Origin of the sequence: Nitratidesulfovibrio termitidis HI1 (genome assembly GCF_000504305.1) — a bacterium.
Taxonomy (GTDB): domain Bacteria; phylum Desulfobacterota; class Desulfovibrionia; order Desulfovibrionales; family Desulfovibrionaceae; genus Cupidesulfovibrio; species Cupidesulfovibrio termitidis.
In genome coordinates, this window is the sequence record NZ_KI632512.1 from 1362250 (window position 1) to 1419920 (window position 57671).

47 protein-coding genes (1 of these 47 running past the window's edge) are annotated in these 57671 nt (G+C 68.7%); 23 read left to right on the forward strand and 24 right to left on the reverse strand.

What is annotated here, in order from left to right:
• Nucleotides 1-195: 195 nt before the first annotated feature.
• The 6 genes from DESTE_RS05600 to DESTE_RS05620 all read left to right on the forward strand — a co-directional run bounded on the left by DESTE_RS05600 (nucleotide 196) and on the right by DESTE_RS05620 (nucleotide 9480).
• On the forward strand, nucleotides 196-843 hold the full coding sequence (locus DESTE_RS05600) for a tetratricopeptide repeat protein (RefSeq protein ID WP_035065881.1): 648 nt from the start codon (nucleotides 196-198) through the stop codon (nucleotides 841-843).
• A gap of 439 nt (nucleotides 844-1282) precedes the next feature.
• The gene (locus DESTE_RS05605) at nucleotides 1283-6406 is read left to right on the forward strand and encodes a response regulator (RefSeq protein WP_245590743.1); all 5124 of its coding nucleotides are present in this window, start codon (nucleotides 1283-1285) and stop codon (nucleotides 6404-6406) included.
• A 290-nt stretch (nucleotides 6407-6696) separates the two neighbouring features.
• Nucleotides 6697-7278: a TetR/AcrR family transcriptional regulator gene (locus DESTE_RS05610; RefSeq protein WP_035065887.1), complete on the forward strand. Its 582-nt coding sequence runs from the start codon at nucleotides 6697-6699 to the stop codon at nucleotides 7276-7278.
• Between the two features lie 168 nt (nucleotides 7279-7446).
• Nucleotides 7447-7965, forward strand: coding sequence for a DUF1499 domain-containing protein (locus tag DESTE_RS05615; RefSeq protein WP_035065890.1), 519 nt, complete (start codon nucleotides 7447-7449; stop codon nucleotides 7963-7965).
• A 319-nt stretch (nucleotides 7966-8284) separates the two neighbouring features.
• Nucleotides 8285-8413, forward strand: coding sequence for a hypothetical protein (locus DESTE_RS18530; RefSeq protein WP_281172045.1), 129 nt, complete (start codon nucleotides 8285-8287; stop codon nucleotides 8411-8413).
• Between the two features lie 134 nt (nucleotides 8414-8547).
• Nucleotides 8548-9480 carry a magnesium transporter CorA family protein gene (locus DESTE_RS05620; protein WP_035065892.1) on the forward strand — a complete coding sequence of 311 codons (933 nt, stop codon included), beginning with the start codon at nucleotides 8548-8550 and terminating at the stop codon, nucleotides 9478-9480.
• Nucleotides 9481-9659: 179 nt separating this feature from the next.
• On the opposite strand, the gene DESTE_RS05625 is transcribed toward DESTE_RS05620, so the two are convergent.
• Nucleotides 9660-10037: a hypothetical protein gene (locus DESTE_RS05625; protein ID WP_035065895.1), complete on the reverse strand. Its 378-nt coding sequence runs from the start codon at nucleotides 10035-10037 to the stop codon at nucleotides 9660-9662.
• 268 nt (nucleotides 10038-10305) lie between these two features.
• Here DESTE_RS05625 and DESTE_RS05630 point away from each other — a divergent pair, with 268 nt between their 5' ends.
• Nucleotides 10306-12198 carry a methyl-accepting chemotaxis protein gene (locus DESTE_RS05630; protein ID WP_035065897.1) on the forward strand — a complete coding sequence of 631 codons (1893 nt, stop codon included), beginning with the start codon at nucleotides 10306-10308 and terminating at the stop codon, nucleotides 12196-12198.
• A gap of 270 nt (nucleotides 12199-12468) precedes the next feature.
• Here DESTE_RS05630 and DESTE_RS05635 read toward each other — a convergent pair whose 3' ends face one another.
• A complete protein-coding gene (locus DESTE_RS05635) occupies nucleotides 12469-13479 on the reverse strand; it encodes a hypothetical protein (RefSeq protein ID WP_156925276.1) in 1011 nt (336 codons plus the stop codon).
• A gap of 183 nt (nucleotides 13480-13662) precedes the next feature.
• The gene (ettA, locus tag DESTE_RS05640; RefSeq protein ID WP_035065902.1) at nucleotides 13663-15345 is read right to left on the reverse strand and encodes an energy-dependent translational throttle protein EttA; all 1683 of its coding nucleotides are present in this window, start codon (nucleotides 15343-15345) and stop codon (nucleotides 13663-13665) included.
• Between the two features lie 491 nt (nucleotides 15346-15836).
• On the opposite strand from ettA, the gene DESTE_RS05645 reads away from it, so the two are divergent.
• Both DESTE_RS05645 and DESTE_RS05650 read left to right on the forward strand, forming a co-directional pair.
• A complete protein-coding gene (locus tag DESTE_RS05645; RefSeq protein WP_035065905.1) occupies nucleotides 15837-17432 on the forward strand; it encodes a DUF438 domain-containing protein in 1596 nt (531 codons plus the stop codon).
• Nucleotides 17433-17680: 248 nt separating this feature from the next.
• On the forward strand, nucleotides 17681-19702 hold the full coding sequence (locus DESTE_RS05650) for a methyl-accepting chemotaxis protein (protein WP_035065907.1): 2022 nt from the start codon (nucleotides 17681-17683) through the stop codon (nucleotides 19700-19702).
• A gap of 159 nt (nucleotides 19703-19861) precedes the next feature.
• On the opposite strand, the gene DESTE_RS05655 is transcribed toward DESTE_RS05650, so the two are convergent.
• The 13 genes from DESTE_RS05655 to DESTE_RS05720 all read right to left on the reverse strand — a co-directional run bounded on the left by DESTE_RS05655 (nucleotide 19862) and on the right by DESTE_RS05720 (nucleotide 31139).
• The gene (locus DESTE_RS05655) at nucleotides 19862-20179 is read right to left on the reverse strand and encodes an XkdW family protein (protein ID WP_035065908.1); all 318 of its coding nucleotides are present in this window, start codon (nucleotides 20177-20179) and stop codon (nucleotides 19862-19864) included.
• Nucleotides 20180-20181: 2 nt separating this feature from the next.
• Entirely contained in the window at nucleotides 20182-21741 is a 1560-nt protein-coding gene (locus DESTE_RS17140) for a tail fiber protein (RefSeq protein ID WP_051384334.1), read from the reverse strand.
• A gap of 94 nt (nucleotides 21742-21835) precedes the next feature.
• A complete protein-coding gene (locus tag DESTE_RS05670; protein ID WP_035065910.1) occupies nucleotides 21836-22345 on the reverse strand; it encodes a virion core protein, T7 gp14 family in 510 nt (169 codons plus the stop codon).
• 1 nt (nucleotide 22346) lies between these two features.
• The gene (locus tag DESTE_RS05675; RefSeq protein WP_245590902.1) at nucleotides 22347-22856 is read right to left on the reverse strand and encodes a hypothetical protein; all 510 of its coding nucleotides are present in this window, start codon (nucleotides 22854-22856) and stop codon (nucleotides 22347-22349) included.
• A gap of 143 nt (nucleotides 22857-22999) precedes the next feature.
• Nucleotides 23000-25105, reverse strand: a complete 2106-nt coding sequence (locus DESTE_RS05680) for a phage tail protein (RefSeq protein WP_035065914.1) — start codon at nucleotides 25103-25105, stop codon at nucleotides 23000-23002.
• A 3-nt stretch (nucleotides 25106-25108) separates the two neighbouring features.
• Complete coding sequence (locus DESTE_RS05685; RefSeq protein WP_051384336.1) at nucleotides 25109-25702, reverse strand: phage connector family protein; 594 nt, start codon at nucleotides 25700-25702, stop codon at nucleotides 25109-25111.
• Complete coding sequence (locus tag DESTE_RS05690; protein ID WP_035065916.1) at nucleotides 25699-26295, reverse strand: hypothetical protein; 597 nt, start codon at nucleotides 26293-26295, stop codon at nucleotides 25699-25701. Before DESTE_RS05690 ends, DESTE_RS05685 begins: the two co-directional genes overlap by 4 nt.
• Nucleotides 26296-26372: 77 nt before the next feature.
• A complete protein-coding gene (locus DESTE_RS05695; RefSeq protein WP_035065918.1) occupies nucleotides 26373-26771 on the reverse strand; it encodes a hypothetical protein in 399 nt (132 codons plus the stop codon).
• Between the two features lie 75 nt (nucleotides 26772-26846).
• On the reverse strand, nucleotides 26847-27761 hold the full coding sequence (locus tag DESTE_RS05700) for a major capsid protein (protein WP_035065920.1): 915 nt from the start codon (nucleotides 27759-27761) through the stop codon (nucleotides 26847-26849).
• A gap of 19 nt (nucleotides 27762-27780) precedes the next feature.
• A complete protein-coding gene (locus tag DESTE_RS05705; RefSeq protein ID WP_035065923.1) occupies nucleotides 27781-28452 on the reverse strand; it encodes a hypothetical protein in 672 nt (223 codons plus the stop codon).
• A gap of 92 nt (nucleotides 28453-28544) precedes the next feature.
• A complete protein-coding gene (locus tag DESTE_RS05710) occupies nucleotides 28545-29081 on the reverse strand; it encodes a hypothetical protein (RefSeq protein WP_156925277.1) in 537 nt (178 codons plus the stop codon).
• On the reverse strand, nucleotides 29078-30901 hold the full coding sequence (locus DESTE_RS05715; protein ID WP_035065926.1) for a portal protein: 1824 nt from the start codon (nucleotides 30899-30901) through the stop codon (nucleotides 29078-29080). The genes DESTE_RS05710 and DESTE_RS05715 overlap by 4 nt, the downstream gene beginning before the upstream one ends.
• Before the next feature lie 10 nt (nucleotides 30902-30911).
• The gene (locus tag DESTE_RS05720) at nucleotides 30912-31139 is read right to left on the reverse strand and encodes a hypothetical protein (protein WP_012612216.1); all 228 of its coding nucleotides are present in this window, start codon (nucleotides 31137-31139) and stop codon (nucleotides 30912-30914) included.
• A gap of 677 nt (nucleotides 31140-31816) precedes the next feature.
• Between DESTE_RS05720 and DESTE_RS17145 the strand changes: the two genes are divergently transcribed.
• From DESTE_RS17145 to DESTE_RS05760, 7 genes are all read left to right on the forward strand, one after another.
• Nucleotides 31817-32806 carry a pyrimidine/purine nucleoside phosphorylase family protein gene (locus DESTE_RS17145; protein WP_051384337.1) on the forward strand — a complete coding sequence of 330 codons (990 nt, stop codon included), beginning with the start codon at nucleotides 31817-31819 and terminating at the stop codon, nucleotides 32804-32806.
• A gap of 196 nt (nucleotides 32807-33002) precedes the next feature.
• Nucleotides 33003-34412 carry an alpha/beta hydrolase family protein gene (locus DESTE_RS05735; protein ID WP_035065934.1) on the forward strand — a complete coding sequence of 470 codons (1410 nt, stop codon included), beginning with the start codon at nucleotides 33003-33005 and terminating at the stop codon, nucleotides 34410-34412.
• 517 nt (nucleotides 34413-34929) lie between these two features.
• Nucleotides 34930-35793, forward strand: coding sequence for a hypothetical protein (locus DESTE_RS05740; RefSeq protein WP_245590744.1), 864 nt, complete (start codon nucleotides 34930-34932; stop codon nucleotides 35791-35793).
• A gap of 308 nt (nucleotides 35794-36101) precedes the next feature.
• On the forward strand, nucleotides 36102-36638 hold the full coding sequence (locus DESTE_RS05745) for a hypothetical protein (protein WP_035065936.1): 537 nt from the start codon (nucleotides 36102-36104) through the stop codon (nucleotides 36636-36638).
• Nucleotides 36635-36991, forward strand: a complete 357-nt coding sequence (locus tag DESTE_RS05750) for a hypothetical protein (protein WP_035065937.1) — start codon at nucleotides 36635-36637, stop codon at nucleotides 36989-36991. The genes DESTE_RS05745 and DESTE_RS05750 overlap by 4 nt, the downstream gene beginning before the upstream one ends.
• Nucleotides 36988-37860, forward strand: a complete 873-nt coding sequence (locus DESTE_RS05755; protein WP_084559367.1) for a terminase small subunit — start codon at nucleotides 36988-36990, stop codon at nucleotides 37858-37860. The genes DESTE_RS05750 and DESTE_RS05755 overlap by 4 nt, the downstream gene beginning before the upstream one ends.
• A gap of 403 nt (nucleotides 37861-38263) precedes the next feature.
• Nucleotides 38264-38467, forward strand: a complete 204-nt coding sequence (locus DESTE_RS05760) for a hypothetical protein (RefSeq protein WP_035065940.1) — start codon at nucleotides 38264-38266, stop codon at nucleotides 38465-38467.
• 178 nt (nucleotides 38468-38645) lie between these two features.
• Here the strand turns inward: DESTE_RS05760 and DESTE_RS05765 are convergent, their stop codons facing one another.
• From DESTE_RS05765 to DESTE_RS05785, 5 genes are all read right to left on the reverse strand, one after another.
• Nucleotides 38646-38993, reverse strand: a complete 348-nt coding sequence (locus DESTE_RS05765) for a hypothetical protein (protein ID WP_051384338.1) — start codon at nucleotides 38991-38993, stop codon at nucleotides 38646-38648.
• Between the two features lie 411 nt (nucleotides 38994-39404).
• Complete coding sequence (locus DESTE_RS05770; RefSeq protein WP_156925278.1) at nucleotides 39405-40046, reverse strand: tetratricopeptide repeat protein; 642 nt, start codon at nucleotides 40044-40046, stop codon at nucleotides 39405-39407.
• A gap of 434 nt (nucleotides 40047-40480) precedes the next feature.
• Nucleotides 40481-41206, reverse strand: coding sequence for an OmpA/MotB family protein (locus tag DESTE_RS05775; protein ID WP_035065943.1), 726 nt, complete (start codon nucleotides 41204-41206; stop codon nucleotides 40481-40483).
• Between the two features lie 67 nt (nucleotides 41207-41273).
• Entirely contained in the window at nucleotides 41274-42119 is an 846-nt protein-coding gene (gene motA, locus DESTE_RS05780) for a flagellar motor stator protein MotA (protein WP_035065945.1), read from the reverse strand.
• A 9-nt stretch (nucleotides 42120-42128) separates the two neighbouring features.
• Nucleotides 42129-42752 (reverse strand): hypothetical protein, encoded by a 624-nt coding sequence (locus tag DESTE_RS05785; RefSeq protein ID WP_245590745.1) that lies wholly within the window; start codon nucleotides 42750-42752, stop codon nucleotides 42129-42131.
• A 448-nt stretch (nucleotides 42753-43200) separates the two neighbouring features.
• On the opposite strand from DESTE_RS05785, the gene DESTE_RS05790 reads away from it, so the two are divergent.
• The 4 genes from DESTE_RS05790 (at nucleotide 43201) to DESTE_RS05805 (ending at nucleotide 50612) form a co-directional block, all read left to right on the forward strand.
• Complete coding sequence (locus tag DESTE_RS05790; RefSeq protein WP_035065948.1) at nucleotides 43201-43806, forward strand: hypothetical protein; 606 nt, start codon at nucleotides 43201-43203, stop codon at nucleotides 43804-43806.
• 260 nt (nucleotides 43807-44066) lie between these two features.
• Nucleotides 44067-46559, forward strand: a complete 2493-nt coding sequence (locus tag DESTE_RS05795; RefSeq protein ID WP_035069819.1) for an ATP-binding protein — start codon at nucleotides 44067-44069, stop codon at nucleotides 46557-46559.
• A 53-nt stretch (nucleotides 46560-46612) separates the two neighbouring features.
• Entirely contained in the window at nucleotides 46613-49057 is a 2445-nt protein-coding gene (locus tag DESTE_RS05800; protein ID WP_245590746.1) for an ATP-binding protein, read from the forward strand.
• A gap of 559 nt (nucleotides 49058-49616) precedes the next feature.
• Nucleotides 49617-50612, forward strand: coding sequence for a hypothetical protein (locus DESTE_RS05805; protein ID WP_035065950.1), 996 nt, complete (start codon nucleotides 49617-49619; stop codon nucleotides 50610-50612).
• A 723-nt stretch (nucleotides 50613-51335) separates the two neighbouring features.
• Here DESTE_RS05805 and DESTE_RS05815 read toward each other — a convergent pair.
• The 3 genes from DESTE_RS05815 to DESTE_RS05825 form a co-directional block, all read right to left on the reverse strand.
• Nucleotides 51336-51878 (reverse strand): single-stranded DNA-binding protein, encoded by a 543-nt coding sequence (locus DESTE_RS05815; RefSeq protein ID WP_035065951.1) that lies wholly within the window; start codon nucleotides 51876-51878, stop codon nucleotides 51336-51338.
• Between the two features lie 168 nt (nucleotides 51879-52046).
• On the reverse strand, nucleotides 52047-52478 hold the full coding sequence (locus tag DESTE_RS05820) for a hypothetical protein (RefSeq protein ID WP_035065953.1): 432 nt from the start codon (nucleotides 52476-52478) through the stop codon (nucleotides 52047-52049).
• On the reverse strand, nucleotides 52469-52765 hold the full coding sequence (locus DESTE_RS05825; RefSeq protein WP_035065955.1) for a hypothetical protein: 297 nt from the start codon (nucleotides 52763-52765) through the stop codon (nucleotides 52469-52471). Before DESTE_RS05825 ends, DESTE_RS05820 begins: the two co-directional genes overlap by 10 nt.
• 284 nt (nucleotides 52766-53049) lie before the next feature.
• On the opposite strand from DESTE_RS05825, the gene DESTE_RS05830 reads away from it, so the two are divergent.
• From DESTE_RS05830 to DESTE_RS05840, 3 genes are all read left to right on the forward strand, one after another.
• Nucleotides 53050-53799: a S24 family peptidase gene (locus DESTE_RS05830; RefSeq protein WP_035065958.1), complete on the forward strand. Its 750-nt coding sequence runs from the start codon at nucleotides 53050-53052 to the stop codon at nucleotides 53797-53799.
• Between the two features lie 251 nt (nucleotides 53800-54050).
• Nucleotides 54051-54437, forward strand: coding sequence for a hypothetical protein (locus DESTE_RS05835; RefSeq protein ID WP_035065960.1), 387 nt, complete (start codon nucleotides 54051-54053; stop codon nucleotides 54435-54437).
• Between the two features lie 419 nt (nucleotides 54438-54856).
• On the forward strand, nucleotides 54857-57671 hold the 5' portion of the coding sequence (locus tag DESTE_RS05840; protein ID WP_035065962.1) for a response regulator. The gene runs 1772 nt beyond the window's last position; the window shows 2815 of its 4587 coding nt (coding positions 1-2815); the start codon lies at nucleotides 54857-54859; its stop codon lies off the right edge, out of view.

Below are 57671 nucleotides of genomic sequence, written 5' to 3' on the forward strand. Positions count from 1 at the left end.
AGCCCGAAACAAACATGCAACACACTTGTTTCGTTAACCTTAATCTTCAAGAAACGGCAGGGGGATTTCGCCTGTTTCGCCCGCCTCTTGCCGGATGCCGCGTGCGCAGGTAACACTGCCCACCTGACCGGACTGCATGACGCGCCTGCCGCTCCGTGCCCGGCACACACTTTCCTACATATGAATGGAGCATCCATGTCGCAGACACACCGAGCGCAGGGCCGCCAGCACCAGGACGGCGACTACGTCCGCAAGTCCACCATGTACATGGCCGTGGCCGTGGCGCTGATCGTCGGCGCGTTCCTTGGCGTACAGGTGGCGAGCATGTATTCGCCCGCGCCCGCGCAGGAAAAGCGCGCCGTGTCGGCCCCCAGCCAGCAGGCACAGGGCGGCGCGGCCAGCCAGATATCCCCGGAAATCATGGGTCGCATCCTGGAAATGGAGCAGGCCGTTCTTAAAGACCCCAATGACGTGGCCGCATGGACCAAACTGGGGCATCTGTACTTCGACACCGAACAGCCCAAGAAGGCCATCACCGCCTACGAAAAGTCGCTGGCGCTGAAGCCGGGCGACCCGGACGTGCTGACCGATCTTGGCGTGATGTACCGTGAAGACCACCAGCACGACCGCGCCCTGGCCACCTTCGAAAAGGCCATCGCCGCCAACCCCAAGCACCAGATCGCCCGCTTCAACAAGGGCATCGTGCTGTACTTCGATCTGGAGCGAAAGGACGACGCCATGAAGGCCTGGCGCGAACTGCTGGCCATCAACCCCGACGCCAAGGCCCCCAACGGCCAGCCGCTGAAGGAAATGATGCAGTCGTTGCAGCAGCAGAACAAGTAGGACGGGCAACCGCCCTCCCCCACACCGTGCGGATGCGCGCGGCGGCCACGTGTCGCCGCGCGCTTTTCGTTTGCGGATCGTTTCGATGCGACGGCAGTTGCCCGCCCTGCATGCCGCTGCCAACTCGGTATGGGACATGTTGCCCTGTCCCCTGTCACGGCACTGCGGGATGGCATTCCGGGACGGTTTTCCGCCTGCCACGCGTGCCCTCCGCTGGCGCAACGGCCTTGATTTCCACTCGCCCCCCATGCCGAAGTGCGCTATGTTCCGACGGGGCGCGGCCCATGCGCCGCGCCGCGCACGGTCAACACGCAACCCGCGCGCCCCGCGCGCCCACGGAACCATGCCGCACGCCCCGATCATCGCTTCGGCCCACCGCTCGCCCCGCGTCCCCTCGCTTTACCCATATTCATCCCACCGCTGCGCCGTTTTGCGGAAAATGGCAGCCTGGCTGCTGCTGGCCTGTTGCCTTGCGGCATGGCCGCCCGACAGCGCGCATGCCGCCACGGCGGCTTCCGCCGCCAGCACCGCACGCCCCGCGGCCACCCCGCCAGCCGCCGCGCCCGCGCTTTCCAACGCCACCCACGCGCTGGATACGTCTGCACTGCTGGCAACCCAGCCGCTGGCCCCGTTCATCGAATTTCTGGTGGACCCCACCGGCGCGCTGAGCGTGGACGAACTGCTCTCGCCCTCGCATCAGGCCGGGTTCACCCCGCTGGGCAACGGCCTGCCCCTGTTCCGCTCCGGCTCCACCTGGCTGCGCCTGACCCTGGCCCCCCGCCCCCAGGACAAACAGAACCCCCAGTTGCTGCTGGACCTTGGCCGCGACCTGCCCGGCAACGCCACGCTGTTTCTGGCCAGGCGCAACCAGCCCGGCGAGCCCAACGAATGGCAGGCGCAGGCTCCCGAGGGCGGCAACGTGTTCACCCTGCCCGACCCCGTGGGCAAGCCGCTGCCCGTCTACGTGAAACTGGACGGCGTGCCGGGACCGTGGTTCGCGCCCATGTTGCGCACCCCCCAGAACGCCGCATCGAACAGCGACGGACTGGCCCGACCGCTGGTGATCGGCGTGCTGGTGGCCGTGCTGGCCCTGTGCCTGCTGCGCGGCGTCTTCGAACGCGGGGAATGGCGACTGTGGACCAGCCTGTTCGTCGCCGCCGTGCTGGCCCAGGCCGTGGCGGGGCAGCCGCCCACGCCCGCCGGGTACGTATCGCTGCGCGGCCTGCCCGGGGTACTGGCCCCCGGCCTTGCCCTGATGCTGCTGCCCCATGTGGGACGCCATCTGCTGCGCACCCGCGAGCACGCGGCTAACGCCGACATGCAGTTGCGGATTGTTTCGTTGGCCGGGGCCGTGCTGGCCCTGCTGCCGCTGGTGCCGGGCATGGCCTGGTCTTCTCGTCTGCTGGCGCTGTGGCCGCTGCTGCTGGTGCTGCTGCTGCCCACCGCCGTGGCCTGCAAATTCCGCAAGCTGCCGGGGTCGCGACGTTTCCTGACCGGATGCCTGGCCGCACTGACCGGGGCCGGGGCTGGCATCGCGGGGCTGGCGTCGCCGGCGCCCGCCGCGTGGATTTCCACGGCCCCGTTGTGGGGGCTGGCCCTGCTGGCCCTGCTGGTGGCGGGCACCAGCGCGCCGCGCCCGGCCATGGCCGAGGGTACCCTGACCGGCGGGCGCGGCTATCGCGTGCGCAAGAGCCCGGCGGCGGAACGCCCCGACCTGGATGACCCGCTGGCCGACGAACCCACCCTGCGCATGATCTCGCCCGAAGAACTGCGCGGCGGAATGGCCCCATCCCCGCGCACGCCCGTCACCACGCCCCCGGAAGATGCGCTGTTCCCTGACGACGCCACCCGCGAAGGCGGCAACGCCATCATCGACGGCGACATGACCGACGAGCCGCTGGAACTTTCCCTTGGCGACGTGCTGCCCGAACTGGACGGCACGCCCGCGCCACGCGGCTCGCGCCGCCTTGCCCGCGCGGCAGCCATGGCCGACAGGGACGATTACGCCACCGGCTTCGGCCCGACCGTTGCCGAAGGCGAGGACATGTCCCGTACCGGCCACGGGTTGTCGCCCGATGCCATGCCCCCTGCCGCGCCCACTGCACTGGACCCGCTGGCCCTGGCCCGCATGGAAGAAGCCCTGCTGGCCCCCATCGACGCCATGCTGCAGGAACTGGACGGTCTGGAGAACTGCGCGCTGCCTCCCGCCGCCCGCAGTCACGCCGAGGCCGTAAGCGCCGCCGGACGCCAGTTGGCCTCCATCGCCGAGGATCTTGGCCGGGTGGCCGCGCCGCAGTGCACCGCCCCACGCCGGGCCGTGTTCGACCTGCAGCGCATGCTGCGCGACGCCCACGACGCCGTTGCCGACAGGGCGGAACGCAAGGGTCTGGCCATCTCGTGGTTCATGGCCCCCCATCTTTCGCAACTGTACGAAGGCGACGCGGGGCAACTGGGCGAACTGCTGCGCCTGCTGGCCGAAAGCTCGGTGCGCTCCACGGACAAGGGCTCGGTGCACATGTCCGTGCGCCGCGTGCCCGACAGCACCGACCCCGGCCACCTGCTGTTCACCGTCAGCGATTCCGGCGCGGGAGCGCCACCGCACAAGCGCAGCGTCAGCGCGCTGGCCCGGGCGTGGGAAATGGCCGACGCCGCCGGAGGCACCCTGACCGTGGAAAGCGGACGGGGCCAGGGCACCACCATTTCGTTCACCGCGCGACTGGTGGCCCTGTCGGGCGACGCCACCGCGCCGCGCCCCTTCGTGGGCGTGGACCTGACCGACGACCTGCGCGTGGCCCGGCCCACGCCTGACGCCATCACCGCGGCGGACCAGCTGCATCTGGGGCCGGTGGCCCCGCGCCGTCCGTTGCAGGTCATCGTGGCCGACGACGTGCCCAGCAACCGTCAGTTGCTGGCCTTTTTCCTGGAAGGGCTGCCCCATGCGCCGCTGGAAGCACGCGGCGCCACCGAGGCGGGCATCCTGTACCGGCGCGCGCCTTCGGGCCTGGTCATCATGGACGGCGACATGCCCGAGGACGACATCGTGGCGGCCCTGGCGTCCATCCGCGCCTTCGAGCAGGAGCACGGGCTGCCCCCGGTGGCGGTGCTGGCCCTTGTGGCGCACGAGGCGCAGGCCGAACGCATGCTGGCCGCCGGGTGCACCGAAACGCTGGAAAAGCCCCTGACCCGCAGCGGCCTGCGTGCCGCCGTGCAGCGGCTGGCTCCGCCACACGCCGAGCCGGAGCCGCAGCCCGCGTACGCGGAGCATGCCGGATACGGGGATGGCGTTGCCGAAATGCCGTACGGCGAGGGGGACGACGATGCCCACGCCGCGCCGCCGGAATTCGCGGAACTGCCGGACCTGTTCCTGTCCAATGCTGGAGACGACACCGATGCCGACCGTGATGGCCAGATTGGGCAGATCAGCCAAAACGGGCAAAACGGGCAAAACGGGCAGGTCGCGACGGACGAGCTTTCGCTGTCCGGCGATGCGGCCCAGGATTGGAATGCGACTCAGGAGTGGAATGCCGCCCCGGCATGGGATGCCCCCGCGACAACGCTGGACGCTGGCTATCCCTACGACGCGCTGCCAGAGTCACCGAATGGGGAATCCGTGCCTGCCCCTTCCGCGCTCAACGAAAGCGCTCCGTACGAAGAAGCCGCACCTGCCCAGTTCATGCCAGACGAGTCGGTGCCAGCCGAGCCAGCAACTGACGACCCCACGTCGTGGCACCCCTGGGACCGTCCCGCGACCGAATCACCGGTGGCTGGCGCACCGGAACCGGTACCGCACATGGTGGAAAGCAACAGCGGCAATCCCCCTGCCGCGCCCGATGAGACCAATCCGGACGAAGCCGAGGAACTGCCCGAACTGTTCGAGGCGGACATCTTTGCCGTGGGGCACGCCGACCCCGCTGCCGGGCCGCAGCCTTCGACATCCGGTGCTGCCCCGGCGTCCGGCGTACCGCTCGAGGGTGCATCGCTGCCTGAAGGCGGATCGCTACTGGACCTCATCGTCACCGACGCCGAGGATCCCGAACCTGCCGACGACGCCCCGGCGGCATCGAGCCAGCCCCAGGCCACTCCTGCCTCGGCAGGCCTGATCCCGACGCTGGGTGCGCAGGAATCCGCCGCCCCTATCGCGACTGCGACGATATCTGCCCCTGTCGCGGAGGCGACGATACCAGCCAAGGTTGTCACCCCGGCCTGGGGTGACGATTTCGAGGAATCCGTGGGCGAACCCATGCCCGTCACGGCCAGCCCGACCCGGTCGTCTGTTGCGGGCACTGCCGTCACGGCCGGGCAGGAGCACGCATCTCCCCTTTCCGATGACGCGGCCACCGTGGTGCGCAAGCCCCCCGCCGACGGCGGGGAATGGGTGGGCGAACCCATGCCCATGGAGCCGCACCGGTCCACCGCCCATGCCGGGCCCAGCGCCTCGTCGTCCTACGGGGCTGCGGCGCGCCTGGAACGCTGGGAACGCGCCCAGCGGGCGCAACAGCAGGGGCAGCGCGCCGTGCCGCATCCGTCGCCGGAACAAAGGGGGCAGCAGACTGCGGAACAGGCCCCGGCCCTGCCCCAACCGTCCGATAGCCGCCCCATCCGCGACCTGTCGGCAGAGGTACGCCCCGGCTACCGCCCCAAACAGCCACCACAGCCTGCCGGGCAGGCACAGCCCGGCCAAGTGACGCCCGAACAGGTAACCGCCGGGCAAGTGCGGCCCGGACAGATGCAGACCACCCCCGTCACCCCCATCCTGCCAGCCCCGCCCGCTGCCCCGAACGGCATGACGGCTCCGGCATGGCCCACCGGGCAGCAGACCGGCCAGCCCCTGCCGCCGCAGATGCAGTACACCAGGCCCCAGCCGGACCAGCAGACGGCCCCGACGCCTTACGCGCAGGCCAACCATCCACCCGTGCAGACTTCACCCAGACAAACCCCGCACGCTGCGGCGCACGCGCACGTGGCCACGCCGCCGCAGGCCGCCCCCGCCAAGAGCTTTGCCGAACGCATCGCGGAACGTATTGCCGCACACCTCGGCCGGGGCGCGGACCGTGCCCGGAATCCCGAAGGCGATACGGCGCGGCGGGCCCCGTCCCAATCCCTCCCTGCACAGCCCGCAAGGGGCGGCGCACCCGCCACCGAGCGTGACGAACGCGCGGCCCGGCCCGGCACGGCCCCGTCGCGCCCCGCTGCACCCGCTCCTTCCATCCCGCCCATCGCTACAGGCGGCCAGCGGGCAGAGCCGCACGGGCAGATGGGCGACGACATCGAACCGTTCATCCCCGGCCTGCTGGAAACCCTGGATGCCGCCCTGGACGACGCCCGGCGCGGTCGGGCCGACGGCAGCACCTTTGCCGTGCAGGAAGCGGCGGCGCGCATCGCGGGCAAGGCCGAAAGCTTCGGCCTGCGCGTGCTGGAACGCATCGCCCGCTGCGTGGAACGGGCCGCCACCGCAGACGACATGGAAGCGGTGCGCGACCTGCTGCCCGAACTGGAGGCCGCCGTGGAACGCAACCGCATCGCCCTGGCCCCGCGCGCCGGGCAGGCCACCCGCCGAGGCTGAACCGCCTGACCGGGGCAACACGCACAGGTTCCCGGCCCCTATCCCCCAACCATTGCGGGCCAAGCCACTGCGGGCCGGGGCGCGGCGCATGCCCTGCGCGCCCTGTTTTTCAGGAATTGCGCAGCCCTCCGTCGGTGGAGCACACCGGCTGCGGGCACCCGTTTCACCCGGGTTGCGTGTGCGCCCAACACCAGCGTTGACACCGCTCATGAGTGGGGTTAGCCTTCTCTCGTTTGAGCGTTCACTCCTCGCTTCTGCCGTATCGCGGCAGACACTGAAAGGATTCCGACATGAAGCGCGACACCATCCTGCTTACCGCCGCCAAGCTGTTTGCCGAGCGCGGGTTCAACAACACCCCCACCAGCCTCCTTGCCAAGGAAGCAGGCGTGGCGGAAGGCACCATCTTCCGCCACTTCAAGACCAAGGACGACATCTTCCTCACCCTGATCCGCAACGTGAAGGATCAACTCATCAGCGACATCGAGAAGTATCTCGAAGTGCGCGCCCCCGAGACCAGCGTGGAGAAGGTGGTCTCCATCATCAAGTCGTTCTACGTGTTCGTGAAGAAGAACCGCATGGAGTTCTGCCTGATCTTCCGCGACGCGCCCACCCGCTACGGCGAACGGAACGACGACGTGTTCCTGGCCATCAAGGAAATCTACAGCTACCTCAACGATTACCTGCTGGTCGCCCTGCGCGACGGCCAGAAGGACGGCTCGGTGCGTACCGACATCAGCGTCGAGGACACCGCATGCATGATCGTGGGCATCATGGTGGGCATCGTGCGCACCATCCACTTCCAGTTCGTGGAACCCACCGACGACCTGCTGCGCAACGTCATCGACAACGTCAGCCGCTTCCTGAAGCCGTAGCGGCGACACCCGCGCCGTTTTCCACGGGGCCGTTCCGCGCATACGGGGCGGCCCCTTGTCATTTGTCATGTGGCGACGCCCCGTTCTCGGGGGGCGTCCATGCCCTTCGCGCCACACCCCACCGGGGGCGCCCCGCCAGTCTCCATGCCCGAGCCCACGGAGATGCCCATGTCCGCATCCCTTTTTCCCCCCATCATTGCCATGCCCGCACTGTTGCTGCTGGCATTTCTGACGGCGTGCGCATTCCCCGCCCGGCCCGCGCATGGCGCGCAGCCGGACATGCCTGACCAGCCTGTCAGCGCCAATCAGCCTGCCGGACCCGTGCGCCTGCCCGCCTGCCCGGACCGCCCCAACTGCGTCATCACCCGGGCCGAAGGCGCCGTGCGCGACGGGCAGTACATCGATCCCTTGCCCTTCACCGGCGATGCGGCAACGGCCATGCGCCGTCTGGCCGTGGCACTGGGCGCCCTGCCCGGCTGCACCGTGACGGACATGGACGGCCTGACCGTTCGCGCCCAGTGCCGCAGCAAGGTCTTCGGCTTCATCGACGATGTGGTGTGCACGGCAGACCCGGCGGCATCCGTCGTACACCTGCGCGCCGCCGCCCGTTCCGGCTGGTGGGATTTCGGCGTCAACCGCGACCGGGCGGAGCAGTTGCGGCGCAAGTTTCTGGGATTGTCGCGCTAGCCCGCCAGACCACCCCAGTTCACAAGTCCCCGGGCCCCCAGCCCGCCGTCCGGCGCATTTCCAGTTGCCAAGCTGGCCCGGCGGGCGTAAAGCAGACCCCGCAACGTGCCGCAGCCGATACGTGGCACACCGGGCGGCTGCCACATGGCCCGCCCGCACCCCCAACAGGAGCACAGACGTGGATTCCGGCGACAGTAGTAGATGCCCCATCGCATCGCACCGTTTCGCAACGACGCACCAGCGCCGCTGCCGCCGTCACGTCCGGGCCTGATCCCTTCCCGGTCCGCCCGGCGGCGTTGCGCGCCCCCGGAGGTGGACCATGTTCCGCAGACCGCTTTCCCTGCTTTCCGCATCATCCCTGCTTTCCGACCGCTCCATCCGGCGCGCCCGCTGCCGGATGCATCGTCGCGTGCTCTCCGTGGCCCGTTCCGCGGACCCGTACTCGTGACGCTCCGTTGCTTCCGCCGCCGCACCCTGCCCTGATCACCGCATCGGGCCTGCTGCGTGCGCGGCTGTTTCCGGCACGCGCGGCATGCGCCGCGCGCCAGACCGCACCCCGGAACGGACGCAAGGAGCCTTGCCGTGTTCACCATTCACAAGACCATCGACGGCGTGCTGACGCCCGTTGACCACATGGAACCCGACTGCTGGGTGAACCTTTCCAACCCGTCAGATGAAGAGCTGCGCCGTGCCTCGGTTCTGCTGGGCATTCCGCTGGACTACCTGACCGACCCCCTGGATGCCGACGAACGCGCCCGGCTGGAACACGAGGACGGCATATTGCTGCTGGTCATCCGCGTACCCATGGAAAACGAGGCCGACGCGCGCGTGCCCTACCTGACGCTGCCCATCGGCATCGTGATCACCCGCTCCGCCGTGGTCACGGTGTGCCGGTCGCCGCGCGACATCGTCAGCGAACTGCTGAACGGGCGCGCCCGCACCATGGATACGGCCCGCCGCCTGTGTCTGGCCATCCACCTGCTGCAACGCACCGCCATCACCTACCTGAACGACCTGAAGGACATCAACCGGCGCACCGCGTTCATCGAACAGCGGCTGCAACAGTCCATGCGCAATCAGGAACTCATAGAGCTGCTGAACATAGAAAAAAGCCTCGTATACTTCACTACGTCGCTCAAGGCCAATGACATCATCATGGAAAAGCTGCTGCGCACCCGCACCCTGCGCATCAGCGAAGAGGAAAGCGACCTGCTGGAAGACGCCATTACCGAGAACCGCCAGGCCATCGGCATGACCAACATCTACAGCGACATCCTTTCCGGCACCATGGACGCGTTTGCCTCCATCATTTCCAACAACATGAATACGGTGATGAAGTTCCTGACCGGGTTCACCATCATCCTGATGATCCCCAACATCATCACCGGCATCTACGGCATGAACATAGACACCCCCTTGCACGATTCACCCTATGCTTTTGGTATCGTCTCCGGGGTGACCGTGGGACTGTGCCTGGCGGCCTGGCTGGTGTTCATCAAGAAACGCTGGCTGTAGCCGCGTCACGCGCGCTGTAATGGAACGCCCCGCATGGCCTGACTGTGCGGGGCGTCCTGCGTTCAGTGGGGGACCATGCAGCGAAGGCGCGAAACCGACGGCGCTGCACGGGAAAAGTTGAAGACCGGCCAAACGGTTTGCGGGGGCCGTGGCCCCGACAGGCAGTTACGGAAGCAATGCTAGCGCTTGCCGTCCTTGTGCCGGGTCTTGGCCTCGGTGCGTTCGGGGTTGCCCGCCAGATGCCGGTGGCGCTTCATGGCCATCCGGGCGAAGTCACCCGCGATGCGGGGCAGGTCGGAATCGCGCCAGACGTCCGCGAATCCCGGCAGCGCGCGCACCGGTGGCGCCAGTACGAAATCTTCGGTCGCGTCCGGTGTCAGGGTCACGTCGTCATGGCGCACCGCCCCCGCCGCGCCCAGGGCGTCGGACAACAGCGTGGCCGTGGTTTCGGCGAAGAACCTGCGCACCTCCTCGGGCGATTCGGCGCGGTCCAGCCGTTCCCGAAAGCCGGGCAACTGCGCCTGCTCCAGCCGGGTGAACGAAACCTGTCGGGTCATGGGCACCTCCTTGCCGGGGCCGCCGTGACGAAGAAAGACGGCGGACGCGCGGCCCCCGAAGGGTCCGCCGTCTTGCCCCCAGCCTAGCAGAAATGCCCCCCTGCGCAAGCACGCCACGGGCGCCGCGCCTGCAACGCGGGCCGCGCCCCACACCCGTGCCGCCCCCCCGGCGCATTGTTATAATTCAGCCCCCATCGGCGGGCGGATACGCTTGTCCGGCTTGCGCCCCACTCTGCCCCGCGCACGCCACACCACAGCGGAGTATCCCATGTCCCATCCCGCCCCCGCCCCAGTCACGCCGCCCTCCATGTCCGCACCTGCCGCCCCCCGCTTCGAAGCGGGTGTCGCGTTGCGCATCATCGCCCTGGCCACGTTCATCGCCCTGTTGTTCATGATCGCCATCCTGGGCGGATTCCTGCCACAGGTTCGCGCAGACGCACTCCGGGCCAGGCAGGAAGAACTGCACCACCTGGTGCAGACGGCCATGAAGCTGGTGGAGGGGCTGGACGCAAAGGCCAGCCGGGGCGAACTGCCCCCTGACGAAGCCAGGCGGCGCGCCGCCGATACCCTTCGCCAGATGCGCTACGGCAATGGCGATTACTTCTGGATCAACGACGACCGCACTCCCTACCCCACCATGGTCATGCACCCCACCGCCCCCGCGCTGGAGGGCCAGACGCTGGACAAGCCCGCCTACAACCGGGCCACCCACTGGCGGGCCGCCCCCGGAGCCCCGGCAACAGACTATCCCGGCGGCAACCGCAACCTGTTCCTGGCCTTCGTGGACGTGGCGCACCAGCGCGGCGAAGGGCTGGTGGCCTACGTGTGGCCCAAGCCGAAACAGGGCGGCGGCGTGACCGAGCAGACCTACCCCAAGGAATCGTACATCGCCTACTACAAGCCGTGGGGATGGATCATCGGCACCGGAGTATACGTGGATGATCTGGAGGCGGAAGCGGACGGCCTGCGCAACATGGTGCTGGCGGTTACCGCCGCCATTCTCGCCGTGGGTTGCGTGCTGACGCTGCTGGTCACAAGGTCCGTGCGCACACCGCTGCACGCACTGGTGGCCTATGCCCGCGCCGTTGCGGCGGGAGATCTGGATGCCCAGCCACGCGGCACATTCCGCGCCGAGTTGCGCGGGCTGAAGCAATCCATCGCCAGCATGGTGGAATCGCTACGCATGCGCATCGAAGAGGCCCGTTCGCGCACCGACGAGGCTGCCGAGCATGCCAGGCGCGCGCAAGCCGCCACCGCCGAGGCCGAAGCGGCCCGGGTGCGGGCGGAGCAGGCCCGGCGCGACGGCATGCAGGAGGCAGCAGGCATGCTGGAAGGCATCGCCGCCGCCATCGTCGACGTGGCGGACACCGTGGGGCGCCAGGTCAGCCTTGCGGGCGGCGGAGCGGACGCCCAGAAGACGCGCGTTGCCGAAAGCTCGCACGCCATGGAACGCATGGACGCCGCCGTGGCGGGCATGGCTGGCGGGGCGGCGGACGCCGCCAACACAGCCGACGACGCCCAGGCCAAGGCGCGCGAGGGGGCCGAGGGCGTACAGCGGGTCAAGGAGGCCGTGGTCCGCGTGGAAAAAGGCGCGGCCAGCCTGCACGCGAGCATGGCCGACCTTTCGCGCAAGGCCGAAAGCATTGGCGGCATCATGGCCGTGATCAGCGACATTGCCGACCAGACCAACCTTCTGGCGCTGAACGCGGCCATCGAGGCGGCCCGCGCCGGGGATGCCGGGCGTGGCTTTGCCGTGGTGGCCGACGAGGTGCGCAAACTGGCGGAAAAGACCATGAACGCCACGCGCGAGGTGGGCGAAGCCATTCGGGCCATCCAGGAAGGCACGACGGCCAGCGCGCGCCAGGTGGACACCGCCGTGGAGGCGGTGACCCAGGCCAATGCCCAGGCGGATACCGCCGGAAGCTCATTGGACGAAATCGTGCGGCTGGCTTCCGGCGTGTCCGCCCAGGTGCGCGCCGTGGCCACGTCGGGCCAGGAACAGGCGGCGGTCAGCGCGGACATCGTGCGTTCGCTGGGCGACGTCACCACCATCAGCGAAGACACCGCCCAGGCCATGCGCGACGCGGAACGTTCGCTGGACGACCTGAACACCGAGGCGCAACGCCTTGGCGACCTCGTCGCGCGGTTCAAGGAAGGGTAGCATCGGCGCAGGCCAGGCGGCCCTGGCCTGCAACATGCCCACGCCCCCGGAGGGTCCGTCGCCGTGCCCCGACGCAGCAGAAACGCCCCCAGGGGAGGGACGTGCACGCCGAACCGGAAAGGCCGCCCGGTGCGCCAGTACGCCAGTACGCCGGTACGCCAGTGCGCCGGTGCGCCAGTACGCCGGTACGCCAGTGCGCCAGTACGCCGGTGCGCCAGTACGCCAGTACGCCAGTACGCCAGTACGGAGGTCGCGGCAGGCGCGGCAGCTTCAGCGTGTGCAGCGGTCGATCATGTCCCAGAACTGGCGGGCGATGGCGTCCGGGCTGAAGACGGAACGCAGGGAAAGGATGCGTTCGAGTCCACAGGTCCACTCCTCCTTGCCGAAGGTGTCGCGCGCCTTGCGCATGTAGCGCAGCACCACGTCTTCGGAAATATCCTCGTGGATCAGGTAGGGGTAGTCCTCTCCCAGAAAATGCAGCGCGTCGCCGTCGTCCTTGTGGACCAGCATGTTCACGCCGCAGGTGGCTGCGATGATGCCCTTCATGAACGGCTTGAACACGCGTTCACCCATCTGCGGGCGCACCGCGTAGTGGAAGTTGGCGTCGTTGAGGCGCCTGTACCAGTCGTGGTTGGGCACGTCGCGGGTATCGGTATACACGATGCCCAGCGTGTCCCTGATGGCGTCGAACAGCAGCAGGTTCTTGGGAGCGCCGAAGTAGTACGGCGCGAACCTGTCCGTGGGAGGCGACACCTGCCCGATGCGCGGGTCGGTGCAGTGGGCCACGAAATAAACCGGAACCTGCGGGCATTCCTGCGCATAGTATTCGTAAGCCTTCTGCGAACAGCAGATGATGCCGTCGTAGAATTCGGTGCGGCCCGGCTTGGGCCCGCCGTCGATGATGTCCACCAGCAGGATGTTGCCGTTGCGCTTGAACTGCCGCAGCAACCGCTTGCGGTTGATGATGTTCTTGTGCGCGATGACGATGGAATTCCTGATGGTCTTGAGGTTGGTGCACCCGATGTCGTGCCCCTCGCCGCCGCGCCTGGACACCAGATCGGCATGCATGAAGGTGCGCATCAGCACGCTGGGCGAGCACTGGTCCACATGGCGCATCACGGCGGCGTCGGCCATGTCGAAACCATCGTACACGTCATGGTACAGCCGCGCGAAACCGCGCCACAGCAACGACCGCTGGCGATGGATGTCACCCCGGATGTTGACGGTCACGCGGTTGCAGTGCGTCTTGACCTCTTTTTCGAACACGAAGACGATATTCATGCTTTTCACCATGTTGACGCATAACATCCGGGTCCGGCGTGCCGCACCGCCCGGAACGTTCCGGACGGCCCCCGCCGTTTCATCCGCATGCAGCCGCCATTCCGGGCCGCCGTGGCGTCCGTAATGGCGGCTGCCACCAGACTTCTTCAAACCGCACGGGGCAGGTGAACCCAGTTTCGTCCTCTAGCGGGTCAGCTTGCGGAACTTGATCCGGTGCGGCGTGTCGGCGTCCTTGCCCAGACGCTTCTTGCGGTCTTCTTCGTATTCCGAATAGTTGCCGTCAAAGAACACCACGCTGGAATCCCCTTCGAAGGCCAGGATGTGCGTGGCGATGCGGTCCAGGAACCAGCGGTCGTGGCTGATAACCAGCACGCAGCCCGCGAAGTTCTCTATGCCGTCTTCCAGCGCCCGCATGGTGTTCACGTCGAGGTCGTTGGTGGGTTCGTCAAGCAGGATGACGTTGGCGTTGGACTTCAGCATGCGGGCCAGGTGCACCCGGTTGCGTTCGCCGCCGGACAGCACGTCCACCTTCTTCTGCTGGTCCTGGCCCATCAGGTTGAAGCGCGAGCAGTAGGCGCGGGCGTTCACCTCGCGGGTGCCCAGCTTGACCGTCTCGTAGCCTTCGCTGATCACCTCGTACACGGTCTTGCCGGCTTCCAGCGAATCGCGGTTCTGGTCCACGAAGGCCACCTGCACGGTATCGCCCACCTTCAGTTCGCCCGCGTCGGGCGTTTCAACGCCCGCCAGCATCTTGAACAGGGTGGTCTTGCCCGCGCCGTTGGGGCCGATGATGCCCACGATGGCCCCGGCGGGGATGAGGAAGTCCACGCCTTCCATCAGCAGCCGGTCGCCCAGCGACTTGGCGAGCCCGGTGGCCTCGAAGACCACCTTGCCCAGCCGCGGTCCCGGCGGAATGTAGATTTCCAGGTCCGGGGCGCGCTTTTCGCTTTCGTGGCTCAGCATGGCCTCGTAGGCGTTGATGCGCGCCTTGCCCTTGGCGTGGCGGCCCTTGGGCGACATGCGAATCCACTCCAGTTCGCGCTGGAGGGTCTTCTGGCGCTCCACCTCGGACTTTTCTTCCTGTTGCAGGCGCTTTTCCTTCTGCTCCAGCCACGAGGAATAGTTGCCCTTCCACGGAATGCCGCGCCCGCGATCCAGTTCAAGAATCCAGCCCGCCACGTTGTCGAGGAAGTAACGGTCGTGGGTGACGGCGATGACCGTGCCGGGGAAGGTCTGGAGGAAGCGTTCCAGCCAGGCCACGGATTCGGCGTCCAGGTGGTTGGTGGGTTCGTCCAGCAGCAGGATGTCGGGGCTTTGCAGCAGCAGGCGGCACAGGGCCACACGGCGGCGTTCACCGCCCGAGATGACCGACACGGAGGTGTCGCCGGGGGGGCAGCGCAGGGCGTCCATGGCCATTTCAAGGCGGGCGTCCAGGTCCCAGGCGCCCTTGGCGTCCATCTGTTCCTGCACCTTGCCCTGGCGCTCGATGAGCGCGTCCATCTCGTCCGGCTCCATGGGCTCGGCGAACCTGGCGTTAATCTCTTCGAATTCCTTCACGAGATCCACGATCTCCTGCACGCCTTCTTCCACCACTTCGCGCACGGTGCGGGTTTCGTCCACCAGCGGCTCCTGCTCCAGGTAGCCGATGGTGAAGCCCGGCGCGAGCACGGTCTTGCCATCGAAGTTGGGGTCCACCCCGGCCAGGATCTTCAGCAGCGACGACTTGCCCGAGCCGTTCAGGCCCAGCACGCCGATCTTGGCGCCGTAGAAGTAGGAGAGGGAAATGTCCTTCAGCACCTCGCGCTGGCCGTGGCGCTTGGTGACGCGGATCATCGAATAGATGATCTTGTCCGGTTCGTTGCTCATTGGTCCACCTTTCGGGGTTGTTGTCTGGTCGGGATTGCGGGCCGGTATCCGCCCGCCGTATGCTGGCCGGGGCGCGCCGGGCACGGGGTGCGCCCATTTCAAGGGCACATGCGGTGCGGACGCCGCACGGGCGGCAAGGCGGAAACGGCCCTGCTCGCAGTGTTCGCGGTGTCGCCGTGTTCGGGGGTATGCCGACGAAGCGCGGCCCTTGTGCTTTTGCAGACCACAGGGATTTTGTCCAGTGCGCGGGCGCGCGCGGGGCGGGTCTGCCCCCCTGCCGTTCCGGAAACATTCATGGTACGCTGTCCGGCGTGACGCCCGTCACGGCGCAGGGCCGCACCCGGTTTTACCTTGGCGATACGGCTGGCCCTGACGGCACGCCCCTGAGAGCGCGACCGGCCCTGACGGCACGCCTGGCCCAACGTTTCCGGCCAGACGCCAGATGCCGCGCCGGGTACACGACACTCACACGAAACCCCACGGGAGGCCCCATGCATCTCGCCCCGTCCACATCCATACATGATCTTGTCGCCGAGCACCCCTACATCATCGACGTGCTGGCTGACTTTGCCCCCGCCTTCGCCAAGCTGAAAAACCCGCTGCTGCGCAACACGCTGGGCCGGGTGGCCACCTTGCAGCAGGCGGCGGACATTGCCGGGCTGGAGGTCAACGGCCTGATGTTGCACATCGCGCGCGGGGTGCTGGACCATTCCAGCGAGGCGGTGACCATCATCCCCAAGGGCGCGCCCGGCACGACCGCAAAGCCCGGTCCCAAACCCGCTGCCGAAACCGGGGCATCGCCCTGCGCCACCACCTGCGGCACGCCCTGCGATGCCGGACAGGCGCCCGCGTCCGGCTCGCCCCTTTCCGACGCCGCGCGCATGGACACCCTGAAGGACCTCATCCGCGAACTGCACGCCGGGGCGGACCCGGCGGCGCTGAAGGCCCGCTTTGCCGCCGCCGTGGGCGACATTTCCGGCGGGGACATTGCCCGGCTGGAACAGGCCATGGTGGCCGAGGGCCTGCCGGAGGCCGAGATAAAGCGTCTGTGTTCGCTGCACGTGGACCTGTTCAAGGGGGCGCTGGACGAGGCCCCGGCGGTTTCCGCGCCCGCCGGGCACCCGGTGCGCACCTACATGGACGAGAACGCCAAGGCCATGGAACTGGCCGACGAGATCATCTCGCAGGTGGACCGCATGCACCGCACCCCCGGCGACCGCACCTCGCCCATCGACGAGATGGCTTGGTCGTTCAGCAGCCGCTACGTAAAGGAACTGCTGGAAGACCTGGCCCGCATGGAGGTGCACTACACCCGCAAGGAAAACCAGCTGTTCCCCCTGCTGGAAGAAAACGGCATAGAAGCCCCGCCCAAGGTCATGTGGGAAGTGCACGACGACATCCGCGGGCTGTTCAAGGCCGCCCGCACGGCCATGGAAAACCTGGCCGCCACGGCAGCCGCGCTGGCCGCGCGCGATGCGGCGGAAGCCGTGAAGGATATGGCGTACAAGGAAGAAAAGGTGCTCTTTCCCATGGCCCTTGATTCGCTGACGGAAGCCCAATGGGCGCGGGTGCGCCACGGCGAGGACGAAATAGGCTACGCGTGGGTGACGCCCGGCGACGAATGGACCCCCCAGGCGGCCAGTCACGCGGATGCCACCGCCAGCCCGGCCCGCGGCACGCAACTGGTGCAACTGGATACCGGCGCGCTGGCCCCCAACGTGCTCAACCAGATGCTGCGCAGCCTGCCCGTGGACCTCAGCTTTGTGGATGCCGAGGACAGGGTGGCCTACTATTCCGACGTGCCGCACCGCATCTTTCCGCGTAGCGCGGCGGTTATCGGGCGCAACGTGCGCAACTGCCACCCGCCGAAATCCGTGCACATGGTCGAGGACATCCTGGCCAAGTTCAAGGCGGGCGAACGGGACACGGCGGAATTCTGGATCGAGCTTGGCGGACGCTTCCTGCATATCCGCTACTTTGCGGTGCGCGACACCGATGGAACCTACCTTGGTTGCCTGGAAGTGTCGCAGGACGTCACGGACATCCGCGCCCTGACCGGCCAGCGCCGCCTGCTGGAATGGAGCTGACGACAGTCAGTCTCAGAGGGTGGTGCCCACCCCCTGAAATCAGACGGGAACAACCGTAGTCACCAAAGGGTCCGGCGGGAAACCGCCGGGCCCTTTTCGCGCCCCGCCGTGAAGAATCCTTGCGCATCGGCTAAAGTTGTGTCCTAGTCGACCGAAAAAGTCCTGTACGACCGTATGGTGCCCGCTTCCTGCCCTTGCCCGCAACGCACCGCCACAAACCTTTCTTCATCCCTGGGGGGGACCGTCTGATGACCATACGCCAGAAACTTATCTATGGCCTCGGCACACTTACCCTGCTCAATCTGATCATGGGCGTGGCCATGGTGCTGGCTCTCGGCAACATCAATGATCTGGTGGACGAACTGATCTCCAAGCACGTGGAACTGGAAGAGACCGTGTACGCCATGCGTCACGATGTAAGCCAGCTGCGCCGCTACGAAAAGGACACCCTGCTCAACATCGCCAACGCCGAACGGCTGCGCGGCTACCTGCCCCGGCACGAAAAGGCCGCCACCGACCTTGCCGCGCACACCGATGCCGCCGAGCGCAAGCTGCGCACCATGCCGGAGCTGACCGACCTGCTGCGGCAGGTGTCCGCCATTCGCGCGCTGACCGGCCCGTATCTTTCCTCCTTCTCCACCCTGACGCGCGAAGCCCCCGCCGCCGGACTTTCGGCCGAGCAGGCCAACATCCGCTTCGATGCCGGACGCGAACAGGCCCACAAGCTGGAACAATCCATCGACGAACTGACCAGGGCCACCATCGAGGCCACCCGCGAACATGCGGATGAAACCAACGCCACAGGCAACATGCTGCGCACCGGCGCCGCCGTGGCCTTTGCCGTGGCCGTGCTGCTGGGCGGCCTGCTGGCCGTGGGGCTGTACCGCACCATCCAGGCCCCGCTGGCGGCCCTGACCGACTTTGGCAGGCGCATCGCCGACGGCGACTTCGAGTACAAAAGCTCGTTCCGCTTCACGGCGGAAATGGGTCAGCTGCACGAAACCATCACCCACATGGTGGACGCCATCCGCGAACGGGTGGCCTACAACCGGGCCATCATCAACCGCGTGCCCGACCCCATCATCGTCACCGGCCCGCGCCGCAACATCCGCGCCCTGAACAGCGCGGCCTGCACCCTGCTGGGCCACGCCGAGGACGACCTGATCGGCAAGCCGCTGGGCAATTACCAGGGAGCAGACGTGTACGGCACGGAGCCTCCCATCGACCGTCTGGCCCGCACCGGCGAATCCGAAGCGCAACTGGACTTCACCCGGCAACTGGGCGGCGAGACGCGCTACTTCCATTCCCGCGCGGCCACGGTGCGCAAGCCCGATGGCACGCTGGTGGGCTACATGGAAATCCGCCAGGACATCACCGCCGTGAAACGCGGCGAAGCCGAGGCGCTGGAACGCAGCGAACGCATTGCCGGGGTGGCCCGTGACGCCGACGCCATAGCCACCACCGTGGCCGAAGCGGCCAGCCAGCTTTCCGACCGGGTGGGCGAGGCCGCGCGCGGGGCCGACAGGCAGTTGCAGCGCAGTTCCGAATCGGCCACGGCCATGGACGAAATGGCCGCCACGGTGCGCGAGGTGGCCCGCAACGCCTCGGACACCAACCGCACCACGGCGGAAATGTCCGAACAGGCCCGGCAAGGCGCGGACATTGTGGAAAAGGTGGCCGCCGCCATCGAAGGGCTGGGCAGCCATTCGCGCGAACTGCGCAGCGAAATGGAAAAGCTGGGCACCCAGGCCAGCGACATCGGCAACGTGCTGGGGGTCATCAGCGACATTGCCGACCAGACCAACCTGCTGGCGCTGAACGCGGCCATCGAGGCGGCCCGCGCCGGGGACGCCGGGCGCGGCTTTGCCGTGGTGGCCGACGAGGTGCGCAAGCTGGCTGAAAAGACCATGAATGCCACCCGCGAGGTGGAGGCTGCCATCGGGGGCATCCAGCAGTCGGCCCGGCGCAGCGCCGAAGCCACCGACGTTGCCGTGCGCGGCGTGACCGACAGCCAGGCCCTGGCCAACGAGGCGGGCGGCATGTTGCAGGAAATAGTGCAGGCGGTGCAGCAGGCATCCGACCAGGTGAACTCCATCGCCACCGCCGCCGAACAACAGGCCGCCACCGGCGACGAGCTGAATCGCATCATCGCCGAGGTGAACGAAATCTCCGGCTCCACGGCCACGCGCATGTCCGAGGCGGAAGCCGCCATCGCCGAACTTTCGGCACAGGCTGCCGCCCTGCGGCGGCTGATGGATTCCATGAAGTGATGAGAACGGTGTAATCAACGGGTGGAGGGGTGCGAAGGGCTGCCCGGCCCCGAAGACATCCGGTCAGTTCCGACGTCACAGCCCGGAAAGCGACGACACCCACCAGTCGAACACAAGGCCCCCGCATATGCCGGGGGCCTTGTCTCACGTTCCCCCCTGCTACAACCCCAGCACGTCCAGCATTGCCAGCCGCAAATCCTCCACGCTTTCGGCGCGGATGATGGCATCGGCCTGGGCATAGGTGATGGTGTTCAGGTCCAGCGGCTCCGGTTCGGGTGGCCGGGGCGCCGCCTCCTCTGCGGCCAGCGTCGCGTATTCCGCGTCCAGCGCCTCTTGCGTGGGCTGCGCCTCCCCCAGGCTCCAGGCCGCAATGGCCACGTCCCAATCCGTTTCCGGACCACACGCCAGTTCCCACGCGCCCGCCGGGGCTTCGGGGTACAGGCGGCACAAGGCCTCGTGCATGCGTTCGTTGTGCATTGTTACCTCATGCGCTTCAGGGTCAAGGTGGTCGTTCCGCTGGAACCACTCTGTGTCGTGGCTGTGGACTGCGTCACGATGCGCACGATGTCGCCCGCAACAAGCGTGCGCACCACACGAGTGTGCAAAGAGGTCCAGTATGTCGTGGGTCCGTATGCTATCGACGCGGAAAGGACATTGCCGTTCACCGAAATCCACGCCCACGCCGAACTGTTCGTCCCACTGAGAAGGGTCAGTTTGGCTTCAAGCTCATATGTCCCTGCCTCGGGAACGACGATGGACAGCGAACCGTCACCCGCATCGGACCATGCTTCCCCCCCGAACAGCACGCGACCGCCAAGAGCGGCAACGACGGTGTTCACGTTGGCCGCAAATGTCTGCCCGCTGCTGGTCGCACCCACGGTGCAGAACTTGCCCACGTTGGGGCTGACAACCGCAGCCAGGGCATCAAGCCGGGCAAGCGCGTCCGTCAGGTCCACCGGGACGGCGCTCATGGGGGCATGGTAGGCCTTGATGCACGGCACCACGGCCACGTTGCGGGGACGCGTTTCGATGCCCCCCTCCGTGCTCATGGTGGTGGTCATTGCCCCAAGGTCGGATGATATACCAGCAAGATAGTCCGGCGCACGATTGGACCCCCCAGCGCCAGAATGCCACGTCTTGGTATGGGCATGCGCCTTGAACATGTCTTCCTGCGCGCTGCCCACCACGCGCCCGGCGTCCACGCCGCGCCCAAGGTCGGCCCCGCGCCGGAACTCGCCGCGCAGGTCGGGAAGGGTTGCGGAAAGGGCCACGGCGCCCCCGGTCAGGTAGGTGACCAGGTCCGGATACGCCTCGCGCGTCACCACCTGCCCGGCGCAGACCAGGAAGCCCGCTGGCACCGTATTCACCGGGAAGTCCAGGATAGCCCCGATGGGCACGAACGCGGCGGAGGCCAGCACGTCATCCCTCGCATCCGCCAAGGCCTGGGCAACCTCTCCGTGCAGTTGCTGCACGCCGGTCAGGGCGGCGTCTGCGCTGGTGGCGGCGGATTCCGCCCGTGCCGCGCTGGCCGTGGCGGAAACCGCGTGGTCCTGTGCATCCTGCGCCACCAGTTCCGCGCGGCCCACGTTGGCGGTGATGCCCTCCAGCAGGGCGTCGGGCCGCGTGGACTGATCGGTCAGCGGCACCTTGACGCAGCGGCCCACTTCCTCGCGCAGTTGCTGGGCCATCAGGGTCAGTCGGTCAAAGCCGCGCTCCAGCATTTCCGCGTCCAGCACGCCGGTGTTGCGCAGGTCCATTTCCTGCGTGAAGGGCTGGTCCAGCCACAGGGTCAGGTGTTCGCCCGCGCCCACCATGCCGGGCGCGCCCGGTGCACCCGGCATGGTAATCACGCTGCCCCCGCCGCCCGGCAGCGCGGCGGCCACGTAGTCGGCGCCGTAGGCCAGCACCCTGTCGCCTCCCGTCCCGCTCACCACGGCCCGCACGTCCTCGGGCCGCAGGAACGGGAAGGCCACCGGCCACTCCGTCTGCGTGCCGTTGCCGGTGTACAGTTCGACGGTGTTCGTCGATACGATGGTCATTGTCCGCTCCTTTGCATTCTTGTCGGCATTGGCCCGGGGACCGTTTCCGAAGCCGGAAGCAGTTCCCGGCGGCTGGCTCCGGATCAGAATGGCCCTACATCAGAAGGGTACCCGCGCCCTGCACGGTGTTGCCGATGATCATGCCGCTGCGCCAGCCCTGGCGCACCCGCGACCACGGGTCGTTGGCCATGCCCATCAGCAGCGAGGCACTGCTGTCCGCGCCCGCGGCCTGGTATTCCAGGGCGCGCTGCCGGCGCTCCGACTGACGCCGCACATCCAGCACGTCGGCCTCTGCGGCCAGCGACTGGTCCTGCAACACGTCCAGCGCGCTGCCCGACCCGGCGTCCATGCCCGACGCCGCCAGCAGCGAACGCACCCCCGCCTGCTGCGAACGCGCCTGACGCTTCAAGGCCCGCTCGGTACGCTCGGCATCGCGCTGGGTCTCCTCGATCTGGTAGTTGGCCTGCAAGGCCGCATTGCGCTGGGTGACCGCCTGGTATTCCTGCTGCGCCCTGGCGGCGCTGGCGGTCCGGTTCGAATCCATCAGGGTGTAGCCGCCCTGCAGGACGGCCGCTGCCAACAAGGCCTGAGGCAATCCGCACATGTCATCCTCCCGTGTTGGTCGGTTGTTCCGGCGCGAAGCTGTCCGCAGGCACAGCGCCGGAGGTGAAGGGATGGAACGGCGCGCCGCCATGCCCCAGCGGCATGGGGTGCGCGGCCACGGCAAACCCGCACCGGGCCAGCCAGTGGGCCGTTGCCGGTTGCCGTGCCAGGGCCGGTGCGTGGATCATGTTCACCAGCCGGGGCCACGCGGCGCGCATGCGCGCGGCGAACAGCGGCCCCAGCCGGGCCAGCGCCCGGCCTTCCGCATCCAGCCCCGGCGTGCCGAACAGCCACGGCGCCGCCGTGTCCGGCATGCCGGGGAAGGGCCGCGCGCCGAACAGGGCCACGCACCGCCCGCCGCGCAATACCGCCCAGCGCAGGGGCGACAGGGCGAAGGCCCGCGCCGCCTCGGCCACGGCGCCGCGCGGGCCAAGGGCATCCAGTTCCGCCCGGTCACGCGGGCGCAGGTCGGGCAGCACCTGGCGCAGGTGGTGGCGGCGCGCCGGGACCACATGCAATCTGGTACGGCCATCCGCACCGCGCCGGGCAAAACCCGTGCGCAAGCAAGGCGCAGAGGTCTGGCAGGCTGGCGATGCCAAAAACGCAGGGGGCGGAACCGTCGGAACATCCGACGCTGCCTGAAGATGACGCGCGCTCATGCCTCGCCCACCTCCACCTCGCTGATCACCGCCAGCACCGTCAGCGGCAGCGGGTCGTCCTGCCGCACGTGCAGGCCGCCCTGCGTGCCCAGGCGCGCGTCCAGGGTCACCTCGCGGTCGCCGTCGAACAGCGGCAGGGCCTGCCCCGGCGGGTCCTGCGCGGTGCGGAACAGCACCTCGCGCAGGTGTTCCGCGTCCGGCCCGGCCTTGAACCCCGACGAGCGGTACAGCCGCACCCGCGCCCGGCCCACCCGGCGCACCCGGCCCTGGGTGGGGCCGTCGCCCGCCACGAATTCCTGCGTCACCGGCGCAAGGTCGCTGGCATAGCCCAGCCCGGCGTGGATCACCGAGGCCGGGCGGTCCAGTTCGATGCGCCCGCCCGCCACGGTGCGCGGCGGATGCACCCATCCGTCGGCCAGGATGGACACCTCGCACCCTTCCAGGTGTTCCAGCCCGCCCAGCGCGGCCACGGGCGCCCCCTGATACGACAGGCCGGAATCCACGAAGAACGCCGGGGCCGGGGTGTCCGACTCGAAGGCCGGGTCCAGCCGCTCGATGTACCGCCGCTGCGCACCGTCCGCATCGCGGCGCACCACCAGCCACAGTTCGTCACCTCCGGCGGGGTCGGACGGCGAACCGGGCACCACGCACAGCGCCTCCACCGCGCCGCCGGTCTCGTGGCGGTGCCAGCCCGCCACCTGATGCTCGGCGATGAGGGTAAGCCCGGCCATGGAGCCGTCGTCCATGGCGCACCACACCACCGAATGGGGCGACTGCTGATAGGCCCAGTCCACGATGGTGCGGCCACGCAGCATGTGCTCGGCCAGAATGGTCTGGTCCGCGCCGGAATAGCCGTCCACGTCCAGGCTGTAGCGAAAGTCGCGCACCGCCCGGCCCCCACGCTGCACGGCCAGCACCCCGTCGCCCACGGCCAGGGGCGGCAGTTCCGCCGAACCGCGCGCCGACTGGAATTCCAGCAGGCACGACAGGGGCGAGAACGGTTCGCTGCCCTGCCCGGAAAGGGTCCATTCGCCCCCGCCGGTGCCCACCAGCAGCTTGCGGGCGGGCATCATCCAGCGCACGGCGCTGACCGTTTCCGAGGCGATGGTGACGGTAACCGCGTCGTCGGTCTGGAGCGGGCGCGAGACGTCCATGTTCTCGTAGCAGCCGGTGCGGCTGGCCCAGATGGTCTGCGGGTGGCTGCGCGACCCGGCGAAGCACAGCCGCTGCTGCCAGAATTGCACCGACGAAGGATAGTCGTCCGCCCCTTCGAAGGGATTGCGGTGCTCGGGCGGGCCTTCGGCAAAGTCCGGCGTGCGGCCCGTATCGGCATAGGTTTCGCCTGTGGCGGCGGTGCCCAGCAGGCCGTAGACGGACGCCCCGCCGCCCGCCTTGTACACCCGGTATTCGCTGGCCCCCTCCACGGCGTCCCAGACCAGGTTCACGGCGCTCCCTTCCGCGGGCGTGCCCGCCGTCACGGCCAGTTCCGCCGTGGGCAGGCTTTCCTCGCCCGTGTCCACGGACACGGCGGTGATCACGTAGCGGTGCAGGCGCGAGTTCTCCGGCGTGCCGCCCGACGCATCACCTGGCGGCGCGCTCGTGGCGTGCAGCCCCGTGGGCGTGGCCACGCGCGGGCCGAAGTCCACCTCCACCAGCCGCCAGTCGGCATGGCCGTGGCGTTCCAGTTTGCGCGGGGCGGCATGGGGGGTGACCAGATAGAGCACGTCGGCAGACTGGCACCAGCGCAGCGTGAGCAGGTGTTCCGCCGCGTAAGGGGTGTGCACCTCCAGCGGCGCGCCCTCGTCCCCCAGCACCAGCCCGCCGCGCCACCACACCCGCAGCCGTTCCGGCGCGAATTCCAGCACGTAGGCCTGTTCCTCGTTGAACACGAAGGGCACCAGCCGGGGCGGCACGGTTTCATCGGCGCACGGCCCCATGAAGCGCAGTCCGGGCCGCCGGAAGGCCGGACCGTGCGGATGCAGCAGCATGTTGCGCAGTACGCGGCAGCCGCTGGCGTACCGGGCCTGGTCGCCCCGCGCGGCCATGAGGGGCGACAGTTCGCCCGCGTTGAAGCTGTTCTGGATCAGGGTGGTGCGCGCCATGGGTTACCTCGCCAGAAGCCAGGGGTTGATCTCCACGGGGTCGGACGCGCCCTCGGCGGCGTCGGCCACGCGGGCGGCCTCCAGGGCATCCCCGAACCGCTGGAGCATGGCCTGCTCGGTGCGCGAACTGTTCATGAGCGGCACGGCCAGCGCGGCGGCCAGACGGCGGGCCAGCGCCTCGACGAACAGCGCCGGGAAGCGGGCCGGGTCGGTGACGCGCACGGTCAGCACCGCTTCTGCCGGGGCCGCGTCGGTGTACAGGGTGCGGGCCTCCACCACCTCGAAGGGCGGCTCGCCGCGCAGGCGGCGCACCCGCAGGCAGTCGCCGGGCAAACGGTAGGCGCAGGCAAAGCCGAAGGGCGGCACCGCCGCCAGCGGGGCCAGCGAGGTGTAGCGGGTGGCGAAGTTCCAGTGGTGGTGTTCCAGCAGTTCGTCGCGGGCTTCCGCGTAGTAGCGGGCGCACAGGTCCGCCTCGCGCGAGGGCTGGTCCAGGGCCACGATTTCCGGCGCGCCCAGGTAGCGCAGGGCCTTGTTGCAGATGGACACCTCGCTGGTCTGGACCGTGCTGCCGGAAGTGAAACCGGGGACGGCGCTCATGACCGCCCCCTGCCGCGCGGGCGGCCACCGGTTCCCTTGGCGCCCCCGGCGCTTCCGGTAACGCCGATATCCGCCGCCGCCACGCGCTGCCGTTCGCGCAGATGGCGGGCCGTGTCCCGACGCATGGCGGCGCTGGGCGGCAGGTCGGACTCCGTTGCCGGGACGGCATCGGCGGCAGAGACAGTCGGATCGGGCGTGTCGCCATCGCCCGCCGTACCCGTTGCGCCAGCGACACCGGGCGTACCCGTCGCGCCCATCACGGGAGCCCCGCCCCCCTGCCCCTCCGCGGCGCGCAGCATGCGCCTCAGGGTGGCCTCGTCGGTGGACGGGTCGAAGGCCACCCCCAGCAGGGCCAGCCGGGCGCGCAGGGTCGCCAGGCGGAAGCGTCGCACGTCCTCGCGGGTGGGCGGCCCGGTTGATTCGGACGTTTCCGCCATGTCGGCAGAAGCGGACGAGACGGGCGAAGTGCGCAGGAGGGGCGAAGCAGGGGCCGCCGCCGCACCGGGGGCGCACGCCGCCGGTTCCTCGTGTACCGCCGGGGCCTGGCCCGGTACTCCATCCTTGGTCATGTCATCGGTCACGTCATTGATCATGTGGGGCACCTCCGTGCCGTGTTCCCCGCCCGCCCCGTTACGGATGGGGCGGGCGGGGGTTGCGATCCGTGGCCGCGCTAGCGCGGCAGGTAGTCGAAGACGACGTCCACGGTGCCGGAGGCCCCGGCGTCGTCGGTGCCGATCACCACGCGCACGTGGCGGCGGCAGTCGGAAGGCAGGGGCAGGCGGCCCAGCACCTCGCCGTCGGCCCAGGTGCGCCCGCCCGGGGCGGAGCGCCGGAACGACACCGGCAGCGCGGCAAAGGCCGTGCCGTCGTCGCTGTCTTCCAGCATCAAGGTAAGGCTCTTGCCGTCGCCCAGGGTGACCGGCGTGGCGGCCACGGCGGCCACCTCTGCCGCGCCCATCATCGAACCCGCGCGCTGCGGGCCGCCGTTGCCCACGGCCTGGGCGTTTTTGGGCAGTTCCTGCCCCTTGGCCAGATGTTCGCCATGCACACGCAGCATGTGTCCGTACATGCGTTTCTCCTTGTTCATCGGCACCGCCGGGCGGTTGCCGTCATGGTGTTGCGGAAGGGACGCGGCGCGGGGCCGCTACAGGGCAAGCACCTGTTCGGTGCCGTCCTTGAAGTTGTAGGAAGTGACGATCTCGATGCCGTTCCAGTGGGTGATCTGGCGGTCCATGTCCTTGCCGCCGGGCACGATCTGCAGGGCGCCGGCCTTGTAGCGGTACAGCAGGTTGCGGGCGCGCTCGTGCATGAACAGGTAGGTGGAGCCGGAGGTGGCGCGCACCTGGGCCAGCATGTCGTCGATCATGGCCTCGGTGGGCACATGGTCGCGGCTGACGTTGACGATGGCCGCCACGCTGTGGGGGTTGGCGATCTGGATGCCCAGGTACGACTTCAGCCGCAGGCCGAACACCAGCACGCCCTGGTACTGGCCGCTGGTGGCCTTGTAGAGTTCGCCGCCGTTGATGGACTGCACGTCCAGCACGGTGCCCTGCTTGAAGCATTCCGGACTGTACAGGCCGCAGGTTTCGCCTTCGACGAAGCGCACGGCCAGCATGGAGTAGCAGCCGCCCGCCGTGGCCCCGGCGTCGGTGACCGCGCCGTGGTCCAGGGCGAAGGCGCGGAAGTTGTCGTAGATGATGCGCTGTTCCGCCGACATGCCCGAACGGCGCAGCACCTTGGGCATCTTCTTGGAGAAGTACTTTTCCTTGCCGCCGAACATGCGGGCGGTGTCTTCGGGCACCTCGATCTCGCCGCCCAGGATGGACAGGTCCACCTTGCGCAGGTTGCTGGTCACCTCCACCGAGGGCAGGGGGGCGTTCATGTCCACCCAGCCCGCGCCCTGCACCTCTTCCACGTCCTCGTACATGTTCCACAGGCCGTGGCTGGCCTCTTCGAAGGGAACGATGCCCAGGATGGGGGCCTCCTCGGTCAGCCCGTCCACCTGCTGCGGCTGCGTGGATGCCTGCTCGTTGCTCAGATCCTTCAGCGTCTTGCCCATGCCGGATGCCTCCTGGCGGTTAACGTTTGGCGAACACGACGGTCCGCAGGAAATCCTCGGTGCTCATGGCCTCGCCGCGCGCGCCCGCCGGGCCGCTGCCCGCGCCCAGCGTGTCCTCGCCCATGCGCTCGCCCACCAGGGCCATCAACTCGGCGAAGGCGGGATGGTTGCCGAGCCCGGCGCGCACCAGCGGGGCCAGCCGCCCCTCCATGCGGGTGTCCAGGCTGCGCACGGCGCGGCGGGCGGTATCGATACGTTCGTCGTAGCGGCCCTTCCACAGGGTGCGCAGGCCCGCCTCGCAGCCGTCGGCGGCAAAGCCGCCCGCCGTCTCGTGCTCGGCCACGTAGAAGTCCACGGCGGCGCGGGCCTGTTCCGGGGTCAGCCCCTGGGCGGCGCACAACGCGCGGAAGCGGTCCGCCGCCGCCGTGTCCACGCTGAGGTGGTCCGGCAGGTCGAAGGCGTAGTCGGCGGCGTTGCGCGCGGCGCCGGAAGCGCCGGGCGCATCGGGCAGGCCGGGGGCGGATTCTGCGGGGCTGACCGCGCTGCCGGGGGCCGCCGACGCGGTGTCGGGGTTCGCCGGAGCCGCCGGACCGGAGGGTACGGGCGCGCCCCCCATTCCGGATGTCCCGGATGTTCCGGATGCGCCGCTCGCCGTGCCGGATGAAGGTGCCGGGGCCAGTGTCTGTTCCATGGTGTCCTCCGTTGCAGGGTTGAACGCGTGAACGTTGAGGGTGTCTGTTGAAGACCCGCCTGTTGCAGGCGTGGTCATCCGGCGCGGACGGATCAGTCCCGTCGCTCGCCGGGGTTCAGTTGTTCACCGGCCCAGCGCCGCGCCCCCTCCAACTGAATGCGCAGCAGGCTGGCCGGGTCGGCCATGGCGATTTCCGCCGTGCGGTCGCGGGCGTAGTCGTACAGGGCCGCGGCCCCGTGGATGGCGGGCTCGGGCCGGGACAGGCGGTCGTTGGCGCAGGCGGCGTCCAGCCAGTGGCGCAGCACGCGCACCCCGGCCCCGCCCTGCGTGCGCAGCACCGCAGCCAGATCGTCGAGATAGGCGGCAAGCCGGGTGGTTTCCTCGCGCCGGGCATGGCGGGCTTCTTCCACCTCCGGCCCCAGCAGGTCGGTCAGCAGGCCGTCCGCACCATTCAGGCCATCAGGGTCTGCGGCGTCCGCCACGGCGGTACGGGCCAGCAGGTCGGCCAGAACCACATCGGACTGCGGCACGTGGCCGGACTGCGGTGCGGAATCGGCCCGCTGCACGGAATCAGGGTGACGCCCACCGCCCGCCGTACGGGAAGGGATGGGAGAGGAATGACGGCTCATGCGCGCGCCTCCGTGGCCCGGCCCACCGGAGTGGGCGGGGCAGCCGGGGCAGGCGATGCAGGGGGCCGGGATGCCGCGGATGCCACGGACGGTGTGGCCGATGCGGCGGTGCCAGACGGGCCACTACCGCCGCTGCCGCCATTCCCGCTCGAAGCGCCGTCCCCTCCGTCCACGCCCAGCACCCTGGCCAGCGCGCTGGCGGCGCCCGCCGCCCCGCGCGCCACGGCAACGCCCTGCGCTGCCAGCCCGGCCTCGCGCTCCGCGCGCAGCCGCAGCACCTCGGCATCGGAGCGCACCACCCGTGCGGGCACCCCGCCGATGGAGGCCAGTTCGTCCACGGCCTGCTCGAAGTCGATCTTGTCCAGCACGCCGGGCGCGGTGGCCGACAGGGCCGTGACCTCCGCCGCGAACTGGCGGATGGACTGCGCCGCGCCCAGCCGCTGGGCCTGGGCCAGGGCCGAAACGTATTCCACGCGCATTTCCAGCCCTTCCAGTTCCGGCGGATTGGGCGGCAGCGCCCCGGCCCGGCGCAGGATGCCGTAGGTGCGCGTCAGCAGCGGATCGAGCAGTTCCGTCTGATGCCGCTCGATGACCGGGCCGAGCATGAGCAGCTTTTCCTGCCCGCGTTCGGCCACCTCTGCCGCCGTGACGTTGGAGCGCCCGTCAGCCGTGAACATCAGGAAGAGATCATTGAAGAACCCTTCGCGCACGGCCTTGCGCACGTCGTCGATCTTGCGCGTCACCGCCGCGATGTCCGGGTTGATCTGGTAGAGCGGGGCAACGGCCTCGGGCTGGCCCGGCGCCACGTAGTTCTGCGCGCCGGGAATCAGGTTGAGCCGCTGCTTGAAGCCGGTGGGCACGCGCATGGGCGGGTTGACCACCTTGTGGATGGCCAGCAGCTGGCTGCGGGCCATTTCCTGCAACATCTTGACGTCGGGCAGCACGTCCATGCCGGGCGAGCGGCCATACACGTCGCCGCCGGTGACGTCCCAGCGCGCGGCCAGATGCGGGAATTCCTCAAAGCCGCCCTCGTGCAGCAGATCCCCGGCAGCGCCGTCCGCCTCGAACACCAGCGACTCGAAAGGCATGTGCAGGTTGCCGCCGTGGCCGGGGGTACGCATGGCGCGGGGCCGCACCAGGTGCACCACCTCCACGTGACGGTTGGGTTCCTTGCGCAGCATGCGCCGCGTGCCGCTGGACAGACGCGACTCGCCATAGCGTTCCGCCAGTTGGCGGGCGGTCATCAGCATGCGCCGCGCCACGGTGTCCACGCGGCCCGCCGCATCGCAGGCCCAGGAGAATTCGCCGCAGGTCAACGCGGCGAAGCGGGTCAGCCGTTCGGGGTCCACTTCCTGATACAGGTCGGCGGAACCGAAGGCGGCCAGTTCGGTGTAGAGCGCGTGCGAGGCCTGGTAGAAGTTGCTGCGGGCCAGCGCCCAGTACAGCCGCTGTTCCACCGCATCCAGCCAGCGGCGGGCCGGGCCCGATTCCGCGTCGGCCCCGTCGGCCAGGCGCAGGCGGAACCAGGGCCGCGCGGGCGAGGTAAGCCCGCCCTGCATGCCCGCCGCCAGGATGCGCACGGCGCGGGTGGCCGTGGCGTCGATGACGCGCCCGCCGCGCGTGTCGGAAGTTCCGGGCACGCTGGACGGGCCACCCCCCGAAGCGGACGCGGGGGCGCCCAGCGGATCGCGCCCGTGCATGCGTCCGCGCCGGGGCAGGACGTAGGCGGCGATGTCGCGCCACGCCTCTTCCCACGGCGAACGCTGCCGCTCCAGAAAGTCCACCGCCTCGCGGGCGTCGCGCAGTCGTTGGCTGGTCATGCCCGGATCCTCACAGTCCCAGCAGCGTCTTGCGCTGGGTGTCGGGGGTGCCGGGCACGCCCAGCGCCCCGGTCAGGATGGTGCCCTGCCTGCCCCGCGCGCGCAGTGCGGCGCGGCGGGCGTCCTCGCGCGCGTCCTCCACGGCCTTGGCCTCCTGCTCGGCCACCTCGTCGGCGGCCGGGGGCGCGGGAGGAGCCGGGGGCTCCGGGGCCTTGTACGATTTGCCGCCACCACCCATGGCATTGCCTCCTTGCTTCGGTGCGCGGACGTCTCGCGGGGCCGGACCACCCGGCCACCACGGCCGCGCCGCGTGAGCAGGTGGTACACCCCGCTTTTCGGGCGGATGCGGCCGGAAGGGGGTTGGAAGGGGGGCGCGGGGGTGTACGAGACATGCGCGCGCATGACGCAAAAAAACGTGCAGCCCGCCCGAAACGGGAAAACCGGAATCGGGCGGGCTGGAACGGCGGGATCAAGGGAGGTGGAAAGGACGACGGGTGGGGTATGGGGTATGAGGGCAGGGACAGACAATATCGCGCTTCACCGGGTGGGGACGACCGCGCGGAAGCACAAGGCGGCACATGTGGGGCGAAATGCTTCCGGCGGGTTAAGGAGAACCGCAACCCTACCGATACGTATGCATGGCCCGTCGGTTCCGCTTATGCGCTGTTTCCGCCCTGCGCGAACCCTGCCTTGCGCCGTTCCGGGCGCCCCGGCGGACCAGAGCGCAGCGGAACCGGTGCACGGACCAAACCGGGCACAAGCGAATGCCGCCGTCATGCGGGTCAACGCCGTCGACAAGCACGCACCATGCGGGGGGCCGCACCCAAGTGGGGGGCTTTCCCGCCTTGGCCGCGCATGCAGACTTCGTTAACCATATTTGTTTTCCGTAGACATCCGCGCACTTCAGAGGCTGGAATGCCCATCCGCCACGCGGTTCTGGCCGCGCTTTTCGTCATTTTCGTCCTGCCTGCGCCTTCCGCCCCGGCCACCGGAGCCGGAACGCGCTACGAACAGGTGGGCGAGCACTACGACGTTTCCATAAGCTATCCCGTGCTGCGCCACCCCGCCGTGGACGCCGACATTGCGCGCATCGTCTGGAAACTTACCGATGCCTTTCGCCGCGTGGCCGGACATGGGCTGGCCCCGCAGTCCGCGGCGGGGCCCCGTCCCGAACCGGCTGAAAAGGCCACCGGGACCGACAGGCCAGCCGGGATTGGCACCACCGGCAGGACCAACCCGGCCCGGGTCGCCACGCCCCATGCCGCAACGCAGTCCCCCCCCTGGGCGAGCGCGGACGTCTACGCCCCGGCCCGGCGCGACTGGCTGACCGCCACACATCGCATGTCCCGGCCATCGGCCAACGCCGTGTCGGTCATCTTCGAGGTGCAGACCGGCCTGTGGGGACAGGACGGCGTTGCCGTCAGCCACGACCTGCTGGCCGTGAGCTACGATCTGGCCGCCGGGCGGCGCATCGAACTCGACGACCTGTTCGGCGACGACGACTGCGCCGATGCCGTGCTGACCGCCCACCTGCGGCGGCGCAACGGCGGTGACGCGAGCAATGGTGCTGGGCAGCCCATCGCGCCTTCAGCCACGCCTGGGCGCGGACGCGGGCCATTGATCCCATCGGGCGCGTCAGCACCCGCCGCATTCGAGATGATCGGAACAGAGTCTGGCAATGCCGAAACCCCGGTAACCTTCTGGCTCACCCCCCGGGGCCTTACGCTGCTACCCGGCGCGTGCTGCTGGCAGACCGTTTCTGCCGGTGGTTCATCCAGCGTGCCCGGCAATTTCCCCGTGGACGCCCGCAAGACACCGACGGACCCGTCTCCCGAGGTGGAGGTGCCCATAGAGCCGCTGTTGCAATGCGCGCCACACCTCTCCTACTGGGGCAGGGTGCGCTGACGCTGCGAGCGCCGAGCCCAGCTTCGCCCGCTTCCGCCCAGTTCTGCCCAGTTCCGCCCAGTTCCGTTCTACCGATCTGCTACGTCCTGTACCCCCCAGTTCCCCCCGGATACACCCCGTTACACTCTGTTGCATGAGGCCTTGCCGGGTGGGGGCGCATGCGGTATCTCGCACGTGGACATACCGGAGGTTTCCCATGCCGCGCGGCCACGCGCCCCGTCCCCCGTTCCACGCCCGTCCCCATGCGCCCGGCACCGCCCGGCGCCTGTCGCGCACCCTGCTGGCCGCATCGCTGGCAGCCGCCCTGCTGCTGCCCGTCGGCATGCCGCACAACGTGCCCCGAAACCTTCCGGCAGGCATTCTCGCCTCATTTCCGCCCACGCTGAAGGAAGCCCGCGCGGACGGGCCCGCCTCGTACCAGCCCGGCTTCCGCACCATGGGCATCTGGATTCCCGAAACCGGCGAACGGCTCGACGTGGCCGTGTGGTACCCTTCCGTCCGCACTCCCTCCGAGATCCACCTCGGCGACTGGACGCTGGACGTGGCGCGCGGCGGCAAGGAAGTGCCCGGCCGCTTCCCGCTGCTGGTCATCTCGCACTGCACCGCCGGTTCGCGCCTGGCCCACCACGACACGGCGGAAGCCCTGGCCCGCGCGGGCTTCGTGGTGGCCGCCCCCACCCATCCCGGCGACAACAGCAACGACACCTCTCTGCTGTTCCTGCCCGAACAGCTCACGGCCCGGCCCCGACATGTCAGCACCACCATCAGCAGGTTGCTGCGTGCCCCGGAAACCGCCCCCATGATCGACCCTGCCCGCATCGGGGTCATCGGCTTCGGCACCGGCGGGGCCACCGCCCTGCTGCTGGCGGGGGCCCGTCCCGACGGGACCCGTTATGCGAACTACTGCGGGCGCACCACCCCCGGCGACCCCTACTGCACCAAGTGGGCTTCCGAACGGCTGTCCCGCCTGCCGGACACCCTGCGCCCCTTGCAACCTGGCGCAGCCGACGTGGAATCCGGCCCCGCTGGCCCCACTGGCCTCCCGGCCTCGCACGGCGCACAGGGCTTACCGGCTTCCCAGCCCCCCCAGGCCACCATGGCGGACGCCCGGGTGCGCGCCGTGGCGCTGGTGGCGCCCGGCTACGGCATGCTCTTTCCCCGTGCCTCGCTGTCCAGGGTCACCGTGCCCGTGGCCATCATGAAAGCCGACGACGACGAGGTGAACCGGGCCCCCCTGCATGCCGACGCCCTGCGCGCCGCCCTGCCCCGTCCACCGGAGTTCACCGTGCTGGCCGGTGCGGACCATTACGCGCTCATGGCCTCCTGCCCGCCCACCCTGCAACGCGACCTGCCGGAACTGTGCGGCGGGGTGGACGAAGACACCCGCCAGTCCATCCATCAAATCCTGAACGCCCGGCTGGTACGTTTTTTCCTGTCCACCCTGGGCGAGGCCGGGCCGCCCCTGCCCGCTCCGCCCCCGGAGCCGGAACCTCAGATACAGCAGGCCCCTGCCCCGGCGGTCAACGCCACTGCGCCCAAAAGCAAGGGCAAGGGCGACAGGGACGAAAAGCGGAAAAAAGACGGCAAGCCGCGCAAGCAGGGCTAATCCGCCCCGCGCCGACCTGCCGCCGCCCCTCTTGGGGTACCCCTGCCGGAGAACATCCGGCCAGCGGGCTTCCGTCCACGGCCCCCTCGCCCGTATCAGCCAGACGAGCCTGGCGGAACCGACAGGCTTGGCGGGCCTGGCGAGGCCGATTCTCTAGAGTTCCCATCACGAATCAACACGCTGGAAATATTTACATTTTGTAACAATTGCGCAAAACCTGGGCACTGGTCGCGCCACGGGGGGCCGCACGCAGGCGACGCACCCTCACACACATTTTGCAACACATTGAAATATCAGTGTTAAAAAAATACTTCTGTGTACCATTCCGCACCCTTGACAGGGGCCGTCCGAATCAATAAAGCCTGCACACGTGGCGATACGCCATACAACACCATCCGAAGGACTCACGGTAAACACCATCATGCGCGGCGACAACGTTCGGCGTGTACCCTGCCTCCCCATATATTTCCGCAATGTAACCACATCCCGGCTGCTGGCCTCGTTGTTGGCGCTGCTCGTGTTTGCCGTTCCCACCGTCACCGAGGCGGAACGCGGCGACATGCCCAACACCCTGTCCGGCCATGGCCGGGCGGCGGTGAACGGCGCTGGCGACGCCCGTCGCGTGGCCCTGCACTCTTCGGAACCGCAGACCCAGGCGGACGAAGACGGCTGGATCGATATGCCCGGCGGCTCGCGCCCGGCCTACATCGGCATCCACGGCGGCACCGTGCCGGTCAGTCTGCTGGCCACGCGCGGCGGCAACACCATGGTGGCCATGGTGGGCGAAACCGGCAGCGACTTCCTGTACCTGCTGCGTGGCGGGCGCAATCAGTCGGCCGCCAACGCCAGCGACCAGACCGAGGCCGCCTCCGAACTGCTGGCCGCCGCCAAGGCATCCGATGGCGCCCGCGCCGCCACCGTGGCGCTGGATGCCTCGCGCCCGGACAACATCCCCGGCGCCCGCACCGCCGCCATGCCCGAACCCGGCGCCAACGGCACCGTGCTGTTCGCCTCCACTCCTGAAGGCAGCGTGCCGGTGATCTACGCTTCGGGCCGCTCGTTCGAATCGCTGGACATCGCCCTGGCCGACTGGACGCCCTTCGGCCTGACCGAAGACCACGCGACCACTGATGGCAAGGGCAAGATCGTGGCGTCCAAGAAGGCCGCCAAGAAGGCCAAGGCCAAGCAGGTGGCCCGTTCGGCCAAGCCCGACCAGCCCGATCGGATGGACAAGACGGCCAAGGCCCGCGCGGGCAAGACCAAGTCCGGCAAGGCCGACGCGGCGGAGACGGGCAAGTCCGACAGGGCTCCGCGCCTGCCCCGCAACGAAAAGGGGCCCGTGAGCATTCAGGACGCCTCCGACAGCCTCATCGCCGCCTAGTCACGGACAGTGGCACTGCACTTCCGACGCCCCCGCCCAGCGGGGGCGTCTTTGTTTTGCGCGCCCGTCGCCTCCCTCCCCGCCCAATATCCTGTCCTGTGCCAGCGGCTTCACCCACCGCCCATCACTCCCGTTCTGACGCACGACCAGCACGGCCGACATGGCCGCGCACCCTCGGGACGGCCATGTGGCCCCTTGGCCACCCTGCTGTGGCCCGCGTCGCCCCGCAAGACGGGTGTATGCACGTCCTCTCGCGCATGGCGGGCCGGGCATGCCGCCCGGCGGGCCCAGCGCGGAAGGAGCATGGCATGGACTGGAATGGCATAGGCGCCACGGTGGCCCGGGTGGCCCCGCTGTTGGGCGCGGCGCTGGGAGGCCCCGTGGGCGCGGTGGCGGGCGCGGCGGGGGCGTTGCTGGGTTCGGCCCTGGGTGTCGCCCCGGAACCGGCCAGCGTGGCGGCGGCCCTGGGCGACCCGCAGGCCCTGACCACCCTGCGCGAGCTGGAAGTGCGCGAACGGGCACGGTTGCTGGACTGGCAGGCTGAACAGCTGCGGGCCGAACTGGACAACACCCGCGACGCCCGCGCGCGGGAGGTGGCCCTGGCACGTGCCGGACACGGAGGGGCATGGGTGACCGGTCTGGTGGCCCTGGTGGTGGTGGCCGGATTCTTCGGCATGCTGCGGGTGGTGCTGGAACAACCCTCGGTAAACGAACCGGCCCTGCTGTTGCTCGGCTCGCTGGGCACGGCCTTCGGCGCGGTGGTCAACTACTACCTGGGCTCGTCGCTGGGGTCGTTCCGCAAGGACGAACTGCGTTCCCGTGCCGGAGAGGGCGCCCCCCGATGACCGCTCCGAATGGACCCGTGAACGACGCCGGGGCACGCGACGGAGAACGCCGCGCCGAAGGGTGGCGGCTGGACCGCCGGGTGGGTGTGCAGGCACTGGCGGCGGCGGCCACGGCCTTTGCGGGGGCGGTGATGCTGGCGGCCACGGTGCAGGCCCGGCTGGACGCCATGGAAGCTCGCGCCGCCGTCCTGGACGGGGATGTGCGGGCCACGCGCGAAACCGCCGTGTGCGTTGCCCGCATGGACGAACGGCTGGCCGCCGTGCAGCGCGCGCTGGAAGAAATGCGCACCGATCTGCGCCATCTGCGCGCCGAGGCCCGCGTGCCTGACGCCACGGGAAAGGAGGCCCGATGAGCACTACGGAAAACGGCGGGAGGGACACCAGGCCCCGCGCCGACGAAAGCGCCCACGGCGCCGAAACTTCCCGGCGTCCGGCTGGCCCGCAATGCGAAGGAGGCGGACATCCTCCCCGGTTGGGGGTACGCCAACGCCGCTTCGTGGAGGAATTCCTGGTGGACATGTCGCCTGTGCGGGCCGCCGAACGGGCGGGGTACGCGCCGATGCGCGCGGCGCGCACCGCATCCAGGCTGCTGGGCATGCCCGCCGTGCAGCAGGCGGTGGAGCAGGCCATGGCCCACCGCACCACCCGCACCGGGGTGACCCAGGACCGGGTGGTGCGCGAACTGGCCGCCGTGGGATTCGCGGTAATGACCGACCTGTGCCACTGGTCCGACGAGGGCGTGCGGCTGCGTGACTCCACGGAGCTGACCCGCGCGCAGGCCGCCGCCGTGGCCGAAGTGCGCGAGGCATCCACTGCGCGTGCCCCACGTGGCCCGCGCGCCGCGCGCCCGGCACGCGGGCAGACACACGGCCCTGACGAAGAACAGCCCGAAGCCCCGGTGCGCGGCGGTGTGCAGGTGAAACTGCATTCCAAGCTCAAGGCCCTGGAAATGCTGGCCCGCCATCTCGGCATGTTCGGAAACGTCGCGGGCGCCGATGGCGATGCGCCACCGGGCGGCGACACACCTCCCGAACTGCCGGTGGAACTGCGCGCCCGCATCGATGCGCTGTACCCGCACCATGGGGCGGATGCCGTCCGAAACCATGGCGGAGACTGCCGTGAAGACGGAGATGGCGCGGAGGATGACGGCGAAGGGGACTGGGAGGACAGCGAGGACAGGGACCACAACGGCTTCGACAGGGACGGCTGGGGGCCTGTCTAGGCAGGCTGGCATGGGCGGCGGAAGGCAGGACCATGGGAAGGTACGGAACGCCAGCTGGCCGAATGGCGCCGCCGCCCAAGCCGCTGGCCGCAGCGGGTCGTTCCCGGTTGCCCCCGAATCGCTCCCCCAGTCGCCCCCCAGTCGCCCCTGCCACTTCCCGGCCCCCCCCGCCGATACCCAGCGACAGCCCGCCGGTATGGACCATGCCCGTGGCGGAAATTTTTCCGCCACGGGCAACCCGGCGTCACCATGCACACCTTTCGGCAGGGTCCGGCGGCACGGTGCAAGCGCCCCGGAAAAATAATGGAGGGTTGGCGACGGCAGCCGTACCAAAAGTATAGTCGGTCATGCGTCACCGGCGTTCCGCTGGGTGAACGCCGGGCGCAACCGCAAGGAGCGATCCATGAAGGAACCCATGCCCGGCCTGGTGACCTGTACCTTCTGCGGACGCAGCTTCGATGCGTCACCGGAGCAACATCAACGCGAACTGCGCCCCCTGCATGACGAACACTTCTGCCTCGACTGCGCCTGCCACGCCGACCCTGCCATCCTGGCCGTGATCGGTGAAGACCGCCTGCTGGACATCATCGAAAACTGGTACGGATAGCGGGACCATCCGCCTGCCGGGTTCCACCGGTCAACCGTCCGGCCCTTGCATCGGGGACGGGCGGGGTCTTGGGGCACGTCCGCAAGACGCGTGCGGCGAAGCTCCCGGTACGTCCGGCGTGGTCGGCGTGGTCGGCTACCGGTTCAGCTCCGGCATCGGCGGCGGATTCGGGCAGGGTTCAGCGCCGGGGCTCCAGGCGCAGCCCCACGGGTTCGCCCACGCTGGCCAGCAGGCAGGTTATCCGCACGGGCCGGGGCACCCCGTCCGGGGGGGTCAACACGCCGTCCATGCGCAGGATGGTGGACACGTAATGTCCGTCCACTACGCCGTCATGGCGCTCCATGGTGGCGCGCCCGTCATTGATGAAGGACAGGCTGGAAGGCGAGCCATACTGGCTGGCCAGTTCGATCTGGGCGTAGGCCAGGCAGACGTCCAGATCCTGGTCGGAAACTTCCGCGCGGGCGGCGGGCGCCACCGCGCCGGCAAGCGCCCCGGCCAGCACAAGAGTGCACAACAAGCGGGTCATGGCCTCTCGCGCCGCACCAGGCGCGCGGCGCGTACGCCCCCACAAGGCGGCCTTGCCGCTCGCCGCCGTGAAAGCGGTCAACAGTATTGCAGTGGCGTTTCGCATGGCAGCCTCGCAACGGGGAGATGGCACGCGTGACCGGCGCTTCCGGTCGGGCCCCCGTTGGCCACGGACCGGACCTGACGTCCAGGCATGATGCCGCGCCTGATGCCCCCTGATACAGGGCCCGATGCCAATCCTGATGCAGGGCACCGCCGGGTCACTCACCATGCATGGGTACGGAACCATGCCCGTACCGGCTGCATATCCAGATGATGGGGCGCGGCGGCATCCCGGTCAACCCGCATTCCGGGCCGGAGTTGCCCGCCATTTCAGGTCGGGGGCCCGCCTTTCTGGAATGCCGGGCCGACGCTACTTGCAGATGCCTTCCCGCCTGGCGGATTCCATGCCCGTGCAGTCGCCGTTGGAACAGCCCTTGTCGAAATCCGCGCAGGCGGCGGCGATATCGTCCTCCGCCAGTTCCACCGCCGCCCGGTAGTTCCAGGCCCGGTGCTGTGCGGAATCCAGTTCCAGAGACCGTGTCAGATCCTTGCGGGCGCCCATTCCGTTGCCCATGCGGAAGGCCACCAGGCCGCGCCAGGCATAGTTTTCCGCCGAGGGATGCGCCCGCACGGCACGGGTCAGGTCGTCGAACGCCTCGTCCCACAGGCTCATTTCGCTGTAGGCAAGCCCGCGCCGGGCATAGGCCTGCCAGTAATCAGGCTGAAGTTCGATGGCCTTGTTCAGGTAGGCCACGGCCTTTTCCGGCTCGGTGCAGGTTTCGCCGCCCTTCCACAGCACATGGGCCATGGCGAAGAACTTCTCCGCCTCCGGGTTGACCTTTCCGGAAACCCCCATGGGGTTGTATGGTTTCAGCGGCTCCTGCGAGGCGCAACCCCACAGGGAGAACGCCAGGAGCAACAGCACCCCGAAAAACAGCATCCTGACCGGGGCCGGGGTACGCGCGTCGAAAGAACCTGCGCTGGTGGCCGTGCGGAACAACGTGAACGGCATGTCCGTCTCCTGTATGAGGGCGAGCCGTATGGCCCGTTGGTGATGAAGGGAAGGTGATGGCCGAGATGAACGCGCGTCATGCGCGGTTTGCAGCGCTGGCCGGTGGCCGGGCATGGCCGCCTGCGTCGTGCGCGGGCAGACTGCTGCTGGCCGGTGGCCCCATCCAGTCCATGTGGCCTGCCCGACCCGCCCGATCTGGCAAACCGGCCCGACCTGACAAACCTGCCCGATCTGGCAAACCTGCCCGACCTGACAAACCGGCCCGATCTGGCAAACCTGCCCGGACTGGGGGCTGGCGGCCTGAGGGGCGACTGTCTGGCTGGCCGCGCCCGCCGTTATCGCCGCAGATACGCGCCCATCCCCCAAAGTGCAATCGGGGCGGGCCATCGGCCCGCCCCGCGTGAAAGGACAATGGCTGCGGCCGGACCGCGCGCCTAATACACCACGTTGTACGACATGACCTCCGGCCGGTGGAAGTGGAATTCCACACGCCGGTTCTTGCTGCGGCTTTCGGGGGTGGTGTTGGGTTCCAGGGGGCGCGTATCGGCATAGGCGATGCCGCGCAACCGGGTGGGCTTGATGCCCCCGTGCTCGATGATGTAGCGCACGGCAGCAGCAGCCCGGGCGCCGGAAAGTTCCCAGTTCGAGGGATACGGACTGCCTGCGGCCACTTCGCCGCTGTCGCTGTGGCCGCGCACCATCAGGTACAGATTGTACTCGCGCAATATCTTGATGACCTCGTCCAGCACCTTGCTGCCTTCCGGCACCAGTTCCGCCGAACCGGCCTTGAACATCACGTCGCTGTTCACCCGCAGCAGCACCCCCACGTCGTCGGCGCTGATACCGCTGGCGTTCTGCGGAATGGCGTCGGCCATCAGCATCTGCTTCAGCTTCTGGGCGATGGCGTAGTGCGACTTTTCGGTTTCCGACACCTTGAAGTCGCGCGTGTCCAACTTGTCCACCCCCTGCACGAAGGGGTTGTTGGCCACCGGCGAAACGTTGCTCGAATCGAACAGCGACCGCTCGGTGGAGAAGTAGCCCGCCAGCGCCTGCTTGGTCTCCGGCGGAGTCATGTTCAGAATCCACATCAACAGAAAGAAGGCCATCATCGCCGTCACGAAGTCGGCGTAGGCAACTTTCCATGATCCACCGCCAGCCATGGCGTTCCTCCCCGTATGGCGCGGCCCGGACGGGAGGCATCCCTTCCGCCGCCGGGCGCGCGGTGCGTCAGCTCTTCAGCTTTTCTTCCATCTCGGCGAACGTGGGCCGGAAGGTATGCGGGATGGCACGACGCCCGTATTCCACGGCAATGATCGGCGTGGACCCGCGAATGGCGGCGGCCACCGCCTCCTTGATCACTGCAAAATACATGTGGTGCTCGTGGTTGGTCTGCTCGATCTTGGCCCCCATGGGGCCGAACACGCCGTAACAGAACAGGATACCGATGAAGGTACCCACCAGTGCCGCACCAATGTGGTGCCCGAGCACCTCGGGCGGTTCGCTGATCTTGCCCATGGTCAGCACGACGCCGAGCACCGCCGCAACGATCCCCATGCCGGGCATGGATTCGGCCATGCGACCGATGGCGTGCGGGGCGATGGATTCCTCTTCGTGCATGGACTTCATGTCCACTTCCATCAGGCTGTCGATTTCGTTGGGGTCGCCGGTGGTCAGGTACACCCGCAGCGTGTCGCCGATGAAGTGCACGGTGTGCTTGTCCTTGGCGATGGCGGGGTACTTGTTGAAGATGGAACTGCCTTCCGGCTTTTCGATGTCCTGTTCGATGCTGATCACCCCTTCACGGTGCATCTTCACGAACAGCGAATTGAGCAGGCCCAGCACTTCAAGGTACTTGGCCTTGCTCATGCCGGGGTCGCCCATGATCACCTTCATGTTCTTCATCACCAGACCGAGCGAGTACTTGGTGTTGGAGATGATGAACGCACCGAACGCCGCCCCGAGGATGATGATCATTTCCGCAGGCTGGAACAGCACGTGCAGAACGCCGTGCGACATCAGGTAGCCGCCGATGATCGAGCCGAAGACGACAACGAAACCGATTATGACGAACATGGCGTGGTGTCAGTTCCTGTTGGCCTGCATGGCGCCGCACGCACGCGCGGCGTCGATTTCCGCAAGCAGATGCTCAAGGTCAAGGCCGGGCGAGGGTGCGGGTTGCAGGCCCCGGCCCATGCGGGCCACCTCGTCGCACCAGCGGGTCAGTTCCTTTACGCCGTAACGCTCCGCGTCGAACATGCGGAAAGCCTTTTCGGCCTTTTCCGGCACGCCGCGCGACGTGATGTGCAGCCCCAGCAAGACCGCGTCGGGCACATGATCGACATGCGTCACGCGCGTTCCCAGAAAAAGCGTATAATTTCGAACGACTGCCCCAACAACGGGTGACAGCAGCTTGAGGTACACGTGCAGCCCGTCTACGGCCACCGGGGCATCCGCCGGATTCCTTGCCGACGCCAGGCCCAGGCATTGTGCGGCCTCCATCGCAAGGCGCATGCGCACTCCCCGCGTGCTCACGTCCGTAAGGGCAATGCCGCCCGTCCCCGAAAACCCCGTCGCGGCGGGAGTTCCCAGGTCTTCCAGCGTCAGACGGCCATCGGAAACCGTACGCCCGGGCCACAGGGCCACTTCGCGCAGAAAGCCCGGTGGGGCTTTCACCCTGTAGTTGTGCCTGCGCTCTGCATCGTCCATTTCAGATGTCCCGGTTCGCATGTCCCGGTTCGCACGTCCGGGCTGCCGCGTCCGGGCTGCCGCGTCCGGGCCCAGCCGATGTCGACCGGTTTTCGGCCGGGGCGCAGCCATGCACCATGCGGCCATGCACATCCTGACATGTTCTGCATGCTCTGCCAGACACGCCCGGCCTGGGCCTGCTCCCTACGCTCTCCATCCCATGTCACCGCGCCCGGCGCCATGCGGCACGAACCCGATGCAGGTGACTGGAGCCGGGCCGCACCCTGTGCATTTACGCGATTGTAGCCGAGAACGCGGTACATGGAAAGTGGGGGAGGCCCCAATGCCATCATACTCCGCGCACGGACATCGCGCATCGCGCACGCTGAATGAACCGCAGGAGCGACAGGCGTGCCCGGCGCGACATTTGCTGTTGCATCAATATATATAAAAAGCTATAACGCATCACATGAACATACCCCCCGCCCCTTCCTTCGTGCGGCTCCGCGACGCCATGCTGGCCTTGGCGGCGTGGCTGAACACCCCACCCAGCAAGCCTGGGCAGGCAACCTCGGCGACCACGGAAACCGGGGCAACGGGAACGCCTGGCACATCTGGCTCGGCCGGGCCAATCGGCCCCCATCTCCTGCGCCCGCTGTGCGCCGCCGGGCTGCGCTGCCTTGCGGCCAACGCCGAGCAGTACGACCGGCTCATCGTCCGGCCCAACGCCTTTGCCGCGCATTTCACCGCCACGGTGGCCATGCTGGCGCCCACGGCAGCCCTTGCGAACCCACCGGCCACGCCCGCGGACGGCCAGCTTGACGACGCCGCCTTCATGCTGGTGGAGGACATGGCTGCCCTGTTCCGCGAACGCAGCCTGCGCGCGCCGGAAGATCGCCCGAACGAAGCCGAGCAGGCCCTGCTGGACCACTTCGAACGCTGCGGCGAATGGCTGCCCGCCGATGGCACCACCATCACCGACTGGTACTACGTCCGCCTGCCTGCACTGGTGCTTGCGCAACTGCTGCGCCGGGCAGAGGCCGCCGCCCGTGCGGATTGCCCCCCCGGCAGCTAGAGAACCACCGCCCGCCCCTGCCCCGCGGGGCCGCATGCCGTCCACACCATCCGTCGGCGCCATCAGCTGGCGCCATTCCCGGCGCATCCTCTTGCGCCATTCCGCACCGTCACGCCCAGTCCACCGCCCCCCCCCCGGAACATGCCCCCGCCAGCCCTCGCGGTCCTGCCCTTTGCGGCGTTACCCGTTGCGTTCACGCTCGCGTTCTGCCAATACTGGGTGAAGTTCCACGTTCACCACATGCAGCACGAGTGCACTTCATGCCCGCTTCGCGCCATGCTCAGCCCGGGCGTTCCCGGGCCACCGAATCCGCCACCGGCAACGATGCCTCGCCGGGCTGCGAGGGTGACCACGACCCGGCCTTGACCAGTGCAATGCCAGGCGCGATGTCGGGCGCGGCGCCCGGTTCGCCATCGGGAACGGCCCGCATCGCGCCACGCACATTCCGCCCCGGCGCGTTGCGCTGGCTGCTCCCCACCCTGTTGCTGGGCGTTTGCGCGCTGCTGGCCGCCATCACCTTCGCCGATCCCTATGCCTTGCCCGCCACCCCTCCGGTGCAGGCCCTGCTCATCAACTCCTACGACCAGCGCATGCACTGGGTGCGCGACCTTACCGACGCAGTGGAGACCAACCTGGCTCCACCGGTCGGCAACGTGCTGCTGCGGATGGAGAACATGGACACCAAGGCGGTGCACGACGATGCCTACTTCGCCGCCTATGCCGCCATGCTGCGCGCCAAGTACGCCACGGTGCGCCCCGCCCTGCTGCTGTGCTCCGACGACCATGCCCTGAACTTCCTGCGCCGCTACCGCGACACGCTCTTTCCCGGCGTACCCGTGGTCTTCGGGGGCGCCAACAACTTCACGCAGGCGCGCGTGCAGGGCATGTCCGGGGTCACCGGCGTGACCGAGGAGCACTACCCCTACGAGACGGCGCAATTCCTGCTGCGTGCCCACCCCGGCGTGGAAGAAATCTTCGTCATCAACGACTACACCGAAAGCGGCCGGTCCACCGCGGCGGAACTGGCCGAGGCGCTGCGCCCACTGGAAGGGCGCATACGGCTGCGCTGGAATTCCGACGTGCCCATGGACGATCTGCTGCGCCAGGTGGCCGCGCTGGGGCCGGAAACCGCCGTACTGCTCGGCGTGTACTATTCCGACGCATCCGAACGCACCGTGACGTACGAAGAGGCGGGCCTGCGCATCGCCGCCGCGGCCAGGGTGCCGGTCTACTGCATCATGGGCTTCAATCTCGGCGGCAGCATGGTGGGCGGCAAGCTGATCACCGGCGACTCGCAGGGGCGCATCATGGCCGAACTGGGGCGGCGCATCCTGGCGGGCGAAGACCCGGCGTCCATCCCCGTGCGGCGCGGGCCGGGAGAATTCCTGTTCGACTATGCCCAATTGCGGCGCTGGCGCATCAGCGAAGCATCCCTGCCTCCCGGCAGCCAGGTGGTGGAGCGGCCTTTCTCCGTCTATCGCGCCTATTCCCGCGAAATTCACGTGATCATCGCCTTCGTGGTCGCCATGCTCGCCACCATCGCCGCCCTGGCGGTGGTCATGCGGCGCAGGGCACGGACCGAGACGGAACTGCGCAAGCTGCGCAACCTGCTCGCCAACATCCTCGATTCCATGCCGTCGGTGGTGGTGGGGGTCTCGCCCGAAGGGCGCATCATCCAGTGGAACCGCCAGGCGGCACGGATGTCCGGCGTGGAACCCGCAGCAGCCATGGGCCGCAGCCTTCAGGAGGTCTTTCCGCGCCTTGCCCCGCAACTGCCCCGCGTGCGCGAGGCCCTGGACAGGCAGACCCCCGTGCGCGGCGAGCGGATGACCCACACCGACAACGGCGTGCCCTGCTACGAGGACGTCACCGTGTTCCCCCTGGCCGCCAACGGCATGGAGGGGGCGGTGATCCGCCTGGACGACGTGACCGAGCGCGAGCGGGTGCGCGAAATGATGATCCAGACCGAGCGCATGCTGTCGGTGGGCGGGCTGGCGGCGGGCATGGCGCACGAGATCAACAACCCCCTCGGGGGCATCCTGCAGGCGGTGCAGAACGTCCTGCGCCGCATAGAACCGGGGCGCGCCGCCAACGACGAGGCCGCCCGCGCCATGGGCTGCACCGTGGAACAGGTGCGCGACTATCTGGAACGGCGCGGCGTGCTGCGCATGGCCGCCGGGGTGCGCGAGGCCGGGCTGCGGGCTGCCCGCATCGTTTCCAACATGCTCAACTTCAGCCGCCGCAGCACCTCGTCGCACATGGAATGCGACATCGACGCGATGGTGGCCTCTGCCGTGGACCTTGCCGCCAACGACTACAGTTTTCGCAAGAACCACGACTTCCGCAGGCTGCGGGTGGACGTGCGGATTCCCCCCGACCTGCCCAGGCCCTCCTGCCTGGCCACAGAGGTGGAGCAGGTGCTGCTGAACCTGCTGCGCAACGCCGCGCAGGCCCTGGCCGGATTCATCCCGCCGGACGGCGCCCCGCCCACCATCACCGTACGGGCCGAGCACAACCCGGCGGGGGTGGCCGTGACCGTCTCGGACAACGGCCCCGGCATGCCGCCAGAGGTGCGCGCCAGGGTCTTCGACCCGTTCTACACCACCCGCCCGCCCGGAGAGGGCACCGGGCTCGGGTTGTCCGTGGCGTTCTTCATCGTCACCCAGAACCACAAGGGCACGTTCACCGTGGTTTCCGAGCCCGGACAGGGCGCCGCCTTCACCTTTACCCTGCCGCTGGGGGGCACGCCATGAACGCCGCCCCTCTCCGTGTCCGGAAGACTGGCCGCCCGGCCGCATGCCTGTTCATGCTCCTGTCCGGATGCCTGCTTGCCTGCCTGCTTGTGATCCCGGGGGCACCCGTTGCCCATGCCATCGGCACCGAGGCGGAACCGACGCCCCATCACGCCCGGCCCATACCCCTGATGACCGCGCAGGCAGGAGCACAGGGCACGGCCAACGTCACGCCATATCCCACGGCCCGTTCCGAGGCCGATTCCGTGGTCCAGGCCCTGGCCGACGCCATCGCCACGCGCGGCATGCAGAACGACCGCCATCTCGTGTTGCTGTTGCATTCCTACGAGCAGGGCATGGGCCGGGTGCGTGAAATCACCGACACGGTGGAGCGCATGCTGGCCCCCACGGACAACCATATCGCCCTGCGCGTGGAAAACATGGATTCCAAGCGCGTGCACACCCCGGAATACCTTGAAGCCTTTGCCGCCGTGCTGGCCCTGAAATACGCCGGGCGCACCCCCACCCTCATCCTGACCAGTGACGACGACGCCCTCGACTTTCTGGAAACACACCACGCCACGCTGTTTCCCGGCGTGCCCGTACTGTTCTGCGGGGTGAACCATTTCCACGCCAGCCTGGTGACGGCCATCCCCCGGCTTTCGGGCGTGCTGAGCACCTTTTCCGCCCGCGAAACCGCGCTGGCCATGCTGGAAATGCACCCCGGCACGCGGCACATCTACCTCGTCAACGACCACACCGAAACCGGACGGGCCGTGGCGCGCGACATCCGGGGGCAACTGGCGGATCTGCCCGGTGGCGTGCAGGTGCACGAATTCCCCCCCCTGCCCTTCGACGACCTGCTGTCCCGGCTGGCCACCCTGCCGCCCGGCGCGGCCGTGCTGCTGGGCGTGTATTTTGCCGACAGCGAGGGCTACGCCACCACCTTCGAGGACATGGGCGCGCGCATCGCCGCCGCCGCACAGGTGCCCGTGCACTGCCTTGTCGATTTCAACCTGCACGGCGCCACGGTGGGCGGCAAGGTGTCCGGGGCGGCCTTTCAGGCCGAGGCACTGGGGCGCATGGCCTTGCGGGTCATTTCCGGCACGCGCGTCGAAGACGTTCCCGTGCAGGTCGAAGGCGTAAACCGCTTCGTGTACCGCGCCCCCGCGCTGGAGAGATGGGGCATCTCCGAAAGCCGCCTGCCCTCGGGCAGCACCGTGATCGACCGCCCCTTCTCGCTTTACCGGGCCTACCGCATCCAGATCAACGTGCTGGTCCTGTTCGTGGTTTCGCTGGTGTCCACCATTGCCGCGCTGGCGTACATGATGCGCCGCAGGGCCGCCTCGGAACGGCAGTTGCGGCGGCTGCGCAACCTGCTGGCCAACACCCTGGACTCCATGCCCTCGGTCATCGTCGGGGTGTCGCCGGAGGGGCTGGTCACCCACTGGAACCGCCACGCGGCGGACGCCACCGGCCAGGAAGCCCGTGAAGCCGTGGGCCGCCCCCTGGACGAGGTGTTCCCCCGGCTGGAAAAGCTGAAGCCGCTGGTGTTCGAGGCGCTGGAAGACGGCCAGGTGCGTGACGGGCAGCGCCTGCTGCGCCCTGACGGCGACATGGTGCGCTACGAAGACGTGACGGTCTTCCCCCTGGTGGCCAACGGCACGCAGGGAGCCGTCATCCGCGTGGACGACGTGACCGAACGCGAGCGCATCCGCGAAATGATGGTCCAGACGGAAAAGATGCTGACCGTGGGCGGCCTTGCGGCGGGCATGGCGCACGAGATCAACAACCCCCTCGGCGGCATCCTGCAGGCGGTGCAGAACATGCGCCGCCGGGTGGAGACGGAGCGGCCCGACAACGAAACCGCCGCCCGCGAGGCCGGACTGACCATGGACCAGGTGCGCGGCTACCTGGAGCGCCGCGAGATACTGCGCATGCTGGACGACATCGCCGCCTCGGGCGCACGGGCCGCGCACATCGTGGCCAACATGCTCGACTTCAGCCGCCGCACGGACGGTGCGTTCGTGACGCAGGACCTGCACCGGCTCATCGAGAACACCCTGGAACTGGCCGCCAACGATTACGACCTGAAAAAGCTCTACGACTTCCGCACGCTGCGCATCGTGCGCCACTATTCCCCCATGCTGCCGCCGGTGCCCTGCCTGCCCACCGAGGTGGAGCAGGTGCTGCTGAACCTGTTCAAGAACGCCGCCCAGGCCATGGGCGCCATGCCGCCGCCCGATGACGCGCCGCCCACCCTGACCATCCGCACCGAACGGCACCACGACCTGGTGGCGGTGACCGTCAGCGACAACGGGCCAGGCATGACGCCCGAGGTACGCGCCCGCGTCTTCGACCCGTTCTACACCACCAAGCCCCCCGGCGAAGGCACCGGACTGGGCTTGTCGGTGTCGTACTTCCTGATCACCCACAATCATGGCGGCAGCTTTGCCCTGCACTCCGAACCGGGCAAGGGGGCGCATTTCACGTTCACCCTGCCCCTGCGGCAACGGTAGGACGCTTTCGACGGACGGTGCCGCGGGGCTTGGCGGGCAGGGCCGGGAACGCGGAAGACACTGCGCGGCAGGCGGCGCGGCGTGCCGCTGTTTCGATCCCGCATTCGAGGCGTGCGTGAATGCCCTCCATGCCCTCCATGCTCTCCATTCCCAGCCCCCGCATGCCCCGCATGACCATGCCCACAGATGTGACGCGCCGCCATCTCGCGCCGCGTCCGTGTTGTGCCCCGTCAGTGCCACATCCTGTCTGGGCCACATCCTGTCTGGGCCACATCCTGTCTGGGCCGCATCCCGTCCTGGTCACTTCCCCTACGGGCCGCATCCACTCCGGGCCGCCCCCCTGTCGGGCCGCCCGCTGGCGGACAGCGGCACACCATGGACAGCCGCCCCACGCATGCGCATATTCTGAACAGCACGGCCCACACACTGCCGACGCATCCGTGATGCCGCGCAAACGAGGAACGCCCCGACCATCGACACATGGCGGGCCTGAGCCCACACGCAGAGGCACCCCAGGCCTGCGCACCGGCACCATCTGCCGCATGGCAAAGGACATCCCATGACCGCCCGCATCGCACATTCCGACCACCCGGGCATCCCGCGCCTGACGGCCAGCCTGCTCGCCTGCCTGCTCGTTCTGGGCGTGCTGCTGGCCACGGGCTGCGCACCACGCATGAAGGCCGATGTGCAGGCCGTGTCGGCCCCCGGCTTCCGCAAGGCCGGGCAAAGCTACGTGCTTGTGCCCGGCAATGCGCTCTCGACGATGAGCGCCATCAACGCCGACATGTTCCGCCAGTCCACCCAGCGGCTGCGCGCCGTGCTCACCGGGCACGGCTACCGCGAGGCCGCCGGGCCGGAGGCGGCGGACATGGCCGTGGTGGTGGAATGGAAGGTCGACGGTCCGCACGAGGTGCCGGACACGTCGTACTCCTCGCGCCCGTCCGTGGGCGTCGGCATCGGATATGGTTCATGGCCTTGGTACGGCGGGGCGTACGGCAGCCGGTACGGAGGTTGGGGCTACGGCGGGTATAGAGGCTTCGGCACCGGCTACGGCTATCCGCCCCCCATGACGGTGGTGCATACCCGCACCCTGTCCATAGAGGCGCGCGACCTGCGCACCGGTCGCGCCACCGCCCCGGAAACGCCATCTCCGGACCAGGCCGGACAGGAGACGCCGGGGCAGGGAATGGCAGGGGGCATGACGGAATCGGGCGGCCAGAAGGCGCCGGGCACGGCGACATCCGGCCCGCAGGCCGCGCCATCGGCCGCACCCGCCGCAAACGAGCCCGCCCCGAACACTTCTGCCGCAAACGTGCCCGAATATGCCAGACCACCCTACGGCACCCCGATCGGCACTGTGGAGGGGCTGCCTTCCGCCGGCGAACTGACCGGGCCCGTACTGTGGAAGGTGGTGGTGTCCAGCACCGGCACTTCGCGCGACATCCAGGGCGCCCTGCCCGCGCTCACCGTGGCGGCCTCGCGCTGGATCGGCGTCACCGCCAACGTCAAGGTGGCCGTGGACGACGAATTCAACGTGACCATTCAGGGGCAATAGGGCGCGGCCTCCTCCCCTTACCCCGAAAACGAACGCCCAACGCAGCGAGGCCGGACGGCATCCGCCGCCCGGCCTCGCATGTTGCGGAATTTCGTGCCCCCCACCGGGTTCCGGTTAATGCCCGCGCGCGGGCCCGGCCCCCCGTTCGTAACGGGCACCGCCGTCCGGAGTCGTCCCGGCAGGATGCCCGGTGGGCAACGCCCCGCGCGGGGTGGCTTCGTGCCCTCCCCAAAACCACCGCCGCACCGCGTCGGGATCGGCCCGGTAGGTCCCGTCCGAGCATCTGCGGGCGGGAAATCCATCCTCGCGAATCCAGCGCTTCACCGCCCCCTGGCCCGCGCCCACGGCGCGACCTATGGCGTCCAGCCCGACCAATACAAAGGGCACACACGACGGATCGTGCATCCCCCTCCGTACCGGCCCCGGGGCAAAATCGAGATCCGCCTCCCGGCCCGTGGCCGCAGGATACGCCCCGGCCCGCCCCCCCCCAGGACCGGGAACCCTCCTGGCGAGCCCCCATGGACCAAGGCCCGCCGCACCCGCAGACACCAGGGGGCATCCGCGCCACCTCCGGAACATGATCGTGCACAAGCCGTTGCTGTGGTTGCTGCGCGCCGTGCATGCGGCCTTCCTCCCTGTTGCGCGGCACCTTGCGCCGCGGCTGACGTTGCATCACGAACGATCCGTGCCGGTCGTCTCCCCCACGCAGATGCTGCGCGAGCCTCAGTGCATGCGCCCCGACGGCATGCCCGGCACCCCTCCGGCCATATCCGGAGCCTGCGGCCACGGCAGCGGCCACGCCCCGGCATCGTCCCCGGCAGGGGCATCGGGCCCCCGACCAGGGATATCCACCCCGGCGCACCGGACACCGGCCAGGGATGCCTCGACGCGCGCGGCGGGAATCGCGGCGGGGCGCACTGGCGCATGTGCGGGCGCATGCATGGGCGCATGCGCTGGTGGCCCGGAGCGACGGTCGTCCTCCACGACCTGAACCAGCCATGCAGCCACCACGGCGCAGGCTTCTCCCCCCTGCGCGCAGGCCAGCAATTCTCCTTCCACGTGCACCAGCATGCCGCGCCGCAACCGCGCAAGGCACCATGCAGCCTGGTCACCGGTGACGCGCACCCGGTGCCGCTGGCCCGCGTCGTCCTGTCCGGCGCCCTCGGTGCTGACGGAAAACAGCACGCAATGGCCTGGCGTACCGGTTCCGGGCCGGGGCGCGGACATCACGCGCCCGAGCAGCATCACTCTGTTCACAGCCGCCATGCGGCATCCTCCTCTGCGACGGTCCACGTCGCACCAGCCGCGTCGCGTTGCTCACGCGGATCGGCATATCCCGTACCGGCACGGGGCGCGCCGGACGGCGTCCTCGCCGTGTGGCGGCTTACCGGCCGAGCCCCTCGCCGGTACCAGCCGTTCGCCCTTCGGCGGGCCTCAGAATCCAAGCACCATATCCGGCATGCGAAACAGGTCGCGACCGTAGCAATCCGGCGGAATGTCGCCCGAAGCCCACGGGTCCTCGAACAATCCGTGGTCCATGCCGTGTGCCGCCGCCTCGCAGCCGGGACCGCAAAACCTGTCCCGCAGCGTGGCGGGGGTAAACCTTCGCCCGCACACGGCGCAATCGCGCGGCTGCGGCCTGGCCTGCCCGGCAGCGGCCAGCGAGACGCATTCCCGCGAGCAGTAACGACGATGGGCGCGCCCCGGCGGCATGGGGCCGCCGCACAACTGGCAGCGTTCGGGCCGCTCCAGGGTTCGCGCGGCAGCATGGCAGGACCGGCTGCAGTACCGCCCCCGGCCATGCAGCAGCCGGGCGGGGTTGACGGAAAACGGCGTGCCGCAATGCAGGCAGGTCACTATCGGCATGATGTACCTCCTTCAAAAAAGCGGTTGCACGCCTCCAGCGCGCGCAACCGGTTGCGCACCGTTTCGGGCGTGGGGTGGCGGGCCTCGTCGTGGCTTGCGTGGTACAGGCCAAGCAGTCGCCGGTGCTCGTCAACCTCTATGAACATCATGGGCAGCCGCCGGTCGTGCAGGCTGCACCCCTCGGCACAGGCCGGACACAACACCACCCTGGCCAGAACCTCGGCATCTTCCAGGCCGAAAGAACTTCCGCATACGGCGCACCTGGCGTCGCGTGACATCGCGTGCATTCCCATCCCTCTCGCTGCGTAGAAACCGGAACGGTCCGAGGAAGTTCTTCCGGCCCGAACCATCCCGAATCGGTTATCCTATACAAACGCCGTTTCCACCGGAACCGGCCCGATTGCCATCCACTCCGGCTGGCAGGCCACGCAGCGCGTCGCACATGGACATCAGGGCAGCGTCATTGCGTGCGCACAGATATTTCACACTTCGCACACAAACGTCAAGAGTATCGGTGCGCCGATGGCAATTTTTCATGGACATTCGCACAGAATGTGCTAACATCACATGCATGAACGAGTACGATTCCACGGGTACCGACTGGGACGAACTTCGCGAGTACGTCATCGACGCGCTGCACAGCGTGGGCGGCGTGAAGCGCCTTGCGGAAATCGCGGGGGTCAGCGAGCGCACCGTCTACGCCTGGAAGAACGGCGAACGTTTTCCCAGCCGCACCAACCTTGCGCGGCTCACCGAACACCTGGACCGCATTCCCGTCACCGGCGGGCCCCAGCCGCATCGGCGCGGCCTGCACGAACGCGTGCTGCGCCCCTACGGTGAATCCGCACGCGCGTCCGCCGGGCAACCGGAGGCGCCGGAAGAAGCCCGGCGTCTGGCCGAGGAGTTCGTCCTGGTGGACAGGGCGGAGGCGCGGCCCAGCGCGGGCGGAGGCTCCCTGCAGACCGACGGTCGCCCGCAGGAGCAGCACGCCTTCCGGCTGGACTGGGTGCTGGGCCGGGCAAGGTCCACCACCGGGCTGTGCCTTATGGAGGTCATGGGCCGCTCCATGGAGCGCACCCTGCACGACGGCGACCTGGTGCTGGTGAACCAGCACGACCATGCGCTGGCGGAAGACCGTATCTACGTGTTGCGAGTGCAGGACGAAATCTACATCAAGCGCTTTTCCCGCACGCCGGGGCGCTACCATTTCCGAGGGGACAACCCGGAATTCGCCTACCAGGACATCGAGATCGACCCTCGCGACGACACCCTGCAATGGGAGGTCATCGGCCGGGTCATCTGGGCGGGCAAGGAGCTGTAGCCCGGCGCACGCCTTGCCACCCGCCTGCTCGGCGTGTCCCGCCCAGACCGGTCGCCCCTCTCCCCATCCGCCATCATCCGGCCTCATCCGGCCAAGTTTGACCGGGCATGGCATGGCCGACCCTGCCTTGCCCGGTTGTCCTATTCTGCCCTGCCCCTCCCCCCTGACGCCCCATCCCTTGCAACGCGCCCAGATGGACGCTTCGCACATTTTGTGCGACCACGTTTTCCACATCGGAACACGGAGGTCCCATGCACGTCACACCGGCCCTTACCGCGCCGCACGCCCCCATCCCCCAGTCGCTTTCCATCCCTGCTTCTCCACGCCAGGGGCACCAACCCGCCACCGCTGCCCAGCCCGGCGCCAGCACGGAATCTTCCGCGCGTGCCAGCGACTGGCAGTCCGCACCGCCACCACGCCACCGTCGCCCCGATGCCAGTGGCCGCCCCGTGTGGTCCGAGGGGCGCGGTCCCGAGCCCGCGCCGCCCTTCCTGATCCGCTGGCACCCCGTGGATGGAGCCCCGCGCCATGACCAGGCCGCCACCCCTGCCGAAGCCCTGGCCCTGGCCCGTGACGCACGCGATGCCACGTCGGCGGACGTTGCGGTGTACCGCCTGTGGAGCGTCCTGCCCGACTGACCCAAGGCTGCACCGCCCGGCATGTTCGCCTCTTTTGACTGGCCCGATTGGCCCGGCTGGCCTGATTGATTCGATTGATCCGGTTGGCCCGGCATATCCGGTTGGCCCGGCTGGCCTGATTGATCCGATTGGCACGCTTGGCACGCCCGGCACGCCCACCCGGTTGTCCCGCCCACGCGGCGTCCCTCACCGGCCCTGTGCCCGGTTTCTTTCGTGACGCGCCACTTCCGTGCCTTTTCCTGGCATCGCCGGGCCTTCCCGGTCACATCGGGCGCCTCGCATCCCCCGGGTCTTCCCCACGGCATCCCCCTTTCGGTATTTCCCACCTTCTGGACAATATTCCCCGCACTCGCCTATACTGCGTCATGCATCCCCGCCCGGCCCCCGCGGGCATCCCCATGGCCGGAAGGAGCCCCGCCATGCCCACCCCCCCGGGCCCCATACTGTTCCGCCATCTTTCCGTCTTCCAGCGGCTGCTCGTCGGCACGCTGCTCATCGTCGCCTTCAGCATCATCCTCGGTTACAGCACCCTGAGCCTGATGCGCGACATGGCCGAAGACGCCAACACCGTCTACCGGCACACCTTCATCGCCACCAGCAGCCTGCAACAGGCCAAGGAAAGCGTGGAGCGCATGCGCGCGGCCATGCGCGAGCAGATCATCGAGGTGGACGAAGCCATCAAGGCCGAGCAGGTGGCCACCCTGCGGCGCGAGGAACGCCTGTTCCACGACTGCATGGAGGCCGTACGCGCCAATTTCCGGGGCGACCCGGCCCTCATCGACGCCCTGGTGAGCCGCTACGACGATTTCCTGTCCATGCGCGACAGTGCCATGGCCCTGGCCGAAAACCGCGAAATACAGGAAGCGTGGCGGCTCACGGAATCCTCGCCCCAGAACCCGGCCGACCTGCTGCTGCACGCCATCGATGAACTGATGCACGCGGCCCGCTCCACGGCGGAACACTTCTTCCAGTCCTCGGTGGCGGAAAACCGGACCACGCTGTTCAAGGCCATTGCCGCGTACGGGCTGTTCTGCGCCATGGTCGTGGCCATCACCTATCTTGTCAGCTGGAGCATCCGGCGGCGCCTGCTGGCCCTGACAGGCTGCGTCAAGGCGCTGGCCGACGGCGACCTGGACGTGCAGGTGCCCTACGGCGAGGAACGCAACGAAATGGGGGCCATGGCCCGCTCGCTGGAAGTGCTGCGGGGCGTTTCGCGCCAGATGGAACAGCAGCGCTGGATCAAGGCCCAGATGTCCGAGACGGCCACCGCCCTGCAGCAGGCGGGCGACCTGGATTCCTTCGGCCAGCGCCTGGCCGCCGTGGCCGCGCAGGTATCCGGCGCTCCTTACGCGGCGCTGTACGTGCCCAATGACGACGGCGTGCACCTCGACCTGGTGGCCTCGCTGGGCGGCATTGCCGGCGGCCCGCCCCCCAGCATACCCAAGAACGGCGGGCTGGTGGGCCGTTGCGCCACCACGCGTGCACCCGTGGAACTCACGCCGCCGCAAGGGGAAACCCTGCGCTTCGCCACCGGGCTCGGCGACGTGCACCCCGCCTCGTTGCGGGCCTATCCGCTGCTGCTGGGCGAACGGCTGCTGGGCGTGCTGGAACTGGCCGCCCTGGGGCCGCTGCCTCCGCGCGCCGCCACCCTGCTCGAGGACATGCTGCCCATGGCCGCCCTGTCGCAGGAAGTGCTGGAGCGCAACCTGCACACCCGCAGCCTGCTGGAGCAGACCCGCACCCAGGCAACGGAACTGGAGGAAAGCCGCGAACTCCTGCGCCGCAGCGAGGCCTTTTTTCGCGCCGTGTTCGAAACGGCGGGCATCGGCATCGTCAGCGAGCGCAGGGGGCTTGGCATCGACCGGTCCAACCCTGCCTTCAGCGACTTCATCGGCATCAGCGAATCGGAACTGCGCGGGCGGAATCTGGAGGATTTCTTTCACCCCGACGACCGCGAGGCGCTGGACGCCCTGCTGGGCCGCCTGGACCCCGACAGGCTGGAATATGCCCACCCGCACATCGGCAATCCGGAACATGACGGGCAGGACTCCGGCAGTCCGGACCCGGCCCGCTCCACCATCACGGTGCGGGCAGAGCATCGCTACCTGCGGCCCGACGGCGAGGTGCGCTGGGCCGACGTGCGCTGCGCGCTCATCGGCGACAGGGACGTCACCCCCCGCCGGGTCACCCTGATCAGCGACATCACCGAACTCAAGGAACAGCAGACGGAACTGAAGGATACCGAGGCCTGGTACCGGGGCATCGTGCACTCGGCCCCGGACGCCATGGTGGTGGTGGACGGCGAAGGAAGCATCGTGCTGTGCAACCCGCAACTGGAACGGCTGCTGGGTTACGAGACGGGCGAGCTTACCGGCCACATGGTGGAGGAATTCCTGCCCGAAGAGGTGCGCGAACGTCACGTGCGACTGCGCAGCCACTTCCTGGCCTCGCCGCTCCAGGTCATCGGCCACGAGCGCGAGGTGGTGGGCGTGCGCAAGGACGGCACCCGTCTGCCGCTGGAAATCAGCCTCAGCAAGCTGCCCCCGTCCGACCGGCATCCCATGAGCGCCTGCGCCGCCCTGCGCGACATCTCCATCCGCAAGCGCACCGAGGCGGAACTGCGCCGGGCCAAGGAAATGGCCGAAGAAGCCACCCGGCTCAAAAGCGACTTCCTGGCCAACATGAGCCACGAAATCCGCACCCCCATGAACGCCATCATCGGCATGGCCCACCTGGCCCTGAAGACGGAACTGGACCCGCGCCAGGCCGACTACGTGCGCAAGATACGCGCCTCGGGCCAGCACCTTCTGGGCATCCTCAACGACATCCTCGACTTCTCCAAGATCGAGGCGGGCAAGCTGACGGTGGAGAACACCGAGTTCGAACTGGAGACCGTGCTCGACACCGTGGCCAACCTGGTCTCGGAAAAGGCGGCCAGCAAGGGCCTGGAATTCGTGCTCGACGTGGCCGCAGACGTCCCCCCCATGCTGCTGGGCGACCCGCTGCGCCTGGGGCAGATTCTCATCAACTACGCCAACAACGCGGTGAAGTTCACCGAACACGGCGAAATCGTGGTCCGCGTGGAAACGCTGGAAACGGGCGATGCCGACGTGCTGCTGCGTTTTGCGGTGCGCGACACGGGCATCGGCCTCACCGACGAACAGAAGGCCCGGCTGTTCGTCTCGTTCCAGCAGGCGGACACCTCCACCACCCGCAAGTACGGCGGCACCGGCC

What these genes read in the sequence shown, in the direction of transcription:
- DESTE_RS05600 (WP_035065881.1), top strand. Translation starts at nt 196, where the DNA reads ATGTCGCAGACACACCGAGCGCAGGGCCGCCAGCACCAGGACGGCGAC.
- DESTE_RS05605 (WP_245590743.1), top strand. Translation starts at nt 1,283, where the DNA reads ATGGCAGCCTGGCTGCTGCTGGCCTGTTGCCTTGCGGCATGGCCGCCC.
- DESTE_RS05610 (WP_035065887.1), top strand. Translation starts at nt 6,697, where the DNA reads ATGAAGCGCGACACCATCCTGCTTACCGCCGCCAAGCTGTTTGCCGAG.
- DESTE_RS05615 (WP_035065890.1), top strand. Translation starts at nt 7,447, where the DNA reads ATGTCCGCATCCCTTTTTCCCCCCATCATTGCCATGCCCGCACTGTTG.
- DESTE_RS18530 (WP_281172045.1), top strand. Translation starts at nt 8,285, where the DNA reads ATGTTCCGCAGACCGCTTTCCCTGCTTTCCGCATCATCCCTGCTTTCC.
- DESTE_RS05625 (WP_035065895.1), bottom strand. Translation starts at nt 10,037, where the DNA reads ATGACCCGACAGGTTTCGTTCACCCGGCTGGAGCAGGCGCAGTTGCCC.
- DESTE_RS05630 (WP_035065897.1), top strand. Translation starts at nt 10,306, where the DNA reads ATGTCCCATCCCGCCCCCGCCCCAGTCACGCCGCCCTCCATGTCCGCA.
- DESTE_RS05635 (WP_156925276.1), bottom strand. Translation starts at nt 13,479, where the DNA reads ATGAATATCGTCTTCGTGTTCGAAAAAGAGGTCAAGACGCACTGCAAC.
- ettA (WP_035065902.1), bottom strand. Translation starts at nt 15,345, where the DNA reads ATGAGCAACGAACCGGACAAGATCATCTATTCGATGATCCGCGTCACC.
- DESTE_RS05645 (WP_035065905.1), top strand. Translation starts at nt 15,837, where the DNA reads ATGCATCTCGCCCCGTCCACATCCATACATGATCTTGTCGCCGAGCAC.
- DESTE_RS05650 (WP_035065907.1), top strand. Translation starts at nt 17,681, where the DNA reads ATGACCATACGCCAGAAACTTATCTATGGCCTCGGCACACTTACCCTG.
- DESTE_RS05655 (WP_035065908.1), bottom strand. Translation starts at nt 20,179, where the DNA reads ATGCACAACGAACGCATGCACGAGGCCTTGTGCCGCCTGTACCCCGAA.
- DESTE_RS17140 (WP_051384334.1), bottom strand. Translation starts at nt 21,741, where the DNA reads ATGACCATCGTATCGACGAACACCGTCGAACTGTACACCGGCAACGGC.
- DESTE_RS05670 (WP_035065910.1), bottom strand. Translation starts at nt 22,345, where the DNA reads ATGTGCGGATTGCCTCAGGCCTTGTTGGCAGCGGCCGTCCTGCAGGGC.
- DESTE_RS05680 (WP_035065914.1), bottom strand. Translation starts at nt 25,105, where the DNA reads ATGGCGCGCACCACCCTGATCCAGAACAGCTTCAACGCGGGCGAACTG.
- DESTE_RS05685 (WP_051384336.1), bottom strand. Translation starts at nt 25,702, where the DNA reads ATGAGCGCCGTCCCCGGTTTCACTTCCGGCAGCACGGTCCAGACCAGC.
- DESTE_RS05690 (WP_035065916.1), bottom strand. Translation starts at nt 26,295, where the DNA reads ATGATCAATGACGTGACCGATGACATGACCAAGGATGGAGTACCGGGC.
- DESTE_RS05695 (WP_035065918.1), bottom strand. Translation starts at nt 26,771, where the DNA reads ATGTACGGACACATGCTGCGTGTGCATGGCGAACATCTGGCCAAGGGG.
- DESTE_RS05700 (WP_035065920.1), bottom strand. Translation starts at nt 27,761, where the DNA reads ATGGGCAAGACGCTGAAGGATCTGAGCAACGAGCAGGCATCCACGCAG.
- DESTE_RS05705 (WP_035065923.1), bottom strand. Translation starts at nt 28,452, where the DNA reads ATGGAACAGACACTGGCCCCGGCACCTTCATCCGGCACGGCGAGCGGC.
- DESTE_RS05710 (WP_156925277.1), bottom strand. Translation starts at nt 29,081, where the DNA reads ATGAGCCGTCATTCCTCTCCCATCCCTTCCCGTACGGCGGGCGGTGGG.
- DESTE_RS05715 (WP_035065926.1), bottom strand. Translation starts at nt 30,901, where the DNA reads ATGACCAGCCAACGACTGCGCGACGCCCGCGAGGCGGTGGACTTTCTG.
- DESTE_RS05720 (WP_012612216.1), bottom strand. Translation starts at nt 31,139, where the DNA reads ATGGGTGGTGGCGGCAAATCGTACAAGGCCCCGGAGCCCCCGGCTCCT.
- DESTE_RS17145 (WP_051384337.1), top strand. Translation starts at nt 31,817, where the DNA reads ATGCCCATCCGCCACGCGGTTCTGGCCGCGCTTTTCGTCATTTTCGTC.
- DESTE_RS05735 (WP_035065934.1), top strand. Translation starts at nt 33,003, where the DNA reads ATGCCGCGCGGCCACGCGCCCCGTCCCCCGTTCCACGCCCGTCCCCAT.
- DESTE_RS05745 (WP_035065936.1), top strand. Translation starts at nt 36,102, where the DNA reads ATGGACTGGAATGGCATAGGCGCCACGGTGGCCCGGGTGGCCCCGCTG.
- DESTE_RS05750 (WP_035065937.1), top strand. Translation starts at nt 36,635, where the DNA reads ATGACCGCTCCGAATGGACCCGTGAACGACGCCGGGGCACGCGACGGA.
- DESTE_RS05755 (WP_084559367.1), top strand. Translation starts at nt 36,988, where the DNA reads ATGAGCACTACGGAAAACGGCGGGAGGGACACCAGGCCCCGCGCCGAC.
- DESTE_RS05760 (WP_035065940.1), top strand. Translation starts at nt 38,264, where the DNA reads ATGAAGGAACCCATGCCCGGCCTGGTGACCTGTACCTTCTGCGGACGC.
- DESTE_RS05765 (WP_051384338.1), bottom strand. Translation starts at nt 38,993, where the DNA reads ATGACCCGCTTGTTGTGCACTCTTGTGCTGGCCGGGGCGCTTGCCGGC.
- DESTE_RS05770 (WP_156925278.1), bottom strand. Translation starts at nt 40,046, where the DNA reads ATGCCGTTCACGTTGTTCCGCACGGCCACCAGCGCAGGTTCTTTCGAC.
- DESTE_RS05775 (WP_035065943.1), bottom strand. Translation starts at nt 41,206, where the DNA reads ATGGCTGGCGGTGGATCATGGAAAGTTGCCTACGCCGACTTCGTGACG.
- motA (WP_035065945.1), bottom strand. Translation starts at nt 42,119, where the DNA reads ATGTTCGTCATAATCGGTTTCGTTGTCGTCTTCGGCTCGATCATCGGC.
- DESTE_RS05785 (WP_245590745.1), bottom strand. Translation starts at nt 42,752, where the DNA reads ATGGACGATGCAGAGCGCAGGCACAACTACAGGGTGAAAGCCCCACCG.
- DESTE_RS05790 (WP_035065948.1), top strand. Translation starts at nt 43,201, where the DNA reads ATGAACATACCCCCCGCCCCTTCCTTCGTGCGGCTCCGCGACGCCATG.
- DESTE_RS05795 (WP_035069819.1), top strand. Translation starts at nt 44,067, where the DNA reads ATGCCCGCTTCGCGCCATGCTCAGCCCGGGCGTTCCCGGGCCACCGAA.
- DESTE_RS05800 (WP_245590746.1), top strand. Translation starts at nt 46,613, where the DNA reads ATGCTCCTGTCCGGATGCCTGCTTGCCTGCCTGCTTGTGATCCCGGGG.
- DESTE_RS05805 (WP_035065950.1), top strand. Translation starts at nt 49,617, where the DNA reads ATGACCGCCCGCATCGCACATTCCGACCACCCGGGCATCCCGCGCCTG.
- DESTE_RS05815 (WP_035065951.1), bottom strand. Translation starts at nt 51,878, where the DNA reads ATGGCGGCTGTGAACAGAGTGATGCTGCTCGGGCGCGTGATGTCCGCG.
- DESTE_RS05820 (WP_035065953.1), bottom strand. Translation starts at nt 52,478, where the DNA reads ATGCCGATAGTGACCTGCCTGCATTGCGGCACGCCGTTTTCCGTCAAC.
- DESTE_RS05825 (WP_035065955.1), bottom strand. Translation starts at nt 52,765, where the DNA reads ATGCACGCGATGTCACGCGACGCCAGGTGCGCCGTATGCGGAAGTTCT.
- DESTE_RS05830 (WP_035065958.1), top strand. Translation starts at nt 53,050, where the DNA reads ATGAACGAGTACGATTCCACGGGTACCGACTGGGACGAACTTCGCGAG.
- DESTE_RS05835 (WP_035065960.1), top strand. Translation starts at nt 54,051, where the DNA reads ATGCACGTCACACCGGCCCTTACCGCGCCGCACGCCCCCATCCCCCAG.